A 57671-nucleotide genomic window follows, 5' to 3' on the forward strand; every position below is an offset into this window, starting at 1 on the left:
TGGCCTGGCTGCGCAAGGCGAATTCGTATCCGCAAGGGCTAGAACTCGCGCAAGGCCCGTATCGCTCGATGCCGGAAAGCAACCAGCTCGCAGGCGGGGGCCGGTAAACGTGCAACGCCGCGCAGCGGATGATCCGGTGCGCGGCGTCGTGACATCGCTGTCGAACACGCGATGAGTGAGTCAATTAGCTAGTCAGTTGCAGGAGCCTGTGATGAACGATCAACTTCCTTCGCCGCTCGATCATTGGGACGACACCACACCGGTCTGGACACCGTTCCGTTCGGCGCCGCGGTCGTCGCACTGATCGCCACGTCGACGTCCCGCTGATGCCGTCGTGCTGCCGTCAACGGCGCGGCACGCCGTCACGCCACTCGCCCCAGTGCGTGACGATGTCCTGAACGAGCGGATTGCCCGCGCGGTACAGGTTCTCGGTCGCCGGCGCGAAGCCGCCCTGGTCCGCGTAGTTCAGCAGGTTGTCCGCGCTCGTCTGCCCCGCATACGGCCGGTCGAAGTCGGACCCCGTGCGCAGCACCGCGACGCGCGACAGGTCGACCCGCTTCACGCTCGCCGCGCGCTTGAGCGCTTCAAATGTTGCGTTGTCTTCCTGCGCGGTCATGCAGTAGGTGCCCTTGCCGTCGGTCAGGATCTTCGTCCACTGACGCGCGCGCTCGCCGATCAGCGTGCCCGAGAACCACGTGTTGCCCGATGACGTGTCGCACTGGATCACCGTCGGCGGCCGGTTCGCCGGCGCGTACGTAAACTTCGCGCGCGCGGCCTGGGCCTGCGCGCTGTCGGCGAGCACGACGTTGCGCGACAGCGCATACGCGGCGTCGGTCAGCTGCGGATTGAGCTGGAACACTTCGGTGCGGTAGTCGAGCGGCGGCTTGTCGTTCGGACTTTTCGTGTTGATGCCGAGAAAGCCCGTGTTCCAGCCGGCCGGAATCTCGCGCGCATCGAGCTCCCACTGCAGGCTGAAATCCACCAGATATTTCGACCATGCCGCGGAGCCGACCGTGCCTTGCGCGGGGTCGACGCCCGCGATGCCCGAGATCAGGAAATACGTGCGGCGTAGGTCGAAGCGCTGCGAGAACGTGAGCGCCATGATCGTCGCCGACGCGTTCGCATAGCCCATGCCGGTCGTGACCACGCACACGTCCTGCTTGTTGCAGTGGACGTTCGGGTAGTCGGGCGACAGGCCCGGCACGGCGATGTCGCGCCACGGGCCGATGCGGTCGAGCCACGCCTGGCCCTCCGGACCGAACATCGTGATGATCATGACCTTGACCGGGCGGCCCTGTGCACCGGTTTCGGCGAATGCGGCGTTGCTCGCGTTGTTGCCGGGGTTGTCCTGCGCGATCGACGGCGCGGTTGCACAGGCCGCGAGCGAGAAGGCGGCAGCGGAAAGGATGGAGCGAGTCAGCATCGGCGTTCCTTGTTTCGGGATGTTGGGTGAGAACGGCTGTCGGAGACTGCGCGACGAGTATAGAACGCGCTTGCGTGATGCGGAACCCGACTACGAAACGGCGGGCGGTGCTGCGGTGCCGGTGCGATGCGGGTGCAACGCGCGTGCAACGCATGACGGCATGCGTCGGAATTCGCGCGCAATTGCGCTGCAATCGACGTCCGCTGCACGAAACAAACTCAGGAATACTATGCGGTTTATCGACACGCCGGCGGCCGTGTTTGCACAACCGCCACGCCAAGCAGCGCAACGGGCCCGACCGACAGCGCGATCGTCAGCCCGAACAGGAAATCGTTCACCGGTCCTCGATGCCTTCGACGGAAGGCATCGATTCTAACCACGTCAAAATGATCCGCCGTATGAATGAGGCGTCAGGCAACGTCGACGCGCGAAGGCCCGTCCACCATCTCGCCGATCACGGCCGCGCGGTCGAAACCGTCGGCGCGGAAGCAGGCGAGCACGTCGTCCACCGCTTCCGGCGCACACGCGACCAGCAGCCCGCCCGACGTCTGCGGATCGGTCAGCAGCGCCTGCGCGACGGGCGGCAGCCCGTCGGCGAGCCGGACATCGGTGCCGTACGCCGCCCAGTTGCGGCCCGACGCACCGGTGAACACGCCGTCGGCGACGAACGCCTCGACACCCGCGAGCCACGGCAGCGACGCGTAATGCACGCGTGCGGTGAGGTTCGCGCCGCGGGCGAGCTCGAGCGTGTGCCCGAGCAGCCCGAAGCCCGTGACGTCGGTCAGCGCGTGCACGCCCGGCAGCGCGGCGAGCTCGGCGCCCGGCCGGTTCAGCTTGGTGGTGGTGGCGACCATCTGCGCGTAGCCCGCGGCATCGAGCTGGTTCTTCTTCAGCGCGGCCGACAGCACGCCGACGCCGAGCGGCTTGCCGAGCACGAGCACGTCGCCCGCGCGCGCGGCCGCGTTGCGCTTCACGCGCGACGGATGCACGACGCCAATCGCCGCGAGTCCGTAGATCGGCTCGACCGAATCGATCGAATGGCCGCCCGCGACCGGAATGCCGGCCTCCGCGCACACCGATTCACCGCCGCGCAGGATCGCCGCGATCGTCTCGTGCGGCAGCACGTTGATCGGCATCCCGACCAGCGCGAGCGCGAGAATCGGCTTGCCGCCCATCGCATAGACGTCCGATAGCGCGTTGGTCGCCGCGATGCGGCCGAAGTCGAACGGATCGTCGACAATCGGCATGAAGAAGTCGGTCGTCGCGACGATCGCCTGCTCGTCGTTCAGCCGGTAGACGGCCGCGTCGTCGGAGGTCTCGGTGCCGACCAGCAGATCCGGGAACAACGCCGGCGGCGTCGCCCGCTTCAGCAGCTCGGACAGCACGCCCGGCGCGATCTTGCAGCCGCAGCCGCCCCCGTGCGACAGGCTCGTGAGGCGCGGAACGGCGGGCGGGGTAAGGGTGGCTTCGGTCATCGTCGGCATCCGGTGAATAACAACGTTCCATTATCGACAATTCCGCGCGAGCGCGCCCGATACCCACATAATTGACGGCGCCCGCCGCTCCCGCCCCTCTCTTCGTTCATGGATCACCTCTTCATCGGCCTCGTGCTGTGCTCCGCGCTGCTGCATGCGATCTGGAATGCGTTCCTGCATGTCAGCGAGGATCGGCTCGTGCAGCTCGGCACGATGTCGCTGCCGTATCTCGCATTCGGCGCGGCGGGCGCCGCGCTGCTGCCCGCGCCGGCGCCCGCCGCATGGCCGTACATCGCCGCGTCGGCCGCGCTCGAGGTCGCCTACTGTTTCACGCTCGCGCGTGCGTACCGCAACGGCGAGTTCGGCCAGATCTATCCGATCGCGCGCGGGATTTCGCCGCTGCTCGTGTCGGTGCTCGCGCTGGCAGCGCTGCACGAGCAGCCGACCCCGTTCGGCTTCGCGGGTATCGCGCTGGTGTCGTTCGGCATCATGTCGCTCGCGCTGCGGCGCGGCTTCAGGTTCTCCGGGGAAGGCGTGCCGTATGCGCTGCTCACCGGCGTGTTCATTGCCGCGTATTCGATCTGCGACGGCGTCGGCTCGCGCGTGTCCGGCAGCGCGCTCGGCTACATCGCGTGGGTGTACCTGCTGTGGAGCGTGCCGCAGCTCGTGCTGGTCTGCGCGCTGCGCGGCGGCCCGCGCGCGGTGCTCGGTTCGCGCACCGCGCTCACGCAGGGCGCGATCGCCGGCACGATCTCGCTCGCCGCGTACGGCATCGTGATGCCTCGCGTACCGGCACCTGCCGGTCGCGACGGTTTCGGCGCTGCGCGAGACGAGCTCGATCTTCGCGGTCGCGATCGGCTGGTTCGTGATGCGCGAGCGGCCCGGCGCGCAGCGGCTCGCCGCATGCGCGCTGGTGGTCGCGGGCGCGGCGCTGATTCGGCTTTGAGCGAGCAGAGGCGCGCCGCGCGGCGCAGGCGCCGGCCTCGCCTCGACATCCTGCATCACGCCGCGACAGTGCCGTCGCATCGCCCCCGTCAAGCCGGCGCAACGATCTCGCCGAACGCCCGCTCGTCGATCGCCTCGGCGAGCGTCGCGAACGCCGTCGCGATTTCGTCTTCCGGCACGCACGCATAGCCGAGCAGCAACCCCGACGCCGCGCGTTCGCGCTCCGCGTAATAGCCGGACAGCGGCCGCACGACGATATTGCGTTCGAGCGCGGCCTGCGCGACCGCGCGATCGTCGACGCCATCGGGCAATTGCGTGACGAGATGCAGCCCGGCGTCGCTGCCGAGTGCGTGCAGCGTATCGCCGTAGCGGCGCGCGACCGCATCGAGCAGCACCTCGCGGCGCTGCCCGTACAGCGTGCGCATCTTGCGGATATGCGACACGAAGTGCCCTTCCGCGATGAACTCGGCGAGCACGGCCTGCTGCAGCAGCTGACCCTCGCGGTACAGTTCGGCGCTCGCGGTCGCAAAGCTTTCCGCGAGCGGCTCCGGCGCGACCAGATAGCCGACCCGCAGCCCCGGGAACAGCGTCTTGCCGAAACTGCCGACGTAGATCACCTGCCCGGCCGTATCGAGCCCCTGCAGCGACGCGAGCGGCCGGCTGCCGTAGCGGAATTCGCTGTCGTAGTCGTCCTCGATGATCCAGCAGCCGTGCTGGCGCGCATATTCGAGCAGCATCCGCCGCCGCGCGAGGCTCATCACCATCCCGAGCGGATACTGGTGCGACGGCGTGACGAGCATCAGCTTCGGCGGCTCGGCAAGATCGGCGGCCGATGGCGCGATCCCCTCGTCGTCGACCGGAATCGGCCGCGTGGTCAGCCCCGACACGTTCAGCACGCTGCGCACGCCCCAGTAGCACGGATCCTCGGTCCAGATGGCGTCGCCCGGATCGGTCAGCAGCCGCACCGCGAGGTCGATCGACTGGTGGATGCCGGTCGTGATCACGATCTGCTCGGGCGTGCAGCGCACCGAGCGCGACGTGCGCAGGTAGTCGGCCAGCGCCTCGCGCAACAGCGCGAGCCCGCCGCCCGGCGCGTAGGTCAGCAGGTCCGGGCGCAGGCGCCGCCAGTACTTGTTATGCAGCCGCGTCCACACGCGCGCCGGAAAGCGCGACACATCGGGCACGCCCGGCATGAACGCGCCGCCCTGGCGCTTCGACACGCCCGCGCCTTCGACGAGCCGCGTGCCGCGCACGGACAGCCGCCGCGCGGACGATGGCACCACCGCCGGGCCGGCGGCCGGATCGGGCGGCGCGCCGACGATCTCGTCCGGCGCGCTGTCGGCGACGAAGGTGCCGCGCCCCGTGGCCGAGTTCACATAGCCTTCGAGCGCAAGCTGTTCGTAAACCTGCGTGACCGTGTTGCGGGCGATCCCGAGCTCGGCCGCGAGCAGCCGCGACGACGGCACGCGCGTGCCGGCCGGCAGTTCGCGCGACAGGATCGCCTGCTGCAGCAGCCGATGCAGCTGTCGGTAGATCGGCTGTTCGCCGCCGCGCACGAGGCGCTGCGCCAGCCAGTCCGACAACACGCTTGCGCGCATGATTGGCTCCTGATTATTTATTGAAATGGCTCTGATTGTCAGAGCCAAATGTGATTATAGTCGCCTCCATGGGCTGCCAACGCGGCCGATTTTTATCCCACCGGACAGACATCAAGGAGATGACCGTGAAGAATGCCGACCTGCAGGCCCGCAAGAACGCCGCCACCCCGCGCGGCGTCGGCGTGATGTGTGATTTCTACGCAGCCCGCGCCGAGAATGCGGAGCTGTGGGATGTCGAAGGCCGCCGCTTCATCGATTTCGCCGCCGGCATCGCGGTGCTGAACACGGGCCATCGCCACCCGAAGATCGTCAAGGCGATCACGGAGCAACTGAACAGCTTCACGCACACCGCTTACCAGATCGTCCCGTACGCGTCGTACGTCGAGCTGGCCGAGAAGATCAACGAACGCGCGCCGGGCGACTTCCCGAAAAAGACGGCCTTCTTCACGACCGGCGCCGAAGCCGTCGAAAACGCGATCAAGATCGCACGCGCCGCGACCGGCCGTCCGGGTGTCATCGCGTTCTCGGGCGGCTTCCACGGCCGCACGATGATGGGCATGGCGCTGACCGGCAAGGTCGCCCCGTACAAGCTGAACTTCGGCCCGTTCCCGGGCGACGTGTTCCACGCCCCGTACCCGAACGCGCTGCACGGCGTGAGCACGGCCGATTCGATCAAGGCGATCGAGATGCTGTTCAAGGCCGACATCGATCCGAAGCGCGTCGCCGCGATCATCTTCGAACCGGTCCAGGGCGAAGGCGGTTTCTACCCGGCGCCGGCCGAGTTCGTGCGCGCGCTGCGCAAGATCTGTAACGAATACGGCATCCTGCTGATCGCCGACGAAGTGCAAACGGGCTTCGCCCGCACCGGCAAGCTGTTCGCGATGCAGCACTACGACGTGCTGGCCGACCTGATCACGATGGCGAAGAGCCTCGCGGGCGGCATGCCGCTGTCGGGCGTCGTCGGCCGTGCCGACGTAATGGATGCGGCGGCTCCCGGCGGCCTCGGCGGCACCTACGCGGGCAACCCGCTGGCGGTCGCGTCGGCGCACGCGGTGCTCGAGATCATCGACGAAGAGAAACTGTGCGAGCGCGCGACGCAACTCGGCGACGTGCTGAAGGCGAAGCTGAATTCGCTGCAGGCCGACGTGCCGCAGATCGCCGACGTGCGCGGCCCGGGCGCGATGGTCGCGGTCGAGTTCCTGAAGCCGGGTTCGGGCGAGCCGGACGCCGACTTCACGAAGCGCGTGCAGGCGCGTGCGCTCGAGCGCGGGCTGCTGCTGCTCGTATGCGGCGTGTACTCGAACGTCGTGCGCTTCCTGTTCCCGCTGACGATTCCGCAGGCCGTGTTCGACGAAGCGCTCGTGATCCTCGAGGAAGTGCTGAAGGAGACGGTCGGCGTGCCGGCCTGAGTTCCCGCCGTCTTCAATTGATTGCGCCGCCGCCGTCTTCATGACGGCGGCGGCCGTTTCATCCGTCCTTTTTCAAAGCAGGCTATTCATATGAGCACGGTTCAGGAAACCCTGGCACTGAAAGATCCGTCGCTGTTCCGCCAGCAGGCGTACGTCAACGGCGAATGGCAAGGCGCGGCGAACGGCGAGTCGTTCGAAGTCCGCAACCCGGCGACCGGCGGCCTGCTCGGCACCGTGCCGGCGATGGGCACGGCCGAGACGCGCCACGCGATCGACGCCGCGAACGCCGCATGGCCGGCGTGGCGCAAGAAGACCGCGAAGGAGCGCGCGGCGATCCTGCGCAAGTGGCACGACCTGATGATGGAAAACGCCGACGACCTCGCGCTGATCCTGACCACCGAGCAGGGCAAGTCGCTGGCCGAGGCGAAGGGCGAGATCGGCTACGCGGCATCGTTCCTCGAGTGGTTCGCGGAAGAAGGCAAGCGCGTGTACGGCGACACGATTCCGACGCCGGCGAGCGACAAGCGCATCGTCGTGACGAAGGAAGCGATCGGCGTGTGCGCGGCGATCACGCCGTGGAACTTCCCGGCGGCGATGATCACCCGCAAGGTCGGCCCGGCGCTCGCGGCGGGCTGCCCGATCGTCGTGAAGCCGGCCGAGGCGACGCCGTTCTCCGCGCTCGCGATGGCCGTGCTGGCCGAGCGCGCGGGCGTGCCGGCCGGCGTGTTCAGCGTCGTCACGGGCGACCCGAAGGCGATCGGCGGCGAGCTGACGTCGAACCCGATCGTGCGCAAGCTGTCGTTCACCGGCTCGACGCCGGTCGGCCGCCTGCTGATGGCGCAATGCGCGGCGACGGTCAAGAAGGTGTCGCTGGAGCTTGGCGGCAACGCGCCGTTCATCGTGTTCGACGATGCCGATCTCGATGCGGCCGTGCAGGGCGCGATCGCGTCGAAGTACCGCAACAGCGGCCAGACGTGCGTGTGCACGAACCGCTTCTACGTGCACGAAGCCGTATACGACCAGTTCGCGCAGAAGCTCGCGGCGGCGGTCGGCGAGCTGAAGGTCGGTCGCGGCACGGAGCCGGGCGTCACGCAGGGTCCGCTGATCAACGAAGCGGCCGTGCTGAAGGTCGAGGCGCACATCGAGGACGCGCTCGCGAAGGGCGCGACCGTCGTGACGGGCGGCAAGCGCCATGCGCTCGGCCACGGCTTCTTCGAGCCGACCGTGCTGACGGGCGTCACGCCGGCGATGAAGGTCGCGAAGGAAGAGACGTTCGGGCCGCTCGCGCCGCTGTTCAAATTCAGCAGCGACGACGAGGTGATCCGCCTCGCGAACGACACCGAGTTCGGGCTGGCCGCCTACTTCTTCAGTCGCGACATCGGCCGCGTGTGGAAGGTCGCCGAAGCGCTCGAATACGGGATGGTCGGCGTGAACACGGGACTGATCTCGAACGAAGTCGCGCCGTTCGGTGGCGTCAAGCAATCGGGCCTCGGCCGCGAAGGCTCGCACTACGGCATCGACGACTACGTCGTGATCAAGTACCTCTGCCTGGCTGTTTGATGGTTCGTGGCCTGTCGCGTTCGTGACAGGCCCTGACTGCCCGGCCGGAACCGGGCGGTCACGACGCGGGCCGGTATCCCTCTCCGCCGTGTCCGCGTCGCCTCCGCCCCCCCGCTTTCACCGAAACACGTTCACCGCGTCCACCAGCCGCGTCGCCTGCTGCTTGAGGCTTTCCGACGCCGCCGTGCTTTGCTCGACCAGCGCGGCGTTCTGCTGCGTGATGTTGTCCAGATGCACGACCGCCTGGTCGACCTGCGCGACGCCGGTGCTCTGCTCGGCTGTCGACGAGCTGATTTCCGCGATCAGGTCCGACACGCGTTTCACCTGCGTGACGATGTCCTCCATCGTCTTGCCGGCGCCATCAACGATGCGTGCGCCGGATTCGACGCGGTCGACGCTCGCGCCGATCAACGTCTTGATTTCCTTCGCCGCGTTCGCGCTGCGCTGCGCGAGTGCCCTCACCTCGCCGGCGACCACCGCGAAACCACGCCCCTGATCGCCCGCGCGCGCCGCTTCGACCGCCGCATTCAGCGCGAGAATGTTGGTCTGGAACGCGATCCCGTCGATCACGCCGATGATGTCGGAAATCTTGCGCGAACTCGCCGTGATGTCGTTCATCGTCGCGACGACCTCGCTCACCGCCTGCCCGCCGCGCTCGGCCGCGTCGCTCGCGGACACCGACAACTGGTTCGCCTGCAGCGCCGTCTCCGCATTGCTCGACACCGTGGCCGTCATCTCGGCCATCGACGCGGCCGTCTGCTGCACGCTGGTCGACGCCTGTTCGGTACGCGCGCTCAGGTCGTTGTTGCCTTGCGCGATCTCGTTGCTCGCGCGCTGCACGTTGTGCACCTGCTCGCTGACGTCGTCGACGAGCCAACGGAACATCAACCCGAGCTGGTTGATCGTGCGCAGCGTCATGCCGATCTCGTCGACGCGGTTCATCGCGACACCGGTGCGGCTCTCGCCGGTCGCGACGCGCAACGCCTGATCGCGCAACTGCATCAGCGGTCGCGCGATCTGCGCGTCGAGCCACAGCCCGGCCGCAACCGATATGCCGGCCGTCGCGGCCGCGAACGCCGCGAGCCCGCCACCGGTCAGCCCGCACGCCCACCCGGCGCCGACGACGGCCGGCGCGAGCACGCACAGCGTCGAATGCAGCCGCGCCCGCACCGACATCGTCTGGAACAGCGACGCGACGCGCATCAGCCCGGTCCGCACGATCAGCCCCTTGTGGAAACGGCGGTTGCCGGCCTTGCCTTCGCGGAACGCGCGATACAGCGCGTCGGCCGCCGCGATCTCGTCGCGCGACGCCTTCGTGCGCACCGACATGTAGCCCGTCGGCTGCCCGTTGCGCATCACCGGCACCGTATTCGAGCGCACCCAGTAGTGATCGCCGTTCTTGCGGCGGTTCTTCACGAGTGCCGTCCACGGTTCACCGTTCTTCAGCGTCGCCCACATGTCGGCGAACGCCTCTTTCGGCATGTCCGGGTGCCGCACGACGTTGTGCGGCTGACCTTCGATCTCCTCGGGAGAAAATCCGCTGACCTGGATGAACGCGGCGTTCGCGTACTTGATGTAACTGTCCGCGTCGGTGGTCGACATCAGCGTCGCGTCGTCGGGAAATTCGAATTCGCGTTGGGTGACAGGCTGGTTATTGCGCATGGTGTGGAGTTCCGGGTTGCGGATCTTGCGTCCGCTTGTGGATGGGATCGAGACCGTACGCAGCGCGGTCGGCCCGCATGCGTTCGGTCACACTCCTGCGCTTTCGGCAAATCTGACGAAAACATTATGCCGGGCACGGGTAAATATGTATTAGATATGCATCATCTTGATTCAGTCGAACACTTTGTTTATACGTGAATCAAAAAATCCATTTTTATCCGATACCCATTCGAATCTCGTCAAATCGGAAACTCGGAGATTCGCCGCCGACGATTACCGAAACACGTTCACCGCATCGACGAGCCGTGTCGCCTGCTGCTTGAGGCTTTCCGACGCCGCCGCGCTTTGCTCGACCAGCGCCGCGTTCTGCTGCGTGATGTTGTCCAGATGCACGACCGCCTGGTCGACCTGCGCGACGCCGGTGCTCTGCTCGGCCGTCGACGAGCTGATTTCCGCGATCAGGTCCGACACGCGCTTCACCTGCGTGACGATGTCCTCCATCGTCCTGCCCGCATCGTCGACCCGCCGGGCACCCGACTCGACCCGGTCGACGCTCGCGCCGATCAGCGTCTTGATTTCCTTCGCGGCGTTCGCGCTGCGCTGCGCGAGCGCCCTCACCTCGCCGGCAACCACCGCGAAACCGCGCCCCTGTTCGCCCGCGCGTGCCGCTTCGACCGCCGCGTTCAGCGCAAGGATGTTGGTCTGGAACGCGATCCCGTCGATCACGCCGATGATGTCGGCGATCTTGCGCGAGCTCTCGGTGATGTCGCGCATCGTCGTGACGACTTCGCTCACCGCCTGCCCGCCGCGCTCGGCCGCATCGCTCGCGGACACCGCAAAGCGGTTCGCCTGGAGCGCGGTCTCCGCATTGCTGTCGACGGTCGCCGTCATCTCGGCCATCGATGCGGCCGTCTGCTGCACGCTCGACGCGGCCTGTTCGGTGCGCGCGCTCAGGTCGTTGTTGCCCTGGGCGATCTCGTTGCTCGCGCGCTGCACGTTGTGCACCTGCTCGCTGACATCGTCGACGAGCCAACGGAACATCAGCCCGAGCTGATTGATCGTGCGCAGCGTCATGCCGATCTCGTCGACGCGGTTCATCCGCACGCCGCGCCGGCTTTCGCCGGTCGCGACATTCAGCGCCTGGTCGTGCAGCTGCTTCAGCGGACGCACGATCTGCGCATCGAGCCACAGCCCAGCCGCCACCGACACGCCGGCCGTCGCCGCCGCAAACGCCGCGAGCCCACCACCGGTCAGCCCGCAGGCCCAGCCCGCGCCGACGACGGCCGGCGCCAGCACGCACAGCGCCGCATGAACGCGCGCGCGCACCGACATCGTTTGCGGCAGCGACGCGATGCGCAGCAGCCCGGTCCTGACGATCAAGCCCTTGTGGAAGCGGCGCTGGCCCGCCTTGCCCTCGCTGAACGCACGATACAGCGGGTCGACGGCCGCGACCTCGTCGCGCGGCGCGCGGGTGCGCACCGACATATAGCCGTGCGGCGCGCCGTTGCGCATCACGGGCACCGCGTTCGCGCGCACCCAGTAATGGTCGCCGTTCTTGCGGCGGTTCTTCACGAGCGCGGTCCACGGTTCGCCGTTCTTCAGCGTCGCCCACATGTCGGCGAACGCCTCCTTCGGCATGTCCGGGTGCCGCACGACGTTGTGTGGCTGGCCGACGAGGTCGTCGGTCGAGAAGCCGCTCACATGCGCGAACGTCGTGTTCGCGTAGGTGATGATGCTGTCGGCATCGGTGGTCGACATCAGCGTGACGTCGTCGGGGAATTCGAATTCTTGTTGGGTGACAGGCTGGTTATTGCGCATGCGGGGCTCCAAAAGGCGGATCCGGGCACAGGATCCGCGCGGCGCGAAAATCACGCTCAGTAGCCGAAAAACGGTTTATCGCTTCACGACGGTCTCCTCTAACTGTCGGCAATTTCCGGAAAAACCTTAATCCGGACACGCGTAAAATATCGAATTCGGCCTTCAGGATGATTTCGATCAAATAATCCCGTGATAAACACGCCCGGCGCTTTGCGGGATGCAATCCGATTGCGTTATGGGATAACGTCAAGCGACGCACCAATTCAGGCAATCGTTGCGCGCAACGAAACGATTCAGCCTGATCGGCTTCATTCAACCGGCATTCTCGAACGCGTATTTCCATTCGCCCGATACCACCCACACGGAGAACGACATTGCAGAACCCGCCGCGGCCGCCAGCCACGCCGAAGATCCTCGTCAGCATGTGCGTGCTCGGTCACCCCGTCCGATACAACGGCTCGGCGAAGACCGCCGCGCACGAAACGCTCGCACGGTGGCAGCGTGAAGGGCGTCTGGTGCCCGTGTGTCCGGAACTCGCAGGGGGCATGAGCGTGCCGCGTCCGCCCGCCGAAATCGCGAACGGCGAATCGGGGCAACGCGTTCTGGTGGGTGCCGCGCGCATCGTCGACGTGCACGGTACCGACGTGACGGCGCAGTTCGTCGACGGTGCGCAAGCGGCGCTCGCGCTGGCACGCGCGCACGATTGCCGCTTCGCGATCCTCGCGGACGGGAGTCCGTCGTGCGGAAGCAATTTCATTTACGACGGGAGTTTTGCGGGCCGGCGGCTTGCCGGCGCCGGCGTGACGGCGGCGCTGCTGCGCCAGCACGGCGTGGAGGTATTCGCGGACACCGAGATCGACGCGCTCGCCGCGCGCCTCGCGCAACCATCGCCCGCTGAATGACGATGTGGCCGGCACGAAGATCGCGCGCGGCCACATCGTTCGAAAAGGAAACACAGTGAAGCGGCGCGCATGCCGCGCGCGCTTCACCGCATCACGCGATCACACGCGTTCGATCGCGATCGCGATGCCTTGGCCGACGCCGATGCACATGGTGCACAGCGCGAAGCGGCCGTTGGTGCGATGCAGCTGGTACATCGCGGTCGTGACCAGACGCGCGCCCGACGCGCCGAGCGGATGACCGAGCGCGATCGCGCCGCCGTTCGGGTTCACGCGGGGATCGTCGTCGGCGACGCCGAGCATGCGGAGCACCGCGAGGCCCTGCGACGCGAACGCTTCGTTCAGCTCGATCACGTCGAACTGGTCGATCGTCATCCCGAGCCGCGCGAGCAGCTTCTGCGTGGCCGGCGCGGGGCCGATGCCCATCACGCGCGGCGCGACGCCGGCCGTCGCGATGCCGAGCACGCGGGCGCGCGGCGTCAGGCCGAAGCGCTTCGCGGTAGCCTCGTTCGCGAGCAGCAGCGCAGCGGCGCCGTCGTTGACGCCCGACGCGTTGCCGGCCGTCACCGAGCCGTCCGGACGCACGACGCCCTTCAGCTTCGCGAGCGCTTCGAGCGACGTTTCGCGCGGATGCTCGTCCCGCGAAAAGACGACCGGATCGCCCTTCTTCTGCGGAATCGTGACCGATACGATTTCCTCGGCGAGCGTGCCGTCTTGTTGCGCTCGCGCGGCCTTCTGCTGGCTGCGCAGCGCGAACAGATCCTGATCGGCGCGGCTGATGTTGTAGTCGACCGCGACGTTCTCGCCCGTCTCCGGCATCGAATCCACGCCATGCAGCTGTTTCATCAGCGGATTGACGAAACGCCAGCCGATCGTCGTGTCGTAGATGTCGGCCTGGCGCGCGAACGCGCTGGCGGCCTTGCCCATCACGAACGGCGCGCGCGTCATGCTTTCGACGCCGCCGGCCACCATCAGCGCGGCCTCGCCCGACTTGATCGCGCGCGCGGCCACACCGACCGCGTCCATTCCGGAACCGCACAGGCGATTGATCGTCGAACCCGGCACGCCCTCCGGCAGGCCCGCGAGTAGCGCGGACATGCGCGCGACGTTGCGGTTGTCCTCGCCGGCCTGGTTCGCGCAGCCGTAGATCACGTCGTCGATTGCCGTCCAGTCGACGTCGCGGTTGCGCTCGACGAGCGCCTTGAGCGGCACCGCGCCGAGGTCGTCGGCGCGCACGCCGGACAGCGCGCCGCCGTAACGGCCGATCGGGGTACGAATCGCATCACACAGAAAAGCTTCGGTCATCAGTGTCTCCGGTCTCATGCAAAGCAGGGAAGTGAATGAAACGCGCCCCTTGCATTGCCCGCCGGGATGCGCTTAAATGTTCTTTATACGAACATAAGATCGTGTATCGAACGTTCAACGCATCATAGGGAGTGCGGGGACGACCTGTCAAGCGCCCGGTCGGCGGGGCGGTTGGCGTGTCAGGCCCCATGCGCTATCTTCTCGGCTGCACGACAATCCGACCGTTCATGACAACCGAAGACATCCAGACGAAACCCGGCGACTCTTATGTGCAGTCGTTCGCGCGCGGCCTCGCGGTGATCCGCGCGTTCGACGCCCAGCGCCCGGAGCAGACGCTCACCGAGGTCGCCTCGGCCACCGGGCTGACCCGCGCGGGCGCGCGCCGGATCCTGCTGACGCTGCAGACGCTCGGCTACGTCGAAGCGGACGGCCGGCTGTTCCGGCTCACGCCGAAGATCCTCGAACTCGGCTTCGCGTATCTCACGTCGATGCCGTTCTGGAATCTCGCCGATCCGGTGATGGAGCAATTGTCCGCGCAGATCCACGAAAGCTGCTCGGCCGCCGTGCTCGACCGCACCGAGATCGTCTACGTGCTGCGCGTGCCGACCCGCAAGATCATGACGATCAACCTGTCGATCGGCAGCCGCCTGCCCGCGTACTGCACGTCGATGGGCCGCGTGCTGCTGTCCGCGCTCGACGACGCGACGCTCGACGAAACGCTCGCGCAGAGCAACATCCGTGCGCACACGCCCCGCACGATCACCGACATCGGCGAGTTGAAGGCGACGATCGCGCAGGCGCGCCAGCAAGGCTGGGCCGTGGTCGACCAGGAACTGGAAGTGGGCCTGATGTCGATTTCCGCGCCGATCCGCAACCGGCGCGGGCAGGTGATCGCCGCGATGAACATCAGCGGCAACGCGCAGCGGCATACCGCGAAGCAGATGGTGAAGGAGTTTCTCGCGCCGCTGCAGCAGGCCGCGCAGACGGTGTCGGAGCTGGTGGCGCGGCGCGGGTGAGTGAGCCCGGCGGACCGGCACGCGCGTGCGGGACGTTCCCCCGCAGCCGGGGCGCCGCGGTGGGCTGCCTCGATTGCCGTGTCGCGATACGACAATTCGCGCGTAAAAAGACGGGCGGCGTGCGCCGCCCGCTCAACTCTCTGACTCTATTGCAACGTCCTTCTCACGGAGGGCGGAGCGAACTCCGCACCACCAATTTAGTGACGCGGCAAAGCCTGGTCAATTTGACTAGAACGAAATTGCACGGCGCCTTTCGGTCAGCATGCCGCCCGGCCGCTCACGCGCCCAGCAACATCCCCGTGCGCACCGGCACCGCCCCGGTCACGCGGCCGAGCGGCGCGCCGGCCGTCACGAAGCGGATCGCGCGCCGCATGTAGAACACGCCGTCGGTGCTGCTCGATACCGTCGTGATCGCGTCGGTCATCGGATCGACGATGTCGAACAGCGGATCGCCCCCGGCGCGGCACGTCAGTCCATCGACTCGCGCGCGGTCTCGCGCAGCATCGCCACCGCGATCAGCGACAGCACCACGCAGGCGGCCACATAGCCGGCCGGCGCGAGCTTGCTGCCGGTCGTCTTCACGAGCCAGGTCGCGACCAGCTGCGCGGTGCCGCCGAAAATCGTCACCGCGAGCGCATATGCGATCGAGATCCCCGTCGCGCGCACATGGCGCGGCAGCGATTCGCACATCAGCGCCATTTCAGATGCCGACCCGAGCGAATAGAACAGCAGCATCAGCGCGGTCAGCGGCAGGATCACGGACAGCGTCGGATGATGGTTCATCAGCCAGAACGCCGGGAACAGCAGCAGGACGAGCACGCCGCGCCCGACGAAGATCGGCATGCGCCGGCTGCCGAGACGGTCCGACAGCCAGCCGAACAGCGGACACGTCACCAGCATCACGCAGCCCGACGCGACGCCGACGAACATCGACAGCTTCATCGGCAGCCCGAGCGTATGGATCGCGTAGGTCGGCATGTAGAAGGTCAGGATGTAGGTCGACACCGTGCCGCCCATCACCGTCAGCATCAACAGCAGCACCGTGCGCGTGTGCCGTGAGAACAGCTCGCGCAGCACGCCGCGTTCGATGCCGTGATGGCTGTCGCCGGGCGCATCATCCGCGAGCCTGCGGCGCAAATACATGCCGACCGGTGCGATCAGCACGCCCACGAAGAACGGCAGGCGCCAGCCCCAGCCCTCGAGCGCATCCTTCGTCAGCGTGTTCGACAGCAGCGCCGCGAAACCCGAACCCATCAGCGCGGCGCCGCCCTGCGTCGCGAGCTGCCAGCTCGCGCGGAACGCACGGTGCGACGTGCCGCCCTGCTCGATCAGCGTGGATGTCGCGGCACCGAACTCGCCGCCCTGCGAGAAGCCCTGCATCAGCCGCGCGCAGACGACCAGCAGCGGCGCGGCCACGCCGGCCTGTGCGTAGGTCGGCGCGATCGCGATCAGGCCGGTGCCGAGCGCCATCAGCATGATCGTCAGGTTCAGCGCGGCCTTGCGGCCGCGGCGGTCCGCATAGACGCCGAGCACGACGCTGCCGAGCGGCCGCGTGAAGAAGCCGGCGGCAAACGTCGCGACCGACAGCAGCAGCGACGTGGTCGGGTCGCTCGACGGGAAGAACAGCTTGCCGATCAGTACTGCGAAAAAGCCGTACACGGTGAAATCGAAGAACTCCAGCCAGTTGCCGATCACGGCCGCCGCGATCGCGCCGCGCTTCGTGACGGCCGGTGCGCCGCGCGTATCGGGTTCGGCGGCGCCCGTCGACGCGGGGTGCAGCGCGAGATGGTCTTTCTGCATCGTTCGTCTCTCCTCTCAATGCGGCCGGAAGCGCCGGCCGGTCGTCGCCCGCCGCCGCCGGGATTACTGCCCGAGGTAACGCTCCACGAGGCGCGTCCAGAACGCCGCGCCGATCGGCAGATTGCGATCGTTGAAGTCGTACTTCGGGTTGTGCACCATGCAGCCGTCTTCCCCTTCGCCGTTGCCGAGCCGCACGAACGAGCCGGGCCGCTGCTGCAGCATGAACGCGAAATCCTCGCTGCCCATCAGCAGGTCGGCCTGCTCGACGACGTGCGCGTCGCCGACCAGCTCGCGCGCGACCTGCGCGGCGAAATCCGTTTCGGCATCCGAATTGACGACGACCGGATAGCCTTCGATGTACTCGACGTGTGCGGTCGCGCCGTAGCTCGCGGCCTGCGATTCGGCGAGCTCGACGATGCGGCGCTTCAGCAGCGCGCGCACTTCCGGGCTGAACGAACGCACGCTGAGTTCGAGACGCGCGCCGTTCGGGATCACGTTGTTCGCGGTGCCCGCGTGCATCGAGCCGACCGTGACGACCGCCGGCTGCGACGGGTCGACGTTGCGCGCGACGATCGTCTGCAGCGCCATCACGATGCTCGCCGCGACGACCACCGGGTCGACCGTCAGGTGCGGCCGCGCCGCATGGCCGCCGACGCCCTCGATCGAGATGATCGCCTTGTCGCCGGCCGACATGAACGGGCCGCGCCGCGTGAGGAACACGCCGGGCGCCGCGCCCGGATGGTTGTGCATGCCGAACACCGCGTCGCACGGAAAACGCTCGAACAGGCCGTCGTCGATCATCTTCTTCGCGCCGCTGTCGACGCCGTGCTCTTCGGCCGGCTGGAAATACAGGTGCACGGTGCCGGAAAAGTTGCGCGTCTTCGCGAGATGCTGCGCGGCGCCGAGCAGCATCGTCGTGTGGCCGTCGTGGCCGCATGCGTGCATCTTGCCGTGCGTGCCGCTCGCATACGGCAGGCCCGTCGCCTCGAGGATCGGCAGCGCATCCATGTCCGCGCGGATGCCGATGCTGCGCGTGCCGTCGCCGACCCGCAGCGTGCCGACCACACCCGTCTGCCCGACCCCGCGCGTCACCTGCCAGCCCCATTGCTCAAGCTTGTCCGCGACGAGCGCGGCCGTCTCGTGCTCTTCGTACGCGAGTTCCGGGTGGTGGTGAATGTGATGGCGGATCTCGCGCAGCCCGCCGGCGGCGGGCATGAGATCGTCGATTTCGGTGAATCGGACGTCGGTGGTCATCAAGCGGCTCCTGCTGATCGTCAGCGTGTCAGCCGCACGCGGAGGATTGCGTGCGGGAAAGCGAGCCACTATAGCGAGCCGATATCAGCTCAATAAGATGCGGAATTTTTCACCGCGATAAGATTTCTTAATCAGGGTTAATACGGATGCGGGGCGCTACTTGTAGCCTTCGATTAGATGTGGTTACGGGCGCTGGGAGAATCGCTGGGCTGCCCGCTTGCAGATAGCGCCAGATCCGGTCATGCGTTCGCCTGGCGAAACCCATGCGCGGCAGTTCGAATTATTCGAACCGCCCCGTGTCGAATGACGTCGCTCGTCGCGGCGACTCAGAAGGTACACGTCGCGAATTAAAGCGGGCACTGACCATAGCCTTGCGAAGACCAGTGTCAACTCCCGAGTAGCGCCGGCAACTCCTATCGCGCGTTGTACGAAACCAGAGTTTGAGCAGGCGATCGTACCGTAGTGGTAAAAGATCAACTCAGAGTCTTTGTCAGCCATAGGTGCCCACCTCCCCAATCGGTGGACACCTATGCTCCTCGGTCAGAGCGCCGTGACGTAGACGTCGAGAATGGACCCCTTACGGTCGATCAACCTCAATTGCTATAGATCAGACCGCGAGCGGCGCCGTTGACGTAAATCCTGCCATACGTGTTCCAGTCGCCGGCCATCACGCCGGAGTCGCCGAATTGGTGCGTGTCATCGTTGAAGCGCGCCCACGTTGCACCACCGTCGTCGGAATGGTAAATGCCCCAGACGCCGTTCAATGTGCCTTCCACGTAGACCGCGGCCGAGTACGACGAACCGGTCGGTGCCCTGCCCAAGGCGATCACGGTGGCGCCCGGTGTGTCGTTGGTCGACGCAAAGACGCTGAGCTTCGTCCAGGTTGCCCCCGAGTCCACCGAGTGGTACACGGCCGTGCCGTCGGCCAGCCAGAGGTCACCCTCGGCGTTCGGATTGACCGCCATCGACGTATCCCGCCACGAATTCCAGGCCAGGTTCGCGTTCACGGAGCCCTGGCTCAGCGCGAACGTGTGGCCGCCGTCGTTCGAGACGTAGATCTTGCCGCGCTGCCAGCTCCACGGTGCGCCGCCGGAGTCGTAAGCATAGACCTTGTTCGGGTTCTTGCGGTCCGCGGCCAGGCGGTAGGCACGCTGGAAGCCGTTCCATGTGGCACTGAACGCCGGCAGGTTGGTCGCCGTCCAGCTGGCGCCATTGTTTGTCGTATACGACGGCACCGAGTCCGGCGGTGCCCAGGTCACGTTGTTGCGGGATGGGACGACCAGGTTGCCCACGTTGCTCTGGCTTGCCGCTGCGCCGTTGGGCAGCGACGCGAACGTCGACCAGCTATTGCCGCTGTCGCCGGACCAGAAGCCCTTGGTGGCATGGCCGTTGGCGTTGTCGACGCCCGCGGCGGCGATGTACGTCGGATCGGACCACGACATATCGGCCGAATTGCCGCTGCTCCACGTGTTCAACGGGCCTTTCGTCGGCCTCGTCGAGAGGTCCGTATTGACCCACGTGCCGATGTCGCCGGCGCTGTTGATGAAGTTATACGACGCGCCGGGCGGCGCCGTGACGAGCGCCAGCGTCACGGTTTCCTCGAGGTTGTCGACCTTGGGGCTCCAGGTTGGCGTGGGCGACGAGGCGTTCATGGTTTCGCAGATGCCGCCGCCGTGGACGTGCATGACGTGATCGCGATTGGCGGGGTCGATGGTGACGCCCTCGACCCAGCCGGCGCAGCCACCCGAGGCAGTGCCGGTGTGCGGCATGCCGGCCTCGATTTCGCGCCACGTACTGCCCCCGTCGTCGGATAGCTGGATGGTCTTGCTGGTGTCGCTCCAGCCGGTCATGCCCAGTGCGATGCGGGCGGACGAGCCCAGACCTGAGACGGACAGGCCGCCAAAGCCGTTGCTGTTGGAGCTGTTGAGCAGCGTCCAGTTGCTGTTGTTGCTTCCGCCGAACTTGTAGAGATAGCTCGGTCCGCCGATGCCCTGGCCGACGCCCGCGTTGAACACCACGTAGAAGTTGCCGTCGGACGTGCGCACGACGTGCGGGATGTAGTAGCCGGACACCGTCGGCGGGACGGGCACCGGCGTCCACGAGAAGCCGCCGTTGGTGGACTTGTACAGGGTCGACGTCAGGCCCGCCGCGTTGGCGTAATCCGGGGCGACGGTGGCCCACATGATCCAGGTCGGCTGGCCGCCGCCCGTGCCCGACGTGTCGAAGATGACCTGCTCGACGCCCAGCGGGGAGCCGCCGCCGCTGATCGTAGTGGAGGACAGGCCCGTGACCTGCGTCCAGGTGCGGCCGGAATCGGCACTCTTCCACAGGCCGGCCGTGCGCGATCCGTAGAACAGCGTCGAGGGATTGTTGGGGTCGACCTGCAGGCGCTCGCCCGTGGCCCGGCCGTTGTCGTTGCCGCCCACCGGGAACGGCAGGTCGTAGTGCGTCCAGGTGTTACCACGGTCGCTCGAGATGTAGATGCGGCCGTTGTGACCCTGCGTCACGGTAATGCCGGTCATCATGTAGACGAGCTGATCGTTGTTCGGGTCGAGCGCGAGGCTTTCGACGCCGTGGAAATCGCCCTCGCCTGCACCGAAACCGATGCCGTCGGTGATAGGCGTCCACGTCGAGTTGGTCGCGTTCCAGCGGTACGCGCCGCCAACGTCGGTGCGTGCGTACAGCAGGCTCGCGTTGGCTGGATGGTAGATGAGGCCGGTGACATAGCCGCCCCCGCCCCACTTGACACTGGTCCAACTGGCCGCCGGCAGGTTGCTGCCGCTGCCATTTCCGCCGATCTGGCCGCGATTGGCGGCTACATTGGCACTCATGTTGGTCACGCCTGTCGCGCTATCGGATCCGCCGCCACAGCCCCATAACGCACACGCCATCGCCGCAGCGGCAAGCCATCGTTGAGAAAACGCGGTCATCGAAGAAATCCTTAAAGGAAGAGGTCCATCGCAGGGCCCGCCATCGGGCCCAGCGCAATCAATTCGCCATGAGCGCTGCGATCTGCGCAGCGCTGAGCGCACCGCGATAGATGCGGAAATCGTCGATCAGGCCGTGGAACGTGGCGTCGGCACTGTATTGCGATTTGCCCAGCCAGTTCTGCGTGGTACTGCCCAAGCGGAACGGCGCCTGGAACATCGCCGTGTTGGTACTGACGGGCGTGCCGTCCACGTACATCGTGCCGGTCGAACCCGATAGCGTGACGGCCACATGCACCCATCGCTTGCTCGGCAGCTCGGTGGGAGCGTCGATGATCTGTTCCGGAGGACCGTCACCGGGGCCGTTGGCCGTCATGGCGAAGCGCATGCCGGCCCAGCCGCTGCGCAACTGCCCGCGCGGCGTGAACATCATGTAGCGGTGGAAGCCCGTGCCGAAGTCGAACAGGCGTGCCCACGTTTGCGAGCCGTTCCAGAACACCCAGCTGGCGATGGTGAAGTCCGACACATCGGCCAGCAGATCGTCGGGCAACGCCACATACGCGCCAGAACCGTTGAGCGAGACCGCGTTGCCGCTGTGCCCCACTGCCCACGTTGCGCCGTTGAGCGTGCCATTGCGCCCGTTGCCCGAGCTATCGGCGGCCGTGATGCCGCCGCCTTCATCGAAGGTGAGGTGCGCAAGCAACTGCTGCGTCGTGATCACTTTCACTTCGTTGGAGGGCGCCGATTCGCCCGCAATCGTTTGCGCTGTCACGACATAAAAATACGTGCCGGCACCGGCTGGCATATCGGTATAGGTCAGCAGATCGGTGATACCGCTCCGGATGGTGCTGTACGGTCCGCCGGCAATGGTGGCGCGCTTGACGTTGTAGCTGACCGCGTTGCCGCTGCCCCACCACGACAGCACCACCTTGCCCGCGTTGGCGTAGCCGGTCAGGCCGGTCGGTGTTGCGGCAGGAGTGCCGGGGTCGAGCGTGCAGGTGAGCGTGCCGTAGCCAAGCTGGTCGAAGCCGCCACTGTTGGGGCCATAGTTGCCGCCGCCGCCTTCCGGTGCCACAAGCTCGGCAGCGCGCTGGGTGTAAGGCGCCGCCAGACCTTTGCGGTTGATGTAATGGTTGGCCACCAGCGCCCAGCAGGGCCGCCCCAGGGCGTCGCCTTGCCCGCCGGCGGCGAACTGCGTCTGGATGACGCCGGCGCTGTTCTGGTACGTGGCGAAAGGCACCGTGTAGAACGCGCCGCCTGCCTGCTTCAGGTTGGCCTTGGCCACGTATTCCGCGCCCGCCAGGAAGCGATTGTTGTCATAGCCGTACAGGTCGATGCCCTGATTCCACGCCATCTCGCAAATGGCGCCCGTCAATGCAATGCCGAGCGTGCTGCGGCCCTGGTCCCGGCCGGCTTCCTGCCATTGCCCGAGGTTGCCGGGGTGCATGTAGTACACGGCTTGCCGGATACAGCCGTTACTGCCACCGGTCTTGAAATGAGTGATGGCCTCGTTGACGAGTTCGGCATCGTCGCACAGCACGCCGATGGCCAGGACGCACGCGATGTTGGCCAGGCCCCAGTTGGCCCAGTAGTGCGTGTCCATCGCGGTGTCGATACGGGTCAGGAAAGCATGGCTGACTGGGTAGAAGACATTGCGCATCATCGCCTGGAATGCAGCGAGGCCGGCCGGACTCCAGCCGCTGTAGCCGCGCATGATTTCGGCTGCGTTGGCGAATTCGTAGCCGTAGATGCCGGCGGCGAGCGCCACGTCACTGCCGCCAAGCGTCGTCAGCGTCGAGGCCCATTGGTCCAGATACTCCACGGCTTTGTCGGCGTAGCGTTTGTCGTCCGACACCTTCCAGCGCAGCGCGTCGCCGTAGGCGGCGGCGATGTCGTTGTAGAGGGCGCCGTAGTTCTGACCATGCGTTGGATCATTGCCGCGATAGATGCCGACCTGCGGGTTCGGCTTGTTCGTCAGGCGCGTGTGACCGTTGGCGACCAGCACGTTCCAGCTATCGATCCACGGGGAAGCGTGCGCGCCGACTTTAGCGCGCATGCGTTCGAAATCCGCCTCGGTATGCAGCAAACCGGGATGCTTGAAGGCGCGGGTTTGGGCAGTGCCTGCCGACGTCGCCCCTGCGTCGATACCGTCCGAAGCTGGAGCAACTCCGGACGCCTGGCCGGTGCCGTTTGCCGATGTACGCTCACCGCCTGTAACCGCGTTGCTTCCGTCGCCGCCGCATCCGGCCAGAAGCGTTGCACCGAGCCCCATCACGAAATGGCGTCGTGCAATATTTTCGATGTCGCCGAGTGGGACGATTTCCTCGGATAGCATCGTCGATGCTCCGTTGTCTCGCATGTCTGGATCCCCAGTTTTTTAGCTATAGTCGAAGCGACAAAAATGTACGAACTGTTCCGTATTCATCAGGAACGCGTAGCATTCTATCCAGTGCGACAGGGATTCAATCAAGCGAAAAAAAAACAAATTCACCAATGACACGCAATTGTCACATCGGTGATGCAGGGATTGAGGAATGCGCGAAGCGGCTGGGCACCGCCGTAGAACAAAGCAAAGTTGAGCTTGGGCAGGATCTGTTGTCCGTATCCCTTTGAAAGTCGAGCATATCCACGGTGAGGATATGCTTCCTTGAGAATTGCTTTCGCTTGATGTCTTGCATTGCTTTGAGGAAGCGGCGGCCGCGCGAGCCGTCGAAAGAATCGGGACGTTCGTGGCGAAGGTGTATCGCGACGCGGCCATGAGAGCTCTCGACCTGGCCAAGAGCCCTGAGCTGCCCCACCCTCGGAAGTATCCAGTTCTGCCAGCAGGACGCTGGTAGAACTGGATGGGCCAGCAATTCGGCAATCCGCCTGCGCGGCTATTACATCTGCGTGCCTTGCATCGACGGGTAGTCGATGTAGCCTTCGGCGCCGCCAGCGTAGAAGGTATTACGGTCACCCGTGTTCAGCGGCGCGTTCGCCTTGAGGCGCTCCAGGAAGTCCGGGTTAGCCAGAATGGCCTGACCATAGGCCTCGATGTCCGCCAGACCGGCCTTGACGTCCGAGCCGATCTGCTCGCGCGGCCGGCTGGGGCGGTTGACGATCAGCACCGTCTTCCACAGCGCACGGATATCGGCCAGGAGCGGCTCGTTTCCCACGTGCAGAAGGTGGAGATAGGCCAAACCCAGTTTGTCCAGCTCGCGCACCAGATAGCGATACAAGTCAGGACCTTCGGTACCCTCGTCAATGCCATTCATGGGAACGCCCGGCGACAGGCGGATGCCGGTGCGATCCGGTCCGATTTCCTCGGCGATGGCCTTGGCGACTTCGATCGCGAATCGGGCACGGTTCTCGATCGAGCCACCGTAGGCATCCGTCCGGGTGTTCGCGCTCGGTGCGATGAACTGGTGGATGAGATAGCCATTGGCACCGTGGATCTCGACGCCATCGGCCCCAGCCTCGACGGCGCGGCGTGCGGCGATGCGGAAGTCGTTGACGGTCGCGGCGATCTCGTCAACGCTCAATGCACGTGGCTCCGGGATGTCGACCATGCCATTCAGCGTGAACATCTGGGCGCCTGGGGCAATTCGCGACGGCGCGACCGGCTGGCGATGGTGGGGGGTGTTGTCAGGGTGCGAAACACGCCCGACGTGCATCAACTGAATGAACAGACGGCTACCTTTGGCGTGCACGGCAGAAGCAACGCCGCGCCAGCCCGCTACATGCGCATCGGTGTAGATGCCGGGGGTGGCCAGATAACCCTGACCATCATCCGACGGCTGCGTACCTTCGCTGATCAACAGACCGACGCTGGCGCGCTGGGCATAATACTCGGCCGCCAGGTCGCCCGGCGTGCCGTCCGGCTTGGCGCGACTGCGCGTCATGGGCGCCATCGCGAAGCGGTTGGATAGTTCGATTGCGCCCAGTTCAACAGGCTGCCAGATATGTGTCATTTTTCGTTCCTCTGTATGTTCCGAATCGAGCACTCCGGATGCCGGAGCGCATGCTTCAGCCGATATTCAATGCCTGAACCAGCTGGCCACCTTCAGGCGTGCTCCAACTGCCGGCCAGTTCGGCGATGAGCTGGTTGGTGCTCGTCAAGGTGACGCCTGCACGCTCCATGCGGCGCAACGCAATGTCGTCGGCGATCTTGCTGGGCGAGCCACCTGCGTCGGCGACCACCTGCACCTCGTGGCCCTGTCCAACCAGGGTCAGCGCCGGATACACCGTGCAGACGTCGTTGGTGACGCCTGCCAGGATGAACTTCGTACGGCCGGTCGCCTTGACGGCAGCAGCGAACGCTTCGTCGTCCATCGCATTGACGATGCCCGCGCGCTTGACGCGCGCAGCGAATTCGTCGGGAAGGATGGCTTCGAGCTCGCTCAGCAGCGGGCCTTGGGCCGCCTCTTCCATGCTGGAAGTCAGTACCGTCGGGATGTTGAGGATCTTGGCAGCCTTGGCGAGAATGATGGCATTCCTCTTCATTTCATCGAAGGATGTGGAAGTCACCCAGCCCATGGTGCCGACTTGGTGGTCGATGAGGAGCAACGCTGCGCTCGCACCGGTGAGTCGTTGGAAAGTCACGATGTTCTCCTGGAGAAATTGACGTGCGGATTAAAGGTGTTTTGCAGGCACGATGGGGGAATCCAACGTGCCGAATTCACCGCGCTGGTAGGCGGCTATCGCGGATGCCAGCGCTGCACTCGAAGCCATGGCCATCGGGCCTTGCCAATGCACCGGCTGGCGTAACGGCGGTCCGCTGAAGAGCACGGCTTTTGCGTTACCTCGTGTCGCCGAAAGGACGAGTTCGTGTCCTGTCTTCTGCGCAGGAAACGCCGGCACGGCGAATTGCTCGCGCTCGAAAAGCTGCCCGTTGATCGCCAGGTCTCCGTGAATCGGCATCACGAATGCAGCATGTCCCGCGGGAACAGGCACGCAGAGTTCAGCGCCATCGTGCAGGGCGATATCGAGCAAGGTCAGCTCGGTGGGGGTTTCCAATGGCGACTTGGCACTACTGAATGTTCCCAGAGGCACCCGCACCTTGGCGCCAGCCGCATGGACCACCGGCACGTCGGAAGGCGCCAGGCTCAACGCGAACGGCGCGCCGTTCTGCCGCGCCTCGGGCAGGTTCACGAAGATCTGCAGGGTATGGACCGTCTTGCCTGTCTCGACGGGGAACTCTTCGTGCACCACGCCCCGCCCGGCCGCTGTCCAGTGCAGCCCACCAGGCTGGATCACATTGTGATTGCCGAGTGAATCACGATTGTCGATGCCGGTTTCAGAATCGAGGAATAGATAGGACACCGCAGAAAATCCGGCATGCGTATGGGCGGGAAACTGAGGGGCGCTGATCCACGCGTGGTCCACGCCCAGAATCGGGTCGATCGGCTCGCCGTTGCCGCCCTCCGCGCGCAACGAATAGGCGCGGAAGTGGCTGCTCAGATTCATCGGTCGCAGGCGGGATATCACCGGAGAGACGACAACAGGTTTCGCTCGCGCCGACGCCGTCACACCGCGCTCGTCGAGCAAGTCGCCTGGCCGGCCATCGGCCGGGGGTCGAATCGTATCGGGGGTAATTGATTGGCTCATGGTCAGGTCCGCTGAATCACAAGGCCCCATCATGAACCGGCTCATTTACGGGATAAACCACCTCCGGTAAAATTCATTGCTCCAATATTGGAGCAATGGTATGACCCATCTCGATGACATGGCGCTGTTCGTGGAGGTCGTGAAGGCCAAAGGGTTTCGGGGCGCGGCCGATGCGTTGGGCATGCCCAATTCAACCTTGTCCCGCCGTATAGGGGCCCTGGAAAAGGCGATCGGACTGCGGCTGCTGCATCGCACGACACGCAAGGTTGAACCGACGGAAGCCGGGCTGCTGTATTACGAACGCAGCAAGCGCATCGTCGAGGAGGCCAGACTCGTTCATGAGCAGCTCGGAGAAATGCTTGCCCAGCCCAGCGGGCTGTTGCGCGCGTCGTTCCCCGAAGGCTTCGCCAATATCTTCCTGGCGCCGTTGGTGGCCGAGTTTGCCCGGCGCTATCCCGGCATACGCTTCGAGTTTGATTTATCGCCTCGCTTGGCAGATCTGGTGAGCGACCCGGTTGATGTCGCCATTCGCATGGGTGAGCCCGCCAACTCCAACCTGATCGCGCGCCAGCTTGCGCGATTGCCGCGACATCTCTACGCCTCACCTCGCTATCTCGATATGCTGGGCGAACCTCAGCATCCCGACGAGCTTGTCCAGCATGAATGTTTGCGACTGCGCGGATCAAAGTCCGATATCTGGACCGTGCAAAACAGAGATGAAACGCTGGACGTCGCAGTTGGAGGACGGTTTCTGCTCAACAGCGTCGGCATGATCCAACGCCTGGCAGCCCTGGACATGGGGATTGCCATATTGGCGGAGAGCATCGTTACCGATGACGTAGCCCAGGGGCGGTTACGTCGTGTGTTGCCACAGTGGGAGGCCACCCCGGTACCCGTCTATGCATTGACCGAAACCCGTCTGTTGCCGGCGAAGACCCAGCGGTTCATCGACTTCCTGCGAGAGCATCTCTCAAGCATCTGACGCATCCACATTGATCAGCATGACGGTCGGACGATGACTGAATCGCTCAGATGCGCGCCCAAGCGTCGGAATTTCCGGGCTCTCCGAATTTTTCTACCTTTAGAACCTGGACTATTTCTTGGGTCAGGCCAATTGGCACCTTTGTTCCGCAAATAGCGACGCCATTATTCCTCCGTCAATCAAGTCGTTCATTTCGCATTTTTATACAATAAATTCGTTGACGCACACACCCCCAACGAAAAAGTAAATTTCTCGTTTTTAAAAAATTAAATCGTTTGTTATCGGATACTCCGCCGATATTGAGTATTTCTCTGGATTAACCGAGATTGATATGAAATTTTGCGAGACGTGCCATCGCGAACACTGCTAAGGTGCGTCGGTGCGGCTGAGCGCATGGTCCGGCGAGCCTCGACAAGCCCTTGCGCGGTGTGCCGCCGCTGCAATGGGCGCCTTGCATTATTCGATTGTGCTTCTCTATTTTCATTGATAACGGAACAGCCTCAGACGAAAGTCTGGGACCGCGGCCAATGATGTCCGGATTTTGCGCGGAGGAGGCATCCCTTGCCGCGATTTCACCACGCCTTCCCGGTGTCATTTATCACGATGAATCAGACACGTTATGACGCGTTACCGGACGAGTTGCGCGTTCAACTCGACAAGGCGTCACTATCCATTGAGGTTTTAAATCCTATGGGAAAGGTGGCATGAGCAATCCGATCAAGAATATCGTTATCGTCGGCGGCGGCACCGCGGGGTGGATGACCGCCTCGTACCTCGTCCGGGCGCTCCAGCAGCAGGCGAACATCACGCTCATCGAGTCCGCGGCGATCCCCCGCATCGGCGTGGGTGAGGCAACCATCCCGAGTTTGCAGAAGGTGTTCTTCGACTTCCTCGGAATACCCGAGCGGGAGTGGATGCCCCAGGTGAACGGCGCCTTCAAGGCCGCCATCAAGTTCGTGAACTGGAGGAAGTCCCCCGACCCCTCGCGCGACGATCACTTCTACCATTTGTTCGGCAACGTGCCGAACTGCGACGGCGTGCCGCTTACCCACTACTGGCTGCGCAAGCGCGAGCAGGGCTTCCAGCAGCCGATGGAGTACGCGTGCTATCCGCAGCCCGGCGCGCTCGACGGCAAGCTGGCACCGTGCCTGGCCGACGGCACGCGTCAGATGTCCCACGCGTGGCACTTCGACGCGCATCTGGTAGCCGACTTCCTGAAGCGCTGGGCCGTCGAACGCGGGGTGAAGCGCGTGGTCGACGAAGTCGTGGATGTTCACCTGAACGAGCGCGGCTACATCTCCAGCCTGTCCACCAAGGAGGGGCGCACGCTGGAGGCGGACCTGTTCATCGACTGCTCCGGCATGCGCGGGCTCCTCATCAATCAGGCCCTGAAGGAACCCTTCATCGACATGTCCGACCACCTGCTGTGCGACAGCGCGGTCGCCAGCGCCGTGCCCAACGACGACGCGCGCGACGGGATCGAGCCGTACACCTCGGCGATCGCCATGAACTCGGGGTGGACCTGGAAGATTCCGATGCTGGGCCGGTTCGGCAGCGGCTACGTCTTCTCGAGCAAGTTCACGTCGCGCGACCAGGCTACCGCCGACTTCCTCAAACTCTGGGGCCTCTCGGACAATCAGCCGCTCAACCAGATCAAGTTCCGGGTCGGGCGCAACAGGCGCGCGTGGGTCAACAACTGCGTGTCGATCGGGTTGTCGTCGTGCTTTCTGGAGCCGCTGGAATCGACGGGCATCTACTTCATCTACGCGGCGCTTTACCAGCTCGTGAAGCACTTCCCCGACACGTCGTTCGACCCGCGGTTGAGCGACGCCTTCAACGCCGAGATCGTCTACATGTTCGACGACTGCCGGGATTTCGTCCAGGCGCACTACTTCACCACATCGCGCGACGACACGCCGTTCTGGCTCGCGAACCGGCACGACCTGCGGCTTTCGGACGCCATCAAGGAGAAGGTTCAGCGCTACAAGGCCGGGCTGCCGCTGACCACCACGTCGTTCGACGATTCGATGTACTACGAAACCTTCGACTACGAATTCAAGAACTTCTGGTTGAACGGCAACTACTACTGCATCTTTGCCGGCTTGGGGCTACTGCCCGACCGGTCGCTGCCGCTGTTGCAGCACCGACCGGAGTCGATCGAGAAGGCCGAGGCGATGTTCGCCAGCATCCGGCGCGAGGCCGAGCGGCTGCGCACGAGCCTGCCGACGAACTACGACTACCTGCGCTCGCTGCGTGACGGCGACGCGGGGGTGTCTCGCAGCCAGCGCGGGTCGACGCTCGCGGCGCAGGAAATCCTGTAGTGGAGCGCACCCTGGACCGGGTAGGCGCATTCGCGGCCACGCACGCCGCGGTGGCGGCCTGCGATCCGTTGCAGGCGCGCGCGCTCGTTCTGCGGCTGCCGGGCCTGAACCGTAAAAAGGACGTGCCCGGCATCGTCGGCCTGCTGCGCGAGTTTCTCCCGACGCGCGGCGTGCCCGCCGGCTGGGGCTTCGTCGAAGCCGCCGCCGCGATGCGGGACATCGGGTTCTTCCTCGGGTCGCTCAAGCGGCACGGACACGAGCCCGCGGACGCGATGCCCGGGCTCGAGCCGGTGCTGCTCGACCTGGCGCGCGCGACCGACCTGCCGCCGCGCGAGACGCTCCTGCATGTGACGGTCTGGAACCCCGCGGCGGCCGACGCGCAGCGCAGCTACACCGGCCTCCCCGACGAAGCGCATCTGCTCGAGAGCGTGCGCATCTCGATGGCGGCGCTCGAGGCGGCCATCGCGGTGACCGTCGAGCTGTCCGACGTGTCGCTGCGCTCGCCCGCATTCGCGCAGGGCTGCGACGAGCTGGCAGCCTATCTGCAGAAAATGGTCGAGTCGATCGTGTACGCGTATCGCTTCATCTCGCTGCAGGTCTTCTACGACGAGCTGCGGCCCTACTACGAACCGATTCGAATCGGAGGCCAGAGCTACCTCGGCCCCGGTGCCGTGGAAATGCCCCTCTTCGTGCTGGAGCACGTGCTGTGGGGCTCGCAATCGGACCACCAGGCCTATCGAGAATTCAAGGAGACGTACCTGCCCTACGTGCTTCCCGCATTCCGGGCGGTCTACGCGCGATTCGCCGGCGAGCCGGCGCTCCTCGACCGCGCGCTCGGCGAGGCGCATGCGATCGGCACGCGGAGCGAGCCCGTGCGGGCCGGCCTGGCGGCCCTCGACCGGGTCTTCGAGGTTCTGCTGCGCTTCCGGGCGCCTCACGTCAAATTGGCCGAGCGGGCGTACGAAGTCGGGCGAAGCGGCCCCAGCATCGGCAGCGGCGGGTACGCGCCCAGCATGCTCGGCGATCTGCTCACGCTCACGCGCGCGGCGCGGTCCCGCATCCGCGCCGCGCTCGACGCATCCTGACACACGCGGCCATGTGTTCCATCTCACAAGGAGAGTTTGCCCCCATGACTCAGATGAGCCCCGCGAACGGGCGCGATAGCAACCACTTCGACGTGATCATCCTCGGCTCGGGCATGTCCGGCACCCAGATGGGCGCCATCCTGGCCAAACAACAGTTTCGGGTGCTGATCATCGAAGAGTCGTCGCACCCGCGGTTCACGATCGGCGAATCGTCGATCCCCGAGACGTCTCTGATGAACCGCATCATCGCCGATCGCTACGGCATTCCGGAGCTCGACCACATCACGTCGTTCTACTCGACGCAGCGTTACGTCGCGTCGAGCACGGGCATCAAGCGCAACTTCGGCTTCGTGTTCCACAAGCCGGGCCAGGAGCACGACCCGAAGGAGTTCACGCAGTGCGTGATTCCCGAGCTGCCGTGGGGTCCGGAGAGCCATTATTACCGGCAAGACGTCGACGCCTACCTGTTGCAAGCCGCCATCAAATACGGCTGCACGGTCCGCCAGAGGACGAGCGTGACCGAATATCACGCGGACAAGGACGGCGTCGCGGTGACCACCGCCCAGGGTGACCGGTTCACCGGCCGGTACATGATCGACTGCGGCGGGCCGCGCGCGCCGCTCGCGACCAAGTTCGGGCTCCGCGAAGAGCCATGTCGCTTCAAGACGCACTCGCGCAGCCTCTACACGCACATGCTCGGGGTCAAGCCGTTCGACGACATCTTCAAGGTCAAGGGGCAGCGCTGGCGCTGGCACGAAGGAACCCTGCACCACATGTTCGACGGCGGCTGGCTGTGGGTGATTCCGTTCAACAACCACCCGCGCTCGACCAACAACCTGGTGAGCGTCGGCCTGCAGCTCGACCCGCGTGTCTACCCGAAAACGGATATCTCCGCGCAGCAGGAATTCGACGAGTTCCTCGCGCGGTTCCCGAGCATCGGCGCGCAGTTCCGGGACGCCGTGCCGGTGCGCGACTGGGTCAGGACCGACCGCCTGCAGTTCTCGTCGAGCGCCTGCGTCGGCGACCGCTACTGCCTGATGCTGCACGCGAACGGCTTCATCGACCCGCTGTTCTCCCGCGGGCTCGAGAACACCGCGGTGACGATCCACGCGCTCGCGGCGCGCCTCATCAAGGCGCTGCGCGACGACGACTTCTCCCCCGAGCGCTTCGAGTACATCGAGCGCCTGCAGCAGAAGCTTCTGGACCACAACGACGACTTCGTCAGCTGCTGCTACACGGCGTTCAAGGACTTCCGGCTGTGGGATGCGTTCCACAGGCTGTGGGCGGTCGGCACGATCCTCGGACAGTTCCGGCTCGTGCAAGCCCACGCGAGGTTCCGCGCGTCGCGCGACGAGGGCGACCTCGATCACCTCGACAACGACCCGCCCTACCTCGGTTACCTGTGCGCGGACATGGAGGAGTACTACCAGTTGTTCAACGACGCCAAGGCCGAGGTCGAGGCCGTGAGCGCCGGGTTAAAGCCGGCCGAGGAAGCGGCGGCGCGGATTCACGCGCTCATCGACGAACGCGAGTTCGCCAAGCCGATGTTCGGCTTCGGGTACTGCATCACGGGGGAAAAGCCGCAGCTCAACAACTCGAAGTACAGCCTGCTGCCGGCGATGAAGCTGATGTACTGGACGCAAACCAGCGCGCCGGCAGAGGTGAAAAAGTACTTCGACTACAACCCGATGTTCGCGCTGCTCAGGGCGTACATCACGACCCGCATCGGCCTGGCGCTGAAGTAATCGACCAACGACGACACAAAAACGATGGACGACATTCAATTCGATCAACCGAGCGTCAAGGAGCCTCCCCAGGCAGCGTACGACGCGACCACGCGCGTGGCCGCGAGCTGGTACGTCGCGATGCGCTCGGACGCCCTCAAGGACAAGCCGACGGAGTTGACGCTGTTCGGCCGACCGTGCGTGGCGTGGCGCGGCACGACGGGGCGGGCCGTGGTGATGGATCGCCACTGCGCGCACCTCGGCGCGAATCTGGCCGACGGGCAGATCAAGGACGGGTGCATCCAGTGCCCGTTTCACCACTGGCGCTACGACGAGCAGGGCCAGTGCGTTCACATCCCCGGCCACAGCGAGGCGGTGAGCCGGCTGGAGCCCGTCCCGCGCGGCGCGCGCCAGCCGACGCTGGTCACCGCCGAGCGATATGGCTACGTGTGGGTCTGGTACGGCTCGCCGCAGCCGCTGCACCCGCTGCCCGAAATCGCCGCGGCCGACGTCGACAACAGCGACTTCATGCACGTGCACTTCGCGTTCGAGACGACGACGGCGGTGTTGCGGATCGTCGAGAACTTCTACGACGCGCAGCACGCGACTCCCGTGCACGCGCTGCCGATCTCGGCCTTCGAGCTCAAGCTGTTCGACGATTGGCGCCCGTGGCCGGAGGTCGAGTCGCTGGCCCGGGCGGGCGCGTGGTTCGGCGCCGGGATCGACTTCACCGTGAACCGATACTTCGGGCCCCTCGGCATGCTGTCGCGCGCGCTCGGCATGGACATGTCGCAGATGAACCTGCACTTCGATGGCTACCCGGGCGGGTGCGTCATGACGGTCGCGCTGGACGGCGACGTCAAATACAAGCTGCTCCAGTGCGTGACGCCGGTGAGCGACGGCAAGAACGTCATGCACATGCTCATCTCGATCAAGAAGGTGGGCGGGATCCTGCGCCGCGCGACCGACTTCGTGCTGTTCGGGCTGCAGACCAAGCAGGCCGCGGGTTACGACGTCAAGATCTGGAACGGGATGAAGCCGGACGGCGGCGGTGCGTACAGCAAGTACGACAAGCTCGTGCTCAAGTACCGCGCGTTTTACCGGGGGTGGGTCGACCGTGTCGCCGAGCCAGCCGCACGACCGCGGCGCCGCGAGTGAGCGGCGAGATATGCGCCGTTCGAAGCCTCGGGCGGCGCTCCTCGCCATCCTTCACTTGATCCTGACGACGACCTTGCCCTTGGCGCGTCCTTGGGCCAGGTATTCCAGTGCATCCTTTGCTTGTTCAAACGGAAATACCTTGTCGATCACGGGATGGATACGTTCGGATTCGAGCAGTTTGCCAATCTCGGCGAGTTGAGCACCGTCGGGGCGTACGAAGAGAAACGAGTAGGTGACGCCTCGTTTTTTCGCAAGCCGCATGATCTTGCGGCTCATCAGGCTGAATACGAACTGCAGGACGAAGTTCAGACCGCGAGCACGCGCGAACGCTGCGTCCAGCGGCCCGATAAGAGAGACGATCTTCCCTCCCGGCTTCAGGATTCCTACTGATTTTTCAACCGCGTCGCCCCTGATCGTGCCCAGCACCACATCGTAGTCGTGCAGCACTTTCTCGAACGCTTGCTTCTTGTAGTCGATTACTTCGTCCGCGCCCAGGCTTGTCACCAACGGGATATTACCGGTGCTGGTATTGGTCCCCACCTTGGCGCCAAAATATTTGGCCAGTTGGATCGCGAATGTTCCAATGCCGCCGGACCCTGCGGGAATGAACACCTTCTGACCCGGTTGAAGATTGGCACGCTCCTTCAGTGCTTGCCATGAAGTGAGCCCGACCATGGGGACCGAGGCAGCGTGCACGAAGTCCAGATTGACCGGCTTCGGGGCTGCAGCGCTCTCCGGTACCACGGCAAATTCGGCGATAGATCCTCTTCCAAGGTCGAACAGACTTGCAAAGACGGCGTCGCCTTTCTTGAAGCGAGTGACGCGGCTGCCGACATCGATCACGATACCGGCCAGATCGCTACCCATGATCGCGGGCAACTGGAACTTCACGACGGGTTTGAACATGCCCGTTGGAATCATGTTGTCGATCGGGTTCACCCCCGCAGCGTGAACCTCGACCAGCAGTTCGTCGGGCTCGAGCGTGGGGCGCGGCACTTCGGCGAACCCGATCTCGGGTGATTTGCCATAGCGTTTGAATGTGAGTGCTTTCATGTTGCGCTTGCTCCGATGCTGCGTTGTATTCGCGAGAAACTTCATTGCGACAGAAATTCCAGTGCCGTGGGTACGAAGTTGGCGTAATGCTGGAAGATTCCGCCGTGGCCGGCGTCCTGATAAATGACGAGCTGCGCCTGCGGGATGCGGCGGGCCATCTCGTGGCTGAGCGCGGTGGGCACCATGATGTCGTTATCCCCATTGGCGATCAGGACAGGCATGGGCAGACTCGCGAGGTCCTGGGGCGCCTGCTGGCCCCACGCGTTGATCGCCTTGAGTTGATGAAGGAAGGCGCGAGGTGTCGGCGCCTTGTCGCGGCCGGACTTACGTTCCTTCAACCGTTTCAAGAAGGCGCTTGCCGCCTGCTGGCCGGTGGTTGTGGACGTGAAGAACAGATACGCCTTCGGATCGCGCAGCGTGAGCAGGCCTTTGAGCATGAGTGGCGTGGACACGGCACCCACACGATCGATACCGTGACCGCCGGCGGGGCCCGTGCCAGTGAGGATGAGCTTGCGCACGAGGCCCGGCGCCTTGAGCGCCACGTCCTGCGCGACGAAGCCGCCAAGCGAGAAGCCGAGCAGATCGACTTGATCGAAACCCATTGCGCGAATCAGCGCGATGGTGTCGCGCGCCATCTCGTCCACGGTCACGGGCGCGATGCCACCGGATAAGCCAATGCCTCGATAGTCGATCGCGATGACGCGATGTTTTTGCGCCAAGCCGTCGACGATGCGCGGGTCGAAGTTGTCCAGAACGGCTCCCCAGTGATTCAGCAAAACCAAAGGAATGCCGCCGTGCGGACCCAGTTCACGGTAGGCGAAGCGGGTTCCAGCCGCGTTGACGAACTTGTTCGGTGCCCGTGCATACGACGTCGTCGATTGGGTGTCTGGGTTGATGCTCTGCATCATTTACTCCTGGGTGCTGCTTTCATATGTCGAGCATCATGCTGACGGGGAAAAAGGTGGGACTTCAATCCGCGCCGCAACCCGATGCTCAAGTGTGGCCTCAAGCATCGATTCGGACAACGACTCTTCGTCGACTGCGCTCGGCGCTCAAATGCGCGCCCGCAGACGCCGCGTGCGAAACGTTCCCCAGCCGCTGCTGAAAGCAGACTTCAGGAATGCTGCAAGCCCGCCCTCGTCGGGGCGCGGTTCTCTACCTCTCGCAATGCGCTTGAGCTGGCGCGTGTACCACAGCACCTCCATGATTCCGAGGCGATCGACAGCCTTGAGGCCGGTACTGATCGGTTGCACCTGCTGCAGGCTGTCGCGCCCTTGAAGCAAAGCAGCGGGTGCATCGGGATCGATCGCGAGCAGCCGCGCCAGGCCCACCACATCCAGCGCGCTGGAGTGCAGCGCCGCGTTCATGCCGGCGGCGGTGCGAAAACCACCGGTCACCATGAGCGGCACGTTGACTGCCGCGCGCACCTTCTGGGCAAAATCAAGGAAGTAGGCTTCCCGCGCCGCGGTGGATGCCTTCTTCGGTTCTTGCATCGCCCCGCTCATGGCAGGCGCCTCATAGGTACCGCCGGAAATCTCGATCAGGTCGATCCCCGCCTCGCTCAACGCGCGGATTGTCTCGATCGATTCTTCTTCCGTAAAACCACCGCGCTGGAAGTCGGCCGAATTGAGCTTGATTCCCACCGGGAAGTCCGGGCCGACCTGCCGGCGGATTTCCGCATAGACGGCCAGGACGAAGCGGCGCCGCTTCTCGGGACTGCCGCCCCATTCGTCGCTGCGGCGGTTGTGGTGCGGAGAAAGAAATTGGCTGATCAGATAACCATGGGCTCCGTGGATCTCTACGCCACTGAACCCGGCCTTCTTGCAAATGGCCGCGCTGCGCCCGAAGCGTTCGATGATGTCTTGAATCTCCGACGTGGTCGCTTCGCGCGGTGTCTCGAAGAACGCCGCCATGTCCTCGCGGAAAGGAACCGCGGAGGGCGCCAGGTTGAACGCGTTCAAACCCTTGGTCGATTGCTTGCCAGGATGGTTGAGCTGCACCCAGATCGACGCCCCTTGCGCGGTTGCAGCCTCCGCCCACTGGCGCAGCACGGGCAAGTCCGCGTCGTCTTCGATCACGACATTCCCGGGCTCGCCCAACGCGCGGCGGTCGATCATCACATTGCCTGTCATGATCAGTCCGAGCCCCGACGCAGCCCAGCGTCGGTACAACTGCACCAGGTCCGGTGTCGGGCGATTATCGTAGGTGCCCAGGGTCTCGCTCATCGCGGCCTTGGCGAGCCGGTTACGCAGAGCGCTGCCATTGGGCAGGTGCAGTGGCTGGTTCAGCAGATCGGGTTTCATGGCAACTCAGAAGACGGTGCGGTCGTAAGGCGAGACGATTTTCGGAGGCTGCAGGAACGCCGTCAGGCCCTGGAACCACAACACTTCCCGGAAGTCGCCACTGATGATCAGGTCTTTACTGCCCACTCCCCTGAGGAAGGCCGCCTGGGCATCCTTGGCCGACAGAATCTCGAAGCCTTTGGCGGCACTCGTAAAGGTGAGCGTGAATCGAGGCGTCGCTGCCAGTCCCGCATACGATCGGACGGTGCCATCTTTGATCACAAAGTAGCGCCCGGCACCCGAAACCGTACGAATCTGGCATACCAGGCTCTTGGACGCGACGTAGCGCGCGGCGTTGGCGTCGCGCCGGATCTTGCGTCTCAGCAGTTGGGCGAATGCCCACAACAGGAACTTGAACTTAAGCATTTCGGGCATCCTTTTGACCTGAGAAAAGTGCGTTCGGACCATGACGACCGTCGCGTCACTCGCTCAGGAACTGAACTGCGTGACCCAGGAAGCGTTGCGGGTACTGAAACTGCGCGGCGTGGCCGGCATCCGGGTAAATGAACAACTGCGCATTGGGCAGGTTGCGCGCCATGTAGAAGGAGTTAACCGTCGGGACCATCACGTCGTTCACGCCATTCAAGATGAACGTAGGCTGCCGGATACCGCGCAGATACGCGAAAGGATCGTCTTCCGAGAGCCTCGGCATATACAGCACGTTGGCCTCGATCTGGGCGATCGAGACCTCCGGCGAGGATGGCGGATCCTGGTCGGCTCGCATATGGCGCCGCTCCCAGAACGCCCTTGCCGCCTGCTCGGCTTCTGCTGATCGTCCGAAGAACAGGTAGAGGAAGTCTTCGAACGCCGGCACCGGATTGACCGCGGTGGTCAATACGCGCTGCTCCATTTCCGGATTCCCCCCGCGCGGCCCGGTGCCCAGCAGCATCAGCTTGCGCACGAGCTCGGGATGGCGCCAGGTCAGGTCGAGCGCCTGAAACCCGCCCAGCGAAAAGCCCAGAACGTCGATTTGCTGCAAGCCGAGTGCACGAACGAAAGCCGCTGCGTCATCGGCCATGTCCTCGATGCGCGTTCGTGGTTGTCCGCCGGAGGAAGCGACGCCGCGACCGTTATAGAGAATGACTTCGCGGCTTTGGGCAAGCCCATCCGTCATCAGCGGATCCCAGTTGTCCATCCCGCCGCGGAAGTGCTGCAGGAACAGTAACGGCGGCTGCGAAGAATCCGCGTTACCCCAGCGGCGGTAGGCGAATCGAGTACCGTTGACATCCACGAAGCGCGTGGGCGTAGTGATATGGGTGTCGGTCATCGTGGCATCCATCGTTCCGCCGTTTGGTGCAATTGAATGGTCAGGCGCGGAGCTGATAACGCTCGGCCGCGTGTGCTTGTCGAATGTCCGACAACAGTCCCTGTCGAGCGCCATCCAGCGCGTCCCACCGCCCGGCTACGTGCAGCGGCGGGATCGTGACCCGTTCGCGACGGTCGAACCCGATCAGTGCGGCATCAACCAACTCGCCCACTTCCATCACCTCGGGCAGCGTGTTCACGTCGACCCCGGCGCGCTCCCAGATCTCCGTGCGCGTCGCCGCCGGCAGGACGGCTTGCACGTAAACACCCTTGGGTGACAACTCGAGATTCATGCCCTGCGACAGGAACAGCACGAATGCCTTGGTCGCGCCGTAGATCGACATGCCGAACTCGGGCGCGAAACCCACCACCGAGCCAATGTTGACGATCGAGCCGTTACCGGACTGCACGAAGCGTGGCGCGACCGCGGCTGCAAGCCTCGTCAGCGCCGTCGTGTTGAGCGTGATCAGGCGTTCGATGCTTTCAGGGGTTTGCTGGAGGAAGCCGCCCGACTGAGCCACGCCGGCATTGTTGATCAGAATTCCTATTCGATTGTCATCGCGCAGACGAGCCTCGAGCGCGGACAGATCGGTGGACTGGGTCAGGTCGGACTGCAGCACTTCCACGGCCACACCGCTTTCCTCACGCAGGCGCGCTGCCAGGGCATCGAGTCGCGCCTTGTCGCGGGCGACAAGGACGAGGTCATGGCCACGCCGAGCGAAGCGCTCGGCGTAGGTGGCACCGATGCCGCTGGAGGCGCCGGTGATGAAGACTGTCGGAAGCGTGGTCATGGGTACTTTCCTTTTCAAGGGTTCTTCTGGCGGAGACTCAGTCAAGGGCACGAAGCCTTAGCCGGAAATCGTCGGGTAATCGATGTAGCCCGCCGGGCCGCCGCCATAGAGCGTCGCCGGGTTGAGCTGCGTCAGTGGTGCGCCGTGCTTCAGGCGTTCGACCAGGTCCGGGTTGCTGATAAACGGACGGCCGAACGCGAACAAGTCGGCTCTGCCCTCATTGAGTTGAGTGGTGGCGAATTCCACGTCGTAGCCGTTGTTGGCCAGATAGGTCTGCTTGAAACGGCGGCGCAGCGCGTCATAGTCGAACGCGGCAACATCGCGTGGGCCGCCAGTCGCACCTTCGACCACGTGCAGATAGACGATGCGCTGCGCGTTGAGCTGTTCGGCGATGTAGTCGTACTGCGCTTGCGGATCGCTGCAGGAAATACCGTTGGCCGGCGAAACCGGCGAGATGCGCACGCCGGTGCGCTCCGCACCGATTTCCTTGACCACTGCGGCGACCACTTCGAGCAGCAGCCGCGCACGGTTCTCGATCGAGCCGCCGTAATCGTCGGTGCGCTGGTTGGCTCCGTCCTTGATGAACTGCTCCAGCAGATATCCGTTCGCGCCGTGAATTTCCACGCCGTCGAAACCTGCGGCAATCGCGTTGGCCGCGGCCTGTCGAAAGTCGTTCACGATGCCCGGCAGCTCGGCGAGTTCCAGCGCGCGCGGCTCGGACACGTCGATAAAGCCGTTGTTGACGAAGGTTTTCGTCTCGGCGCGGATGGCGGAAGGCGCGACCGGCGCCGTACCGCCAGGTTGGAGGTCAGTGTGCGAGACGCGGCCCACATGCCAGAGCTGCACGAAGATGCGTCCACCCTTGGCATGGACGGCGTCCGTGACCTTGCGCCAGCCGGCGATCTGCTCGGGTGTGTACAGGCCGGGCGTGTCCTGATAGCCCTGGGCCTGGGCCGAAACCTGAGTGGCCTCGGTGATGATCAGGCCGGCCGACGCGCGCTGCGCGTAGTAGGTCGCGGCAAGCTCGCTGGGCACCAGCCCGGCGCCGGCACGGTTGCGGGTCAGCGGTGCCATGACGATGCGATTGGTGAGCGTCAGGTCACCGAGGGCGTACGGCTCGAAAAGCGTTTTCTCTGACATGTCGTTCCAGCGTCGGGTGGTGGGAATGGCTTAATGATGACGACCATAATCTAACATGTCAATACTTTGATGATGACCGACATCAATGTATAGTCAGGCCATCAGACAGGAACGCGCCCACGGAGAGGAAAAGTGAAAGTCACCAAGGCACAGGCCCAGGCCAACCGGGCCCACGTTGTCGAAACAGCGTCGACGCTGTTCAGGGAGCGCGGTTTTGATGGGGTCGGAGTTGCTGATCTGATGAGCGCAGCGGGGTTCACCCACGGCGGCTTCTACAAGCACTTCCGCTCAAAGGCCGATCTGATGGCGGAATCGGCGGCCTGCGGCATGGCGCAGACCGTTGCGCTGTCGGCCGGGGTGGACGCAGCGGAGTTCGTGCGACAGTATCTCGCGCGCGAGCACCGCGACGCGCGCGCAACCGGCTGCACGATGGCCGCGCTGGGTGGGGATGCCGCGCGTCAACCCGAAGCGGTCCGGGCCACCTTCGCGGACGGCATCGAAAGACTGCTGGCGGCGTTGGTCCAGGAACGTGATCCGTCAGACGGTGCAGACGCGGCAGAGGCCCGAGCCGACTGCCTCGACATCATGGCGCATGCGGTCGGCGCGATTGTGTTGTCGCGCGCATGCCCGGATGATTCGCCACTGGCCGACGAAATCCTGACGGTATGCCGTGACAAGATTCTCGCGACACTGGGCCCGTCGGCGACAGCGCGCGAACCGGGTCGCAATCAGGGGAACGACAGCTCCGCCCAGTCGAAGTGACGCCGGGCGGCGGTGGTCGCCTGGAAGGCGGTCGACGACGATCGCCGCCCCCTCTCAATCCCCAGCCGTTACAGTGAAATCGCCGAGCGGTAGCGGGCGATTCGCGATGGCGTGCGCCTCGGCGTGCGCAATGCCAAGCGTCTGCAGCACGACCGCGGCGGTCCGTTCCGGGAAATCGCCGACGCCGGCCGCCCGTCGCCGCGCCCCGCCCTCGACCGTCCCGGCGATGTGAAGCTGCGCGGCGATTGCCGCGAGAATCATCCCTGTCGACGCCAGCACGCTGACGAACGGATCGCCGACGACGAAGCGGCGCGCCGCGATGCCGCGCGCGCTGTCCCGCCGCAAGCGCTGCCCAAGCCCGCGGTCGAGCGCGCGCACCGAAAGACCTTCGCGCATCAAGAACCGACCCCACATCCACTCCCGATGCGCTTGCATCAGCGTATGGCGCACGCAGACCGACACGACCTCCGCCGGATCTGACAAACCGCCGGTCACGCGCTCGAGCCGATCCGCGAAATCGTCGAACACCCACTCGATCAACACGGCAAAGAGTCCGTCTTTCGACGCGAAGTGGTTGTAGAACGAGCCGAACCCGACGTCGGCCGCCTCGGTGATCTCGCTGATCGCCACGTTGTCCATCCCCTTTTCCGCCATCAGCATGAACGCCGCCCGCAGCAGACGCATGCGCGTCGCCTGCTTGCGCCGCGCGCCCCGCGGCACCCGATGCTCGGTCGCGACGGCGGCCCCGATGGGCCGCGGCGGCTCGGACGTTTGATCCATCACAGCGTCTCCCCCTTCGAAATTTCTTGCATTCCGCAATCTTAGATTATTGGCTCATACTTGACAATGTTATCAGTTATGAGTCTAATCTCGGAAATCGCTGCGCCGAGCGTGTCTGCCGGAAGGGTCCTCGACGTGCGGTAACGGCCAGCACGGGCATTCGATGCCCGTGCGGTAGCCCGCCCCCACCGCTCCGTGCGGCGGGCGCAGGCTGCGTGACCTGGCGTGCCGGCATCGGACGCTGCCACGCAAACATCGGAGTACTGATTTAACCAGTGGATGCGCCGTCGGCAGCGAAGCCGGATCGCGCCCCGCCCCAGTCGGGCGGCCCGTCGAGGTCGCCGGATTTTTTTAGTTGGCCCTTCATTCGTCTTGGAAACATCGTGAAATCACCAGGTCTTGATGCGCGCACTTCGATGCGCCGGCTCCTGACACGCATCGCGCCGCCGGTTCAGCGGGCGCCGATCGCGCTCGCATGCTGTGCAATTCTTCTGACGGCTTGTCATTCGCATGAGGCCCCCGCGCCCGAACCGCGGTCGGTGGTCGCGCTGCCGGCTCATGCAGACAGCGGCGCATCGCAGCGCGTGCTGCCGGCGCAGGTCCAGGCGCGCTATTCGACGGCGCTGTCGTTCCGGGTCGGCGGCAAGATCGTCGAGCGGCGCGTGCGCATCGGCGACACCGTCAAGGCCGGACAGACGCTCGCGGCCCTGGATCCCGCCGATCTGCACAACACGCTGCTCAATGCCCGCGCGCAACTCGACGCCGCCGAGCATCGGGTCGTCTACGCGAAGCAGCAACTCGAGCGCGACCGCGCGCAGGCACAGGCGGCGCTCATCGCGCCCGCGCAGCTCGAGACAACGCAGGATGCCTATACGTCAGCGGTCGCGCAGCGCGATGCCGCCCTCGCGCAGATGGCGCTCGCCGGAGATCACCTGCGCTACGCGACGCTCGTCGCGGATCACGACGGCGTCGTGACGTCCGAGGATGCCGATACCGGGCAGAACGTCGAGGCCGGGCAGGCGGTGTTTCATCTGGACTGGAGCGGCGAGCTCGACATCGTGTGCGACGCCTCGGAGCGCGACCTGCGCGATCTCGCGATCGGCCGCGGCGCGCGCGTCAGCCTGACGGCGCTGCCGGGCAAAGTGTTCGATGCGCGGGTGCGCGAGGTCGCGGCCGCCGCGGATCCGCAAAGCCGCACGTGGCGGGTAAAGCTGACGCTGATCGCGCCGAGCCCGGACGTGCGCTCCGGGATGACGGCCAACGTCGCGTTCGACGGCAGCACCGACGCCGCCGCGGACCATACGATCACGCTGCCGGCCACCGCGCTCTTTCACCGCGGCGAAGCGCCGGCGGTCTGGGTCGTCCGCAAGGGCAGCGACACTCTGGAATTGCGCACGGTGTCGATCGGACGCTACGACGAACGCACGGTGTCCATCACGTCGGGGCTCGCGAGCGACGAGCGCGTGGTGATGCAAGGTGTCCATACCGTCACCGCCGGCGAACGCGTGCGCGTCGTGCCGCCGCTGCACCCGGAGGACTTCCCGTCATGAACGCCCCCGAGCATCATCTGCCGGACGACGCGCGAACCGATGCCGGCCAGGCCGACGACCGTCGCTTCAATCTGTCCTCCTGGGCGCTCAAGCATCAGCAACTGGTGATCTTCCTGATCGGCCTTGCGACGATCTTTGGCGTGATCGGCTATACGCGCCTCGCGCAGTCCGAGGATCCGCCGTTCACGTTCCGCACGATGGTGATCCAGACCTACTGGCCGGGCGCCACCGCCCGCGAAGTCCAGGAGCAGATCACCGACCGGATCGGCCGCCAGCTTCAGGCCGCTCCGTACGTCGACAACATCAAGAGCTACTCTCGCCCCGGCGAGTCGATGATCTTCTTCGCGATGAAGGATTCGGCGCCCGTCAATCAGGTGCCGGAAACCTGGTATCAGGTGCGCAAGAAGGTCGGCGACATCCGCGCGACGCTGCCGAAGGGCACGGTCGGCCCGTTCTTCAACGACGAATTCGGCGACGTCTATACGAACATTTATGCGCTCGAAGGCGACGGCTACTCGCCGGCGCAACTGCACGATTACGCGGACAAGCTGCGCGCGGTGCTGCTGCGCGTGCCCGGCGTCGCAAAGGTCGACTACTTCGGCGATCCCGATCAGCACGTGTTCGTCGAGATCTCGAACGCGCAGCTGACCCGGCTCGCGATCACGCCGCAACAGCTCGCGCAGGCGATCGACGCGCAGAATGCCGTCGCGCCGGTCGGCACGATCACGACGGCGGACGATCGCGTGTTCGTGCGTCCCACCGGCGCGTTCAAGGACATGCAGGCGCTCGCGGACATGCCGATCACCGTGAACAATCGCACGTTCCGGCTCGGCGACGTCGCCAAGATCACGCGCGGCTACGACGATCCGCCGGTCACGCAGATGCGCACGAACGGCCACGCCGTGCTCGGCATCGGCGTGACGATGCAAAAGGGCGGCGACGTGATCGATCTCGGCAAGGCGCTCGACGCCAGGACCGCCGAACTCCAGGCAGGTTTGCCGGCCGGCGTGAAGCTGAGCGCGGTGTCGAGCATGCCGCATGCGGTCAAGCACTCGGTGGACGACTTCGTCGAGGCCGTGGGCGAAGCCGTCGCCATCGTGCTCGTGGTCAGCCTCGTGTCGCTGGGCTTGCGCACCGGGATGGTGGTCGTCATCACGATTCCGATCGTGCTGGCCGTGACCGCGCTGTGCATGCATGTGTTCGGCATCGGGCTCGACAAGGTGTCACTGGGCACGCTGGTGCTCGCGCTCGGGCTGCTGGTGGACGACGCGATCATCGCCGTCGAAATGATGGCGGTGAAGCTCGAGCAAGGCTGGACGCGAACGCGTGCGGCGGCGTTCGCGTACACGAGCACGGCGTTCCCGATGCTCACGGGAACGCTCGTGACGGTATCGGGCTTCCTGCCGATCGCGCTCGCGAAGTCGAGCACCGGCGAATACACGCGCTCGATCTTCGAGGTGTCGGCCATTTCACTGATCGTGTCGTGGTTTGCCGCCGTCGTGCTGGTTCCGCTGCTCGGCTACCACATGCTGCCCGAGCTCAAGCATCACGACGGGCATGCGCACGGGCAGGACGTGTACGACACGGGCTTCTACCGGCGCCTGTCCGGCTGGATCTCGGCCTGTATCGAACGCCGCTGGGTCGTGCTCGGCGTGACCGCGGTGCTGTTCGCGATCGCGATGGCCGCCTTCACGCGCGTGCCGCAGCAGTTCTTCCCGAACTCGGAGCGCCCCGAGCTGCTGGTCGACTTGCGCTTGCCGGAAGGCGCGTCGTTCGACGCGACGCTGCGCGAGGCCACGCGGCTCGAGAAGACGCTCGCTGGCCGCCCCGAAATCGATCACGTCGTCGACTTCGTCGGCACCGGTGCGCCGCGCTTCTATCTGCCGCTCGATCAACAGCTTCAGCAGCCGAACTTCGCACAGTTCGTGATCACGGCGAAGGACGTCGAAGCACGCGACCGGCTGTCGCACTGGCTCGAGTCGACGCTCGCAACCCGTTTCCCGACCGTGCGCACGCGTGTGGCGCGGCTTGAAAACGGGCCGCCGGTCGGCTTCCCGATCAAGTTCCGCGTGAGCGGCGACGACATCGCGACCGCGCGCGCCATCGCCGAGAAGGTGGCGGACAAGATGCGCGCCGACCCGCGCACGCGCAACGTGCAGTTCGACTGGGACGAGCCGGCCGAGCGCTCGGTGTCGTTCGAAATCGATCAGCTCAAGGCGCGCCAGCTCGGCGTGACGTCGGAAGACGTGTCGGGCTTCCTCGCGATGACGCTGTCCGGCTACACGGTCACGCAATATCGCGAGCGCGACAAGCTGATCAACGTCGACCTGCGCGCGCCGAAGAGCGAGCGCGTCGACCCGTCGAAGCTCGCCGGCATCGCGATTCCGACGCCGCACGGCCCGGTGCCGCTCGGCGCGATCGGCCACGTGCGCGACACGCTCGAATACGGCGTGATCTGGGAACGCGACCGCCAGCCGACGATCACCGTGCAGGCCGACGTGCGCGGCGACGCAGCGAGCATCGGCGTCACGCGCGACATCGACGGTGCGCTGGCGACGCTGCGCGCGACGCTCCCCACCGGCTACCGGATCGACATCGGCGGCGCGGCGGAGGAAAGCATGAAGGGCCAGACGTCCATCAACGCCCAGATGCCGCTGATGATCATCGCGGTGCTGACGCTGCTGATGATTCAGCTCAAGCGCTTCTCGCGCACCTTCATCGTCGTGCTGACCGCGCCGCTCGGCCTGATCGGCGTGGTCGCCGCGCTGCTGCTGTTCGGCAAGCCGTTCGGCTTCGTCGCGCTGCTCGGCGTGATCGCGATGTTCGGGATCATCATGCGCAACTCCGTGATCCTGGTCGATCAGATCGACCAGGACATCGCAGCCGGACAGCCGCGCTTCACGGCGATCGTCAGCGCGACGGTGCGGCGCTTCCGGCCGATCATGCTGACCGCCGCCGCCGCCGTGCTCGCCCTGATCCCGCTGCTGCGCTCGGGCTTCTTCGGCCCGATGGCAACGGCGCTGATGGGCGGCATCACGATCGCGACGGGACTGACCATCTTCTTCCTGCCCGCCCTTTATGCGACGTGCTTCAAGGTGCGACGCGACGAACGCGAGTCGACCGCCACGGCCGTCGCGTCCCCGGAGACATGTCATTGACGTCCTCACCCGCCTAAAGGCAGGTGATTCCCACACCTGGCGATGCACGTCCGCATCGGAGAATGTTCAGCGCAGCGTTGATATCACGATCATGCACGACACCACAGTCACTGCAGGCCCACTCTCTTATTCGCAGTCCCGCGATACCTTTCGGCCGCGTCGTGCTGTCTTTCGACCCGCACGCCGAACAGGACTGGGTGGAACCGCTTTCGTCCACTTCCTCGAACGTGGCCCCATGCGCGATCGCTTTGTAGCGGAGCTTGTTCCGGAAGGACGACCAGGATGCGTCGTAGACGCTTTTCGCCATCCTGGTTCTGGCAAGTTTGACGGCCGACACGTTACCGACCGCGATGTAATCGAACCGCCGCACCAGATCGAGCGCGAGCTTATGCTGGAAATCGGCACGGGCATTCGCGACCTTGGCGTGCAACTTCGCGATATGCCGCTTGTGCTTTCGCGCCCGTTGCGCTTTCGCCAGTTTCTCCGCCGCGCGTCGGCCGAATCGGTCATTGGGCAGCTTCTCGCCGGTCGAAAGTGTGGCGAAGTCTTTCAGGCCGAGATCGATGCCAACACCGGAACGGATTGGGCGAGCCTGAACATCGGGCATCTCGATCACGATGTTGAGAAACCAGTTGCCGCGCGCATCCTGCGCAAAGTTGGTCCCATCCTTGATCTTGCCTTCGGGAAGCGCCCGGCTGTTGAACACGCGAAACGTGTTGCCGGCGAAACGGAACGCGTCACCCTCGCGCTTCAGGTCACGGCCCTTCAGCGGCACCCAGCCAAGAGACTTTTTGCCCCGATAGCGCAAGTAAGGTCGCCGGTGCTGACTGCGCGACTTCGCATATTGCTCGCACGTCGCGTTGATCGTGCCGGAGTGGATACCGAGTTCCTTGCTGCTGCCGGTCGTCAGCACGTTCAGATCAAAGCCGGTCGGCCACTTTTTGCTCCACATGAGCGCGTGCTTCTGCGTGTCATTGCAGAAGTTCCAGACGTAGTTCACCGCACGGCTCTGCTTGTTGAGCAGTCCGTTGAGCGACTTCACGCGGTAGCGGTAGACAAGAATCATGCAGGTGATCCTAACCCGTGGAAGAAGCTGCCTGTCAACAGCACTCCTTTCCTTCCCGCCATCAATGGCGGGGTTTCTCGGAGCAAATTCTGATGAAACTTACCCGTATGACCGCGGCGCTCGCCGCGAGCGCGGCGCTCGGCCTGTCCGGCTGCGCGATGGCCCCGAGCAGCACGCCGCCCGCGATGCCGTCGCCGGCTCACTACGGCGAGACGCCGCAGCCGCCGCGGACCGCCGAAGCGGCGGGCGTCGCGCAGCAATTCGACGTCGGCGCCGCACCGGTTCCGCAGTGGTGGCGGCTCTATCGCTCCGGCGCGCTCGACGCGCTGGTCGACGAAGGGCTGAGCGCGAATCCGACGCTTGCCGCAACCGAAAAGACGCTCGCCGCCGCGCAGCAGGAACTGCGTGCGCAGGTCGGCGCATCGACGCTGCCGTCGCTCGACGCGAATGCGCAGGTGGCCCGCACCCGCACGCCGGACATCTCCGGCACGGGCGCGCAGACCCTGCGCTACAACGTGTTCGTCGGTCAGTTGCAGGCGCATTACACGTTCGATCTGTTCGGCGCCACGCGCTACGCGAACGCGGCAAGCGCCGCGCGCGTCGACGTGCGCGCTTGCGAGCTCGAAGCGGCGCGGCGCGCGCTGGCAGCCAACATCGTCGGCACCGCCATCTCCGCTGCGGCGCTCGACCGACAGATCCTGCTGACCGAGCGGCTCGTCACCATCGCGGCATCGTCCGCGCACGACGATGCGCAGCGCTACGCGCTCGGCGCGATCTCGCATGCGCAGGCACTGGCGTCGACGCAGAACGCGGCATCGCTCGCCGCGACGCTGCCCGCGCTACGCCAGCAGCGCGCGACAACCGTTCACGCGCTCGCGATCCTGCTCGGCCGCACGCCCGACGCCGTACCGCCGATCCCCACATTCGACAGCCTGTCGCTGCCGGAGCACGTGCCGGTCGTCGTACCGTCCGACCTGCTGAAGGCGCGCCCCGACATCCGCGCGGCCGAAGCCGCGGTAAAAGCCGCCGCGGCGGATGCGGGCGAAGCGACCGCGCAGTTGTTCCCGAGTTTGTCGCTCACCGCGACATTGGGGCGCGGCGGCTTCAGCTGGCCGGCGCTGTTGTCGGGGGCGGGCGGGCTGTGGGCAGTCGGCGCAGGCCTGTCGCAGCCGCTCTTCCACGGCGGCGCGCTGCTGGCCCACCGGCGTGCGACGCTCGATTCGTACGACGCGGCGGTGCTGCAGTACAAGTCGGCGGTGCTGTCCGCGTTCGGTGACGTCGCGGATTCGCTCGCCGCACTCGACAACGACGCGCAGACGCTGGCCGCGAACGAAATCGCGGCACGGGCAGCGGGCGCGGCCTTCGACGAAACGGCGCAGCGCCGCACACTGGGCGCTGTTCCGGTGTCCGCGCAGCAGGCGAGCGAGCGGCAATATCTGACCGCGGAGCTCGACGCGGTCCGTGCCGCGAGCCGGCGAATGACCGATACGGCGGCACTCCTGCAGGCAATGGGCGAGTTGCCGCCCGACGCCCGCACGGCAGTCGCGGCCCGGCAATAACGGCTGCTTGCGTCGACGGGCCGGCTGCGCGTGCCGCCGGCCCGGACCTCGACGCCCGACGCCCGACGCACCGCGAGTACCGCGAGTACCGCGGCGCCGAGCACTCCTTTACTCCGCATGATCGATTCCCGATGAAACCCGAAAACCTGGTCGCCTGCCACGAATGCGACCTGCTGTTTTGGCGGCCGCCGCGCCTGCGCGCGCTGGCTGCGCACTGCCCGAGGTGCCGTGCCCGCGTGGGCGGCAGCGCGCACGGCCGTCCGGCGCTGGACCGGCGGTGCGCGGTCGCGCTCGCCGCGCTGTTCACGTTGTTCATCGCGCAGGCCTTTCCCATCGTCGGCCTCGACGCTGCCGGCATCGCATCGCACGCGACGCTGGCCGACGCGGTGGCCGCGTTGCGCTTGCACGGGCAACCGGTCGTGGCGGCGATCGTGTTCGGCACGACGATGTTGTTCCCGCTGCTGGAAATCGCCGCGTGGCTGTACGTGCTCGTACCGTTGCGCGCGGGCCGTGTACCGCCCTGCTTCGCGCCGGTCCTGCGCAACATGCAGCGGCTGCGCCCGTGGAGCATGGTCGAGGTGTTCCTGCTCGGCATCCTGGTCACGATCGTCAAGATGACGAGCGTCGCGCACGTGATACCGGGCCCCGCGCTGTTTGCGTTCGGCGCCCTCACCGTGATGCTCGGCGTTCTCGCGTCGTTCGACCCGGGCGGCCTGTGGGAAACGCGCGACGAAATCATCGCGCTGCGCGACGGCGGTACGCCCGCCGCGATGTCGCGCCGGCGGCGCACGCCGCGACGCGCTGCACCGGTGGCGCCCGACACAGCGGACGCAATGGACGCAATGGACGCGACCGGGCACCACCGCCCGGCAAGCGTCACGGCCCGCGCCGCTGGTCTGCTCGCATGTCATACCTGCGGACGCGTGCAACCGCATACCGAGGCCGCCGACGCGCGCTGCACGCGCTGCGGTTCGACGCTGCACGAACGCCGCCCGCGCAGCGCCGCACGCACGGGCGCGCTCGTGATCGCGGCCGCGCTGCTCTACATTCCGGCGAACCTGCTGCCCATCATGCACGCGACCTCGCTCGGCCGCACCGAGGACGACACCATTCTCGCCGGCGTCGCGTACTTCTGGACGTCCGGCGACTGGCCGCTCGCCGTCGTCGTGTTCGTCGCGAGCGTGCTCGTACCGATGCTCAAGCTCGCGATTCTCGCGTTGCAGGCCATCGCCGCGCATCGCGGCACGCCATGGCGCCCGCTGGAACGCGCGCGGCTCCATCGACTGGTGGAGCGCGTGGGCCGCTGGTCGATGCTCGACGTGTTCGTCGTCGCGCTGACGATCGCGCTCGTGCATTTCGGGTCGTTCGCCGAGATCACGCCCGGCCCCGGCGCGCTGGCGTTCGGCGCCGTGGTCGTGCTCACCATGTGCGCGTCGATGCAGTTCGATCCGCGACTCATCTGGGACGGCGTGCAGCGCTCCGCCGCCAGCCCTCGATCCTGAACGAGCGCAAGCCCGTCGCAACTCTACGACTCTTCATACGATGCTTCCCCTCGATTTACCTGAACCCGAGATCCGGCCGCGTAGCCGCTGGATCCCGTCCCTCGTCTGGATCGTTCCGCTCGTGTGCGCGTTGATCGGGCTGTCGCTCGTGTACCGCAGCATTGCCGCGACCGGCCCGACGATCACCGTCACGTTCGCGAACGCAGAAGGCCTCGAAGCCGGAAAGACCAAGGTCCGTTATAAGGACGTCGATATCGGCTCGGTGCAGGCCATCACGCTCACGCCCGACTTCAAGCGCGTGGTCGTGCGCATCCAGCTCACCAAGGAAGCCGCGCGGTTCGCGAACCGCGATACGCGATTCTGGGTCGTTCGGCCGCGTGTCGGCGCCACCGGAATCTCCGGGCTCGGAACGCTGCTCTCCGGCGCGTACATCGGCGCGGACCTCGGCCGCTCGCCGCACGAGCAGACCGACTTCGCCGGCCTCGAGGCGCCACCCGCCGTCACCGCGGACCAACAAGGCCGCCGCTACCTGCTGCACGGCGATTCGCTCGGCTCGATCGACATCGGCTCGCCGGTGTTCTACCGGCACCTGCAGGTCGGCCAGGTGGTCGGCTTCTCGCTCGACAAGGATGGCACGGGCGTCGACGTGCAGGCGTTCGTGAAGGCGCCGTACGACAAATACGTCGGCACCAACACACGCTGGTGGCATGCAAGCGGCGTGGATCTGCGACTCGATTCGAACGGCCTGAAGCTGAACACGCAGTCGCTCGCGACGGTGGTCGTAGGCGGTCTCGCGTTTCAGTCGCCGCCCGAGCAAGCCGATGCACCGCCGGCGGCCGACAACGCGTCGTTCCGGCTCGCGCCAGACCAAGCCGAGGCGATGCGCGATCCCGACGGCACGCCGCTGATGGTCGTCATGCGCTTCGACCAGTCGCTGCGCGGACTGTCCGTCGGCGCGCCGGTCGATTTGCGCGGCATCGCGCTCGGTCAGGTCACGAACATCGGGATCGAGTACAACGAGCACTCGCGCACGTTCAGCATGAAGGTCACGATGGCGCTGTATCCATCGAGACTGAGCCGGCACAGCGACACGGCGCTGCCAGCCCCCGATACGGCCGGCGGCCACGACCTCCTCGAGCACCTGGTGCTGCAGGGGCTGCGCGGACAACTACGCACCGGCAGCCTGCTCACGGGCCAGTTGTACGTGGCGCTCGACATGTTCCCGAAGGCGCCGCGCGCGAGCGTGGACGTGCGCCGCACGCCGGTCGAGCTCCCGACCGTTCCGAACACGCTCGACGAACTGCAGGTTCAGCTCGCCGACATCGCACGGAAGCTCGACAAGGTTCCGTTCGACCAGATCGGCAACAGTCTGAACGGTGCGCTCGAGCATGCGAACCAGCTGTTCGGACACCTCGACCAGCAGGTCGTGCCGCAGGCGCGCGACACGCTGGCGGCGGCGCAGCGCACGTTCGACGCCGCGCAGGCGACGCTGCGGCAGGATTCGCCGATGCAATCGGACGTTCATGACGCGATGCAATCGCTCACGCATACGCTCCAGTCGCTCAATACGCTGGCCGACTATCTCGAGCGGCATCCGGAAGCGCTGCTCTTCGGCAAGAAAGGAGAACCGAAATGACGCCGCATTCGTTTCGCACGATCAGGATGCCGATCCGCATCGCAACGTGCGTCGCACTGGCCGTGCTCAGCGCCTGTGCGTCGCCGCCCGTACGGTTCCATACGCTCGGAATGGCGGATGGCGCGGGCGGCGAAACCGGCGCCTCGCGTCCCGCATGGCTGATCGACATGCAGAGCGTGCACGTCGCGGCGCCGGCGGACGGCAACCGGCTCGCGGTGCAGCGCGGCCCCGAACGGGTCGACATTCTGGAACAGGAACGCTGGGTTTCGCCGCTCGGCGACGAGATGCGCGGCGGACTGTCGACGCGCGTCTCGTCCCGGCTGAACACGATCGACGTTCACCGCGTCGCCCATCCGGATGGCACGCCGGTTTATCGGGTCGCCGTGGACGTCCAGCGTGTCGAATCGTGGCCGGCGTCGCACGTGCTGCTCGATGCGACATGGACGGTGGACTCCGGCTCCGGACAGCCGGCACTGACGTGCCGCAGCATCGTTCGGGCCGGTGCGTCGGCGGGCTACGACGCGCTCGTCGACGCGCATCGCCATGCGCTCGACACGCTCGCGCTCGGCATCGCCGCGGGCATTCGCGCGGCGGCCACGCACGCGCCGCCGCCCGCCGGATGCCGCGCGGGAACACTCGACCGACGGATCGCGCCACCCGTCGCCGAGCGCGGCGCGCCGGATCCGCTCGACGATTGAATCGGACCGCGAACACGCGCCCGGTCGGATCGGGTTGGGCGATCGGCCTCGCGCCGGCGCGCTGCACGATCTAGCGACATCGTCAGGCGAAATCATCCCGACGAAAAACGAATCGGCGCTGCGCCGTTCCCGTGTCGGTCCGGCGTTTCGCGCGGCGCGGTGTGGCGCCGCTTCGATCATTTCCACCTGCATGGACAACCCAGGATGAAACCCGCCCGACTCACGCGCGAGCAACGCAGGCTCGACACCCGCGAACGGCTCATTGCCACCGCTCGCGCGCTATTCATCGCGAAAGGCTTTGCCGATACGAGCGTCGAACATATCGCCGAGGGCGCCGGGTACACGCGCGGCGCGTTCTATGCGCACTTCGAACACAAGCGCGAGCTGTTGAGCGAGATCCTTCGCCGCGACCATGATCGAATGATCACGAAAATTCGGCTGGCGGCGCCGGAGAGCGGCGGCGCCTGCAGCGCAGCCGACTACGCGGACATTGCCGCCGGCTGGGAATGTTTCCCGCTGTGGGTCGAGGTTCATCTGTACGCGCTGCGCGATGCCGCGTTTCGGCACATCGTCGACTGCCTGCACACCGAGCCGGTTGCGCTACCGGAGATGGCCAGCGGCGCGGCGGGCGCCGCCGATCGGATGCCGTCCGCGACCGGCTGGGCGGCCGCGCTCGGCGTCGCGCTGCTGAGTGTCAGCGCGCGGGATGCCCGGCGCGATGATTCAACGTAGCGTAAGAAAAGCCACCCGGCCGGGATTCGCCAACGATCCGCCACATCCCGGCCCAAGCAGCTTCTGCCGTGTCGCCGCTCATCCGCAATTGACCCACCCGGGGCCTAGCAGCGGGCGACGGCGCTACATCACTGCGCCGTCTCGGCCGCTTCCACCACCGGCAGCGGCCGGCTTGCGATCTTCTCGGCTTCCGCGCGCTTGAGCCCCAGCGTATGCAGCAGCGTCGCCGCCGTGCGTTCCGGGAAATGCTCTCCGCTGAAGCCGAGCTCCTTCAGCACACCGGCCGCCGGCGCGCCCGGCGCGACGAAGTTGAGCTCGGCCGCAATGGCAGTCAGCACCGTACCGCCAACCGAAAGAAAGCCGATGAACGGGTCGGCGACCACGAAGCGTTTTTCGGCGATGCCGCGCTCGATGTCCCGCAGCAGGCGCTGGCCCAGGCCGAGCGTCAGGACCCGCGCCGAAAAACCCTCGCGTATCAGGAAGTGTCCCCACACCGGCTCGCGCCGTGCGCGTATCAGCGTATGCCGTACCGACACGGAAACGATTTCCGCCGGATCGGACAAGCCGCTGGCCACGCGATCGAGCGAATCCGCGAATTCCTCGAATACCGATTCCACGAGGGTCGCGTAAATCGCCTCCTTCGATTCGAAGTGGTTGTAGAACGAGCCGAAGCCGACGTCCGCGGCCTCGGTGATTTCGTTGATGGCGACGCCTTCCATGCCCTTTTGCGCCATCAGCCTGAGCGCGGCGTCCAGCAGGCGGGCACGGGTCTCGCGCTTGCGGCGCGCGCCGCGCGGCTCGCGTTCTTCGGCGACCGCGACCGCGGATTTGGCTGGTTCCGGCGCGTTGGCGGCTTCCGGAGCGGAGCGCTTCGGTGTCCGGCGATTCGGTGTATTCGGCATGACGTTTCCGATCCTTGTTCGTGCCCAAGTATAGATTCAAATGTCTACATTGACAAAGTTATCATTCATGACTTTAATGTCACAAAAGGCGGCTGAACGAGGCCTGGGAACCGATCGACAAACGAATGGAGAAACGGTGGAGACACATCTGCACACGGGCGCCAGCGCGTCCAGCCACATCAATTCGCGCTCCTCGCCGGTAGGCGCGTTGCCGGCGACGCTCGAAGGACCGATCGAAGAATCCGGGCCAGTCGGCGCCGCAACCGGCCATGTGCGGGCCAGTCATGGCATCCGCGACGACGACGCGCATCGCCCCCATCTGAAATCGACGATCGACCTCGCGACATTCACAGGCCGACCAGGCTCGTCGCGCGACGGTGCGATTGCCTGCCTGCCGTTGCGCGGACAGCCCCTCGATGCGAAGGCGCGCCCCTTCGCGATTACCGTTCGACCTGCCTGACTGCCATCCGCCATGAAACTGACCACCACCCAGCCGGCTCGGCACCCCCACCCCACGACGAAGGCATCGGCGCTCGCCTATCTGATCTTCGATCGTCCGGACCTCGGCGAGGCCGAGCACTTTCTGAACGACTTCGGTCTTCGAACGGTGCGGCGGGACGACACGCAATTGCTGCTGCGCGGAACGGGCACCGCACACTTCTGTTATGTCGTTCGCCACGCACCGAAGGCTCGCTTCGTCGGCTTCGGATTACGGGTCGACAGTCGGGCCGATCTGGACGCGCTCGCCTCCGTCCCCGGCGCGTCGAAGGTCGAGGCATCGGATTGGCCCGGCGGCGGCCAGCGGGTGCGCCTCACCGATCCGTCAGGTTTTCGGGTCGACGCGATTGCGGGCCAGACACGCGCCGACACGCTGCCGCATCGCGCTGCGCTCCCGTTCAACTCGGTCGACGCACCCGTGCGAATCAACGACACGCAGCGGCCGCCGGCGAGCACCCCTGAAGTCATTCGGCTCGGGCACGTCGTGCTCGAGCTGGCCGACTTCCAGGAAACCTGCGCGTGGTACACGCAGCATTTCGGGTTCATCCCCAGCGATGTCCAGGTGCTGCCGGACGGCTCCCCCGCGGTCGCATTCATGCGGCTCGATCTGGGCGACAGGCCGGCCGATCACCATACGCTCGCGCTCGCCCAGGGGTTCCTGCCGACTTATAGCCATAGCGCGTACGAACTGGTCGACGCCGACGCCGTCGGCATGGGCCAGCGCATGCTCCGCGACAGCGGGTGGACGCACGCGTGGGGTATCGGCCGACACATTCTCGGCAGCCAGATCTTCGACTACTGGCAGGACCCTTGGGGCGACAAGCACGAACACTATTGCGACGGCGACTTGTTCACGGCTAACGAGCCGACAGGCGTGCACCCGGTCAGCCGCGAAGCGATGGCGCAGTGGGGCCCGACGATGCCACGCAGCTTCACGAAACCCCGGTTCACGCCGTCGAGTCTCGCGGCGCTGTTTCGCAACCTGCGCCGCAGTCCCGATCTGACGCTGCGCAAGCTGCTGACCTTGGCGAAGCTGTTCGCCTGACCCCAACCGCCCATTCGACTCACGAGAGATCCATCCATGTCACTGCTTGTCCTGCACTTCCGGCACAACGGCCGCGCCCAATGGGGGGTCGCCGCCAACGGCGCCGTCACGCCGATTCCCGGCGACTTCGAAACCACCGCGAGCTTTCTCGCGGCGAATCCGGTCGAACGACTCGCCGCGCTCGACGGAGCGACGATTCCCGAGACCGAGGTGGAGTGGCTCCCCCCGGTGACAGCCAACCAGCAATTCGTTTGTCAGGGCGCGAATTATCGTCAGCACATGATCGAATCCGGCATGGATCCGGACGCGAAAAAGTTCAACATGATCTTCACGAAGGCGACGAGCTGCATCGTCGCCGCCGACTCACCGGTGGTGAAACCGCGACACGTCCGGTTTCTCGACTACGAAATCGAGCTCGGCCTCATCCTCAAACGCGACATCACGTCCCACCGGCAGATCACGGACGAGAACCTGCACGATTACGTCGCCGGCACCGTGATCGTCAACGACTATTCCGCACGCGATGTCCAGATCCCGCAGATGCAGTTCTACAAGGGCAAGAGTTTCCGGACGTTTGGCCCGGTCGGCCCGTATCTGTGCCTGCTCGAGCGGCGTGACTTCCCGAAGCTGAAGACGCTCGACCTGACGTTGACCGTCAACGGCGCGGTGCGTCAGCGGGACTCGACCTCGAACCTCGTCTATGGTCCGGCGGAAACGTTGACCGAGTTGTCGGGCGTGCACGACCTTCGCGCCGGCGACCTACTCGCGACCGGCACGCCGGCCGGCTGCGCACTCAGCATCCCGTCGCCGCTCAAGCAGCGGGCCGTGGCGCTCTTTCCCGAATCCGTCAAATGGAAGATGTTCATGAAGGTGCAGGCGGGACGCGCGCAGTACCTGAAGGCCGGAGATATCGTCGAAGCCCGGATCGCGAGCCGCGACGGAACGATCGATCTGGGCGTGCAGCGTAACAAGATCGTGGACGAAGCAGCATGAACGGCATCGCGACCCGGTACGACGTGCTGGCGATCGAAGCGCAGGGCCTTCCGCCGGACCTCCCTGCCAGCACCTACGAGGTGATTTGCGCCGGCGCGGCCATCGATCCGTCCGCCCCCGCGCTGTCCTTTTTTCTGACCGCCGACTCGCATCGCGACGCCGAGCGCTGGACCTATCGCGAGCTGGTTCGTGACATCACGCGCACGGCCAAC

Annotated in this window: 46 protein-coding genes and 1 pseudogene (2 of these 47 running past the window's edge); 23 read left to right on the forward strand and 24 right to left on the reverse strand. The window is 65.6% G+C overall.

The window, feature by feature from the left end; translation table 11 throughout:
* Positions 1-107 carry the end of a DUF4148 domain-containing protein gene (locus tag SB771_RS22295; RefSeq protein WP_175660107.1) on the forward strand. Its footprint begins 190 nt before the window's first position, so 107 of the gene's 297 nt are visible here — the last part of the coding sequence; its start codon lies off the left edge, out of view; it ends in the stop codon at positions 105-107.
* Positions 108-343: 236 nt separating this feature from the next.
* Here the strand turns inward: SB771_RS22295 and SB771_RS22300 are convergent, their stop codons facing one another.
* Positions 344-1423, reverse strand: coding sequence for a purine-nucleoside phosphorylase (locus SB771_RS22300; protein ID WP_175660106.1), 1080 nt, complete (start codon positions 1421-1423; stop codon positions 344-346).
* A gap of 410 nt (positions 1424-1833) precedes the next feature.
* The gene (gene selD, locus SB771_RS22305) at positions 1834-2898 is read right to left on the reverse strand and encodes a selenide, water dikinase SelD (protein ID WP_012366916.1); all 1065 of its coding nucleotides are present in this window, start codon (positions 2896-2898) and stop codon (positions 1834-1836) included.
* Between the two features lie 108 nt (positions 2899-3006).
* On the opposite strand from selD, the pseudogene SB771_RS22310 reads away from it, so the two are divergent.
* A pseudogene (locus SB771_RS22310) lies at positions 3007-3844 on the forward strand (EamA family transporter).
* An 88-nt stretch (positions 3845-3932) separates the two neighbouring features.
* Here SB771_RS22310 and SB771_RS22315 read toward each other — a convergent pair.
* Positions 3933-5441: a PLP-dependent aminotransferase family protein gene (locus SB771_RS22315; protein WP_175660105.1), complete on the reverse strand. Its 1509-nt coding sequence runs from the start codon at positions 5439-5441 to the stop codon at positions 3933-3935.
* A 119-nt stretch (positions 5442-5560) separates the two neighbouring features.
* Here SB771_RS22315 and SB771_RS22320 point away from each other — a divergent pair, with 119 nt between their 5' ends.
* Both SB771_RS22320 and gabD read left to right on the forward strand, forming a co-directional pair.
* Positions 5561-6850 (forward strand): 4-aminobutyrate--2-oxoglutarate transaminase, encoded by a 1290-nt coding sequence (locus SB771_RS22320; RefSeq protein ID WP_175660104.1) that lies wholly within the window; start codon positions 5561-5563, stop codon positions 6848-6850.
* Between the two features lie 90 nt (positions 6851-6940).
* On the forward strand, positions 6941-8410 hold the full coding sequence (gene gabD / locus SB771_RS22325) for an NADP-dependent succinate-semialdehyde dehydrogenase (protein WP_165753874.1): 1470 nt from the start codon (positions 6941-6943) through the stop codon (positions 8408-8410).
* Between the two features lie 117 nt (positions 8411-8527).
* Here the strand turns inward: gabD and SB771_RS22330 are convergent, their stop codons facing one another.
* The 3 genes from SB771_RS22330 to SB771_RS22340 form a co-directional block, all read right to left on the reverse strand.
* Complete coding sequence (locus SB771_RS22330) at positions 8528-10072, reverse strand: PAS domain-containing methyl-accepting chemotaxis protein (protein WP_175660103.1); 1545 nt, start codon at positions 10070-10072, stop codon at positions 8528-8530.
* 273 nt (positions 10073-10345) lie between these two features.
* Positions 10346-11890 carry a PAS domain-containing methyl-accepting chemotaxis protein gene (locus SB771_RS22335; protein ID WP_175660102.1) on the reverse strand — a complete coding sequence of 515 codons (1545 nt, stop codon included), beginning with the start codon at positions 11888-11890 and terminating at the stop codon, positions 10346-10348.
* Positions 11880-12206: a hypothetical protein gene (locus tag SB771_RS22340; RefSeq protein ID WP_175660101.1), complete on the reverse strand. Its 327-nt coding sequence runs from the start codon at positions 12204-12206 to the stop codon at positions 11880-11882. The genes SB771_RS22335 and SB771_RS22340 overlap by 11 nt, the downstream gene beginning before the upstream one ends.
* Before the next feature lie 106 nt (positions 12207-12312).
* On the opposite strand from SB771_RS22340, the gene SB771_RS22345 reads away from it, so the two are divergent.
* Positions 12313-12792: a DUF523 domain-containing protein gene (locus tag SB771_RS22345; protein WP_410721198.1), complete on the forward strand. Its 480-nt coding sequence runs from the start codon at positions 12313-12315 to the stop codon at positions 12790-12792.
* A gap of 99 nt (positions 12793-12891) precedes the next feature.
* Here SB771_RS22345 and pcaF read toward each other — a convergent pair whose 3' ends face one another.
* Positions 12892-14094, reverse strand: a complete 1203-nt coding sequence (gene pcaF, locus SB771_RS22350; RefSeq protein ID WP_041491539.1) for a 3-oxoadipyl-CoA thiolase — start codon at positions 14092-14094, stop codon at positions 12892-12894.
* Between the two features lie 227 nt (positions 14095-14321).
* On the opposite strand from pcaF, the gene SB771_RS22355 reads away from it, so the two are divergent.
* Positions 14322-15110: an IclR family transcriptional regulator gene (locus SB771_RS22355; RefSeq protein ID WP_175660099.1), complete on the forward strand. Its 789-nt coding sequence runs from the start codon at positions 14322-14324 to the stop codon at positions 15108-15110.
* A 468-nt stretch (positions 15111-15578) separates the two neighbouring features.
* Here SB771_RS22355 and SB771_RS22360 read toward each other — a convergent pair whose 3' ends face one another.
* The 7 genes from SB771_RS22360 to SB771_RS22390 all read right to left on the reverse strand — a co-directional run bounded on the left by SB771_RS22360 (position 15579) and on the right by SB771_RS22390 (position 26677).
* Positions 15579-16910, reverse strand: a complete 1332-nt coding sequence (locus SB771_RS22360; protein WP_175660098.1) for an MFS transporter — start codon at positions 16908-16910, stop codon at positions 15579-15581.
* Positions 16911-16973: 63 nt separating this feature from the next.
* Positions 16974-18164, reverse strand: a complete 1191-nt coding sequence (locus SB771_RS22365; protein ID WP_175660097.1) for a M20 aminoacylase family protein — start codon at positions 18162-18164, stop codon at positions 16974-16976.
* A 593-nt stretch (positions 18165-18757) separates the two neighbouring features.
* Positions 18758-21094: a WD40/YVTN/BNR-like repeat-containing protein gene (locus SB771_RS22370; RefSeq protein WP_175660096.1), complete on the reverse strand. Its 2337-nt coding sequence runs from the start codon at positions 21092-21094 to the stop codon at positions 18758-18760.
* A gap of 58 nt (positions 21095-21152) precedes the next feature.
* Positions 21153-23426, reverse strand: a complete 2274-nt coding sequence (locus tag SB771_RS22375; RefSeq protein ID WP_175660095.1) for a LamG-like jellyroll fold domain-containing protein — start codon at positions 23424-23426, stop codon at positions 21153-21155.
* Positions 23427-23970: 544 nt separating this feature from the next.
* On the reverse strand, positions 23971-25041 hold the full coding sequence (locus tag SB771_RS22380; RefSeq protein ID WP_175660094.1) for an alkene reductase: 1071 nt from the start codon (positions 25039-25041) through the stop codon (positions 23971-23973).
* 55 nt (positions 25042-25096) lie between these two features.
* Positions 25097-25672: an isochorismatase family protein gene (locus tag SB771_RS22385; protein ID WP_175660093.1), complete on the reverse strand. Its 576-nt coding sequence runs from the start codon at positions 25670-25672 to the stop codon at positions 25097-25099.
* A gap of 30 nt (positions 25673-25702) precedes the next feature.
* Positions 25703-26677, reverse strand: coding sequence for a pirin family protein (locus SB771_RS22390; RefSeq protein WP_341770277.1), 975 nt, complete (start codon positions 26675-26677; stop codon positions 25703-25705).
* Between the two features lie 100 nt (positions 26678-26777).
* Here SB771_RS22390 and SB771_RS22395 point away from each other — a divergent pair, with 100 nt between their 5' ends.
* From SB771_RS22395 to SB771_RS22415, 5 genes are all read left to right on the forward strand, one after another.
* Positions 26778-27659: a LysR family transcriptional regulator gene (locus SB771_RS22395; RefSeq protein WP_105830504.1), complete on the forward strand. Its 882-nt coding sequence runs from the start codon at positions 26778-26780 to the stop codon at positions 27657-27659.
* 704 nt (positions 27660-28363) lie between these two features.
* Positions 28364-29980, forward strand: coding sequence for a tryptophan halogenase family protein (locus tag SB771_RS22400; RefSeq protein WP_175660092.1), 1617 nt, complete (start codon positions 28364-28366; stop codon positions 29978-29980).
* Positions 29980-31065, forward strand: a complete 1086-nt coding sequence (locus SB771_RS22405) for a monodechloroaminopyrrolnitrin synthase PrnB family protein (RefSeq protein ID WP_175660091.1) — start codon at positions 29980-29982, stop codon at positions 31063-31065. The genes SB771_RS22400 and SB771_RS22405 overlap by 1 nt, the downstream gene beginning before the upstream one ends.
* Before the next feature lie 44 nt (positions 31066-31109).
* Complete coding sequence (locus SB771_RS22410) at positions 31110-32810, forward strand: NAD(P)/FAD-dependent oxidoreductase (RefSeq protein WP_165753887.1); 1701 nt, start codon at positions 31110-31112, stop codon at positions 32808-32810.
* Positions 32811-32834: 24 nt separating this feature from the next.
* Positions 32835-33947 (forward strand): Rieske 2Fe-2S domain-containing protein, encoded by a 1113-nt coding sequence (locus SB771_RS22415; protein WP_175660090.1) that lies wholly within the window; start codon positions 32835-32837, stop codon positions 33945-33947.
* A gap of 51 nt (positions 33948-33998) precedes the next feature.
* On the opposite strand, the gene SB771_RS22420 is transcribed toward SB771_RS22415, so the two are convergent.
* The 7 genes from SB771_RS22420 to SB771_RS22450 all read right to left on the reverse strand — a co-directional run bounded on the left by SB771_RS22420 (position 33999) and on the right by SB771_RS22450 (position 40578).
* Positions 33999-35000, reverse strand: coding sequence for an NADP-dependent oxidoreductase (locus tag SB771_RS22420; protein ID WP_175660089.1), 1002 nt, complete (start codon positions 34998-35000; stop codon positions 33999-34001).
* A gap of 41 nt (positions 35001-35041) precedes the next feature.
* Entirely contained in the window at positions 35042-35905 is an 864-nt protein-coding gene (locus SB771_RS22425) for an alpha/beta fold hydrolase (RefSeq protein WP_175656670.1), read from the reverse strand.
* A 147-nt stretch (positions 35906-36052) separates the two neighbouring features.
* Complete coding sequence (locus SB771_RS22430) at positions 36053-37303, reverse strand: NADH:flavin oxidoreductase/NADH oxidase family protein (protein ID WP_175656671.1); 1251 nt, start codon at positions 37301-37303, stop codon at positions 36053-36055.
* Positions 37304-37309: 6 nt separating this feature from the next.
* A complete protein-coding gene (locus tag SB771_RS22435) occupies positions 37310-37708 on the reverse strand; it encodes a helicase (protein WP_175656672.1) in 399 nt (132 codons plus the stop codon).
* Positions 37709-37763: 55 nt separating this feature from the next.
* A complete protein-coding gene (locus SB771_RS22440) occupies positions 37764-38609 on the reverse strand; it encodes an alpha/beta fold hydrolase (protein WP_175656673.1) in 846 nt (281 codons plus the stop codon).
* A gap of 40 nt (positions 38610-38649) precedes the next feature.
* Positions 38650-39438: an SDR family NAD(P)-dependent oxidoreductase gene (locus tag SB771_RS22445; RefSeq protein WP_175656674.1), complete on the reverse strand. Its 789-nt coding sequence runs from the start codon at positions 39436-39438 to the stop codon at positions 38650-38652.
* A gap of 57 nt (positions 39439-39495) precedes the next feature.
* Positions 39496-40578 carry an alkene reductase gene (locus SB771_RS22450; protein WP_175660088.1) on the reverse strand — a complete coding sequence of 361 codons (1083 nt, stop codon included), beginning with the start codon at positions 40576-40578 and terminating at the stop codon, positions 39496-39498.
* A 132-nt stretch (positions 40579-40710) separates the two neighbouring features.
* On the opposite strand from SB771_RS22450, the gene SB771_RS22455 reads away from it, so the two are divergent.
* Entirely contained in the window at positions 40711-41340 is a 630-nt protein-coding gene (locus SB771_RS22455; RefSeq protein WP_175660087.1) for a TetR/AcrR family transcriptional regulator, read from the forward strand.
* 54 nt (positions 41341-41394) lie between these two features.
* Here the strand turns inward: SB771_RS22455 and SB771_RS22460 are convergent, their stop codons facing one another.
* Positions 41395-42120 (reverse strand): TetR/AcrR family transcriptional regulator, encoded by a 726-nt coding sequence (locus SB771_RS22460; RefSeq protein WP_175660086.1) that lies wholly within the window; start codon positions 42118-42120, stop codon positions 41395-41397.
* 416 nt (positions 42121-42536) lie between these two features.
* On the opposite strand from SB771_RS22460, the gene SB771_RS22465 reads away from it, so the two are divergent.
* Positions 42537-43670: an efflux RND transporter periplasmic adaptor subunit gene (locus SB771_RS22465; protein ID WP_165754059.1), complete on the forward strand. Its 1134-nt coding sequence runs from the start codon at positions 42537-42539 to the stop codon at positions 43668-43670.
* Positions 43667-46828, forward strand: a complete 3162-nt coding sequence (locus SB771_RS22470) for an efflux RND transporter permease subunit (protein WP_175660085.1) — start codon at positions 43667-43669, stop codon at positions 46826-46828. Before SB771_RS22465 ends, SB771_RS22470 begins: the two co-directional genes overlap by 4 nt.
* Positions 46829-46841: 13 nt before the next feature.
* On the opposite strand, the gene SB771_RS22475 is transcribed toward SB771_RS22470, so the two are convergent.
* Positions 46842-47894: an RNA-guided endonuclease InsQ/TnpB family protein gene (locus tag SB771_RS22475; protein WP_175660084.1), complete on the reverse strand. Its 1053-nt coding sequence runs from the start codon at positions 47892-47894 to the stop codon at positions 46842-46844.
* Positions 47895-47986: 92 nt separating this feature from the next.
* On the opposite strand from SB771_RS22475, the gene SB771_RS22480 reads away from it, so the two are divergent.
* From SB771_RS22480 to SB771_RS22500, 5 genes are all read left to right on the forward strand, one after another.
* Positions 47987-49453 carry an efflux transporter outer membrane subunit gene (locus SB771_RS22480; protein ID WP_175660159.1) on the forward strand — a complete coding sequence of 489 codons (1467 nt, stop codon included), beginning with the start codon at positions 47987-47989 and terminating at the stop codon, positions 49451-49453.
* A 131-nt stretch (positions 49454-49584) separates the two neighbouring features.
* Positions 49585-50955, forward strand: coding sequence for a PqiA/YebS family transporter subunit (locus tag SB771_RS22485; RefSeq protein WP_175660083.1), 1371 nt, complete (start codon positions 49585-49587; stop codon positions 50953-50955).
* A 40-nt stretch (positions 50956-50995) separates the two neighbouring features.
* Complete coding sequence (locus SB771_RS22490; protein WP_175660082.1) at positions 50996-52591, forward strand: intermembrane transport protein PqiB; 1596 nt, start codon at positions 50996-50998, stop codon at positions 52589-52591.
* Complete coding sequence (locus tag SB771_RS22495) at positions 52588-53289, forward strand: membrane integrity-associated transporter subunit PqiC (RefSeq protein WP_175660081.1); 702 nt, start codon at positions 52588-52590, stop codon at positions 53287-53289. The genes SB771_RS22490 and SB771_RS22495 overlap by 4 nt, the downstream gene beginning before the upstream one ends.
* Positions 53290-53493: 204 nt before the next feature.
* Positions 53494-54021: a TetR/AcrR family transcriptional regulator gene (locus SB771_RS22500; RefSeq protein WP_175660158.1), complete on the forward strand. Its 528-nt coding sequence runs from the start codon at positions 53494-53496 to the stop codon at positions 54019-54021.
* 128 nt (positions 54022-54149) lie between these two features.
* On the opposite strand, the gene SB771_RS22505 is transcribed toward SB771_RS22500, so the two are convergent.
* Positions 54150-54923, reverse strand: coding sequence for a TetR/AcrR family transcriptional regulator (locus SB771_RS22505; RefSeq protein WP_175660080.1), 774 nt, complete (start codon positions 54921-54923; stop codon positions 54150-54152).
* Between the two features lie 136 nt (positions 54924-55059).
* Here SB771_RS22505 and SB771_RS22510 point away from each other — a divergent pair, with 136 nt between their 5' ends.
* The 4 genes in view from SB771_RS22510 to SB771_RS22525 are tightly spaced (at most 36 nt apart) and all read left to right on the forward strand, a layout consistent with a single transcriptional unit that may run on beyond the window.
* Positions 55060-55383 (forward strand): hypothetical protein, encoded by a 324-nt coding sequence (locus SB771_RS22510; protein ID WP_244096762.1) that lies wholly within the window; start codon positions 55060-55062, stop codon positions 55381-55383.
* 12 nt (positions 55384-55395) lie between these two features.
* A complete protein-coding gene (locus SB771_RS22515; RefSeq protein ID WP_175660079.1) occupies positions 55396-56466 on the forward strand; it encodes a VOC family protein in 1071 nt (356 codons plus the stop codon).
* Positions 56467-56502: 36 nt separating this feature from the next.
* Positions 56503-57459, forward strand: a complete 957-nt coding sequence (locus SB771_RS22520) for a fumarylacetoacetate hydrolase family protein (protein ID WP_175660078.1) — start codon at positions 56503-56505, stop codon at positions 57457-57459.
* Positions 57456-57671 carry the 5' portion of an acyl-CoA synthetase gene (locus SB771_RS22525; protein ID WP_175660077.1) on the forward strand. The gene runs 1755 nt beyond the window's last position, so only the first 216 of its 1971 coding nucleotides appear in the window; the start codon lies at positions 57456-57458; the stop codon falls past the right edge of the window. The genes SB771_RS22520 and SB771_RS22525 overlap by 4 nt, the downstream gene beginning before the upstream one ends.

This window comes from Burkholderia sp. SIMBA_051 (assembly GCF_046534915.1).
In the GTDB taxonomy this organism is placed as follows: Bacteria; Pseudomonadota; Gammaproteobacteria; order Burkholderiales; family Burkholderiaceae; genus Burkholderia; species Burkholderia ambifaria.

Coding starts and splice junctions, on each gene's coding strand:
- SB771_RS22300 (WP_175660106.1), bottom strand. CDS start 1,423: ATGCTGACTCGCTCCATCCTTTCCGCTGCCGCCTTCTCGCTCGCGGCC.
- selD (WP_012366916.1), bottom strand. CDS start 2,898: ATGACCGAAGCCACCCTTACCCCGCCCGCCGTTCCGCGCCTCACGAGC.
- SB771_RS22315 (WP_175660105.1), bottom strand. CDS start 5,441: ATGCGCGCAAGCGTGTTGTCGGACTGGCTGGCGCAGCGCCTCGTGCGC.
- SB771_RS22320 (WP_175660104.1), top strand. CDS start 5,561: ATGACCGTGAAGAATGCCGACCTGCAGGCCCGCAAGAACGCCGCCACC.
- gabD (WP_165753874.1), top strand. CDS start 6,941: ATGAGCACGGTTCAGGAAACCCTGGCACTGAAAGATCCGTCGCTGTTC.
- SB771_RS22330 (WP_175660103.1), bottom strand. CDS start 10,072: ATGCGCAATAACCAGCCTGTCACCCAACGCGAATTCGAATTTCCCGAC.
- SB771_RS22335 (WP_175660102.1), bottom strand. CDS start 11,890: ATGCGCAATAACCAGCCTGTCACCCAACAAGAATTCGAATTCCCCGAC.
- SB771_RS22345 (WP_410721198.1), top strand. CDS start 12,313: ATGTGCGTGCTCGGTCACCCCGTCCGATACAACGGCTCGGCGAAGACC.
- pcaF (WP_041491539.1), bottom strand. CDS start 14,094: ATGACCGAAGCTTTTCTGTGTGATGCGATTCGTACCCCGATCGGCCGT.
- SB771_RS22355 (WP_175660099.1), top strand. CDS start 14,322: ATGACAACCGAAGACATCCAGACGAAACCCGGCGACTCTTATGTGCAG.
- SB771_RS22360 (WP_175660098.1), bottom strand. CDS start 16,910: ATGCAGAAAGACCATCTCGCGCTGCACCCCGCGTCGACGGGCGCCGCC.
- SB771_RS22365 (WP_175660097.1), bottom strand. CDS start 18,164: ATGACCACCGACGTCCGATTCACCGAAATCGACGATCTCATGCCCGCC.
- SB771_RS22370 (WP_175660096.1), bottom strand. CDS start 21,094: ATGACCGCGTTTTCTCAACGATGGCTTGCCGCTGCGGCGATGGCGTGT.
- SB771_RS22375 (WP_175660095.1), bottom strand. CDS start 23,426: ATGCTATCCGAGGAAATCGTCCCACTCGGCGACATCGAAAATATTGCA.
- SB771_RS22380 (WP_175660094.1), bottom strand. CDS start 25,041: ATGACACATATCTGGCAGCCTGTTGAACTGGGCGCAATCGAACTATCC.
- SB771_RS22390 (WP_341770277.1), bottom strand. CDS start 26,677: ATGAGCCAATCAATTACCCCCGATACGATTCGACCCCCGGCCGATGGC.
- SB771_RS22395 (WP_105830504.1), top strand. CDS start 26,778: ATGACCCATCTCGATGACATGGCGCTGTTCGTGGAGGTCGTGAAGGCC.
- SB771_RS22400 (WP_175660092.1), top strand. CDS start 28,364: ATGAGCAATCCGATCAAGAATATCGTTATCGTCGGCGGCGGCACCGCG.
- SB771_RS22410 (WP_165753887.1), top strand. CDS start 31,110: ATGACTCAGATGAGCCCCGCGAACGGGCGCGATAGCAACCACTTCGAC.
- SB771_RS22415 (WP_175660090.1), top strand. CDS start 32,835: ATGGACGACATTCAATTCGATCAACCGAGCGTCAAGGAGCCTCCCCAG.
- SB771_RS22420 (WP_175660089.1), bottom strand. CDS start 35,000: ATGAAAGCACTCACATTCAAACGCTATGGCAAATCACCCGAGATCGGG.
- SB771_RS22425 (WP_175656670.1), bottom strand. CDS start 35,905: ATGCAGAGCATCAACCCAGACACCCAATCGACGACGTCGTATGCACGG.
- SB771_RS22430 (WP_175656671.1), bottom strand. CDS start 37,303: ATGAAACCCGATCTGCTGAACCAGCCACTGCACCTGCCCAATGGCAGC.
- SB771_RS22435 (WP_175656672.1), bottom strand. CDS start 37,708: ATGCTTAAGTTCAAGTTCCTGTTGTGGGCATTCGCCCAACTGCTGAGA.
- SB771_RS22440 (WP_175656673.1), bottom strand. CDS start 38,609: ATGACCGACACCCATATCACTACGCCCACGCGCTTCGTGGATGTCAAC.
- SB771_RS22445 (WP_175656674.1), bottom strand. CDS start 39,438: ATGACCACGCTTCCGACAGTCTTCATCACCGGCGCCTCCAGCGGCATC.
- SB771_RS22450 (WP_175660088.1), bottom strand. CDS start 40,578: ATGTCAGAGAAAACGCTTTTCGAGCCGTACGCCCTCGGTGACCTGACG.
- SB771_RS22460 (WP_175660086.1), bottom strand. CDS start 42,120: ATGGATCAAACGTCCGAGCCGCCGCGGCCCATCGGGGCCGCCGTCGCG.
- SB771_RS22465 (WP_165754059.1), top strand. CDS start 42,537: ATGCGCCGGCTCCTGACACGCATCGCGCCGCCGGTTCAGCGGGCGCCG.
- SB771_RS22470 (WP_175660085.1), top strand. CDS start 43,667: ATGAACGCCCCCGAGCATCATCTGCCGGACGACGCGCGAACCGATGCC.
- SB771_RS22475 (WP_175660084.1), bottom strand. CDS start 47,894: ATGATTCTTGTCTACCGCTACCGCGTGAAGTCGCTCAACGGACTGCTC.
- SB771_RS22480 (WP_175660159.1), top strand. CDS start 47,987: ATGAAACTTACCCGTATGACCGCGGCGCTCGCCGCGAGCGCGGCGCTC.
- SB771_RS22485 (WP_175660083.1), top strand. CDS start 49,585: ATGAAACCCGAAAACCTGGTCGCCTGCCACGAATGCGACCTGCTGTTT.
- SB771_RS22490 (WP_175660082.1), top strand. CDS start 50,996: ATGCTTCCCCTCGATTTACCTGAACCCGAGATCCGGCCGCGTAGCCGC.
- SB771_RS22495 (WP_175660081.1), top strand. CDS start 52,588: ATGACGCCGCATTCGTTTCGCACGATCAGGATGCCGATCCGCATCGCA.
- SB771_RS22500 (WP_175660158.1), top strand. CDS start 53,494: ATGAAACCCGCCCGACTCACGCGCGAGCAACGCAGGCTCGACACCCGC.
- SB771_RS22505 (WP_175660080.1), bottom strand. CDS start 54,923: ATGCCGAATACACCGAATCGCCGGACACCGAAGCGCTCCGCTCCGGAA.
- SB771_RS22515 (WP_175660079.1), top strand. CDS start 55,396: ATGAAACTGACCACCACCCAGCCGGCTCGGCACCCCCACCCCACGACG.
- SB771_RS22520 (WP_175660078.1), top strand. CDS start 56,503: ATGTCACTGCTTGTCCTGCACTTCCGGCACAACGGCCGCGCCCAATGG.